The sequence below is a fragment of the Variovorax sp. LG9.2 genome (assembly GCF_035018885.1).
Taxonomy (GTDB): domain Bacteria; phylum Pseudomonadota; class Gammaproteobacteria; order Burkholderiales; family Burkholderiaceae_C; genus Variovorax.
On record NZ_JASJXB010000011.1, the window covers coordinates 1 to 55,650 of the forward strand.

At 63.7% G+C, this 55,650-nt stretch carries 55 protein-coding genes and 4 pseudogenes (1 of these 59 only partly in view); 16 read left to right on the forward strand and 43 right to left on the reverse strand.

Annotated features, from left to right (window positions below):
* Window positions 1-189, reverse strand: a pseudogene (locus QN413_RS13130) (transposase); the annotation flags it as partial.
* A gap of 131 nt (window positions 190-320) precedes the next feature.
* On the opposite strand from QN413_RS13130, the pseudogene QN413_RS13135 reads away from it, so the two are divergent.
* From QN413_RS13135 to QN413_RS13145, 3 genes and pseudogenes are all read left to right on the forward strand, one after another.
* A pseudogene (locus QN413_RS13135) lies at window positions 321-587 on the forward strand (integrase core domain-containing protein); the annotation flags it as partial.
* A gap of 145 nt (window positions 588-732) precedes the next feature.
* Window positions 733-897, forward strand: a complete 165-nt coding sequence (locus QN413_RS13140; RefSeq protein WP_323497048.1) for a hypothetical protein — start codon at window positions 733-735, stop codon at window positions 895-897.
* Window positions 898-975: 78 nt separating this feature from the next.
* On the forward strand, window positions 976-1,581 hold the full coding sequence (locus QN413_RS13145; RefSeq protein ID WP_323497050.1) for a hypothetical protein: 606 nt from the start codon (window positions 976-978) through the stop codon (window positions 1,579-1,581).
* Here the strand turns inward: QN413_RS13145 and QN413_RS13150 are convergent.
* Together QN413_RS13150 and QN413_RS13155 are read right to left on the reverse strand one after the other, a co-directional pair.
* Window positions 1,574-2,005 (reverse strand): hypothetical protein, encoded by a 432-nt coding sequence (locus tag QN413_RS13150; RefSeq protein WP_323497051.1) that lies wholly within the window; start codon window positions 2,003-2,005, stop codon window positions 1,574-1,576. The two genes, QN413_RS13145 and QN413_RS13150, sit on opposite strands and share 8 nt — an antisense overlap.
* 33 nt (window positions 2,006-2,038) lie before the next feature.
* A complete protein-coding gene (locus QN413_RS13155; protein ID WP_323497052.1) occupies window positions 2,039-3,622 on the reverse strand; it encodes a MobA/MobL family protein in 1,584 nt (527 codons plus the stop codon).
* A gap of 206 nt (window positions 3,623-3,828) precedes the next feature.
* Here QN413_RS13155 and QN413_RS13160 point away from each other — a divergent pair, with 206 nt between their 5' ends.
* Window positions 3,829-4,233 carry a hypothetical protein gene (locus QN413_RS13160; RefSeq protein WP_323497053.1) on the forward strand — a complete coding sequence of 135 codons (405 nt, stop codon included), beginning with the start codon at window positions 3,829-3,831 and terminating at the stop codon, window positions 4,231-4,233.
* A 909-nt stretch (window positions 4,234-5,142) separates the two neighbouring features.
* Window positions 5,143-5,547 carry a hypothetical protein gene (locus QN413_RS27355; protein ID WP_416352180.1) on the forward strand — a complete coding sequence of 135 codons (405 nt, stop codon included), beginning with the start codon at window positions 5,143-5,145 and terminating at the stop codon, window positions 5,545-5,547.
* 73 nt (window positions 5,548-5,620) lie between these two features.
* On the opposite strand, the gene QN413_RS13170 is transcribed toward QN413_RS27355, so the two are convergent.
* From QN413_RS13170 to QN413_RS13180, 3 genes are all read right to left on the reverse strand, one after another.
* Window positions 5,621-5,902 (reverse strand): hypothetical protein, encoded by a 282-nt coding sequence (locus tag QN413_RS13170; protein WP_323497054.1) that lies wholly within the window; start codon window positions 5,900-5,902, stop codon window positions 5,621-5,623.
* Window positions 5,903-5,906: 4 nt separating this feature from the next.
* Window positions 5,907-7,898, reverse strand: coding sequence for a molecular chaperone HtpG (htpG, locus tag QN413_RS13175; RefSeq protein WP_323497055.1), 1,992 nt, complete (start codon window positions 7,896-7,898; stop codon window positions 5,907-5,909).
* A gap of 67 nt (window positions 7,899-7,965) precedes the next feature.
* The gene (locus QN413_RS13180; RefSeq protein WP_323497056.1) at window positions 7,966-9,009 is read right to left on the reverse strand and encodes an ABC transporter substrate-binding protein; all 1,044 of its coding nucleotides are present in this window, start codon (window positions 9,007-9,009) and stop codon (window positions 7,966-7,968) included.
* A gap of 149 nt (window positions 9,010-9,158) precedes the next feature.
* Between QN413_RS13180 and aqpZ the strand changes: the two genes are divergently transcribed.
* Window positions 9,159-9,902: an aquaporin Z gene (aqpZ, locus tag QN413_RS13185; protein ID WP_323497057.1), complete on the forward strand. Its 744-nt coding sequence runs from the start codon at window positions 9,159-9,161 to the stop codon at window positions 9,900-9,902.
* Between the two features lie 6 nt (window positions 9,903-9,908).
* Here aqpZ and QN413_RS13190 read toward each other — a convergent pair whose 3' ends face one another.
* From QN413_RS13190 to QN413_RS13200, 3 genes are all read right to left on the reverse strand, one after another.
* Entirely contained in the window at window positions 9,909-10,265 is a 357-nt protein-coding gene (locus tag QN413_RS13190; protein ID WP_323497059.1) for a hypothetical protein, read from the reverse strand.
* Between the two features lie 127 nt (window positions 10,266-10,392).
* The gene (locus QN413_RS13195) at window positions 10,393-11,793 is read right to left on the reverse strand and encodes an ATP-binding protein (protein ID WP_323497061.1); all 1,401 of its coding nucleotides are present in this window, start codon (window positions 11,791-11,793) and stop codon (window positions 10,393-10,395) included.
* Window positions 11,790-12,449, reverse strand: coding sequence for a response regulator transcription factor (locus QN413_RS13200; protein WP_323497062.1), 660 nt, complete (start codon window positions 12,447-12,449; stop codon window positions 11,790-11,792). Before QN413_RS13200 ends, QN413_RS13195 begins: the two co-directional genes overlap by 4 nt.
* A 171-nt stretch (window positions 12,450-12,620) precedes the next feature.
* Between QN413_RS13200 and QN413_RS13205 the strand changes: the two genes are divergently transcribed.
* Entirely contained in the window at window positions 12,621-13,139 is a 519-nt protein-coding gene (locus QN413_RS13205; RefSeq protein ID WP_323497063.1) for a hypothetical protein, read from the forward strand.
* 10 nt (window positions 13,140-13,149) lie between these two features.
* Here the strand turns inward: QN413_RS13205 and QN413_RS13210 are convergent, their stop codons facing one another.
* From QN413_RS13210 to QN413_RS13230, 5 genes are all read right to left on the reverse strand, one after another.
* Window positions 13,150-13,983, reverse strand: a complete 834-nt coding sequence (locus tag QN413_RS13210) for a pseudouridine synthase (protein WP_323497064.1) — start codon at window positions 13,981-13,983, stop codon at window positions 13,150-13,152.
* Window positions 13,984-14,043: 60 nt separating this feature from the next.
* Window positions 14,044-14,265 carry a hypothetical protein gene (locus tag QN413_RS13215; RefSeq protein WP_323497065.1) on the reverse strand — a complete coding sequence of 74 codons (222 nt, stop codon included), beginning with the start codon at window positions 14,263-14,265 and terminating at the stop codon, window positions 14,044-14,046.
* A gap of 20 nt (window positions 14,266-14,285) precedes the next feature.
* Window positions 14,286-14,813: an RNA polymerase sigma factor gene (locus tag QN413_RS13220; protein ID WP_323497066.1), complete on the reverse strand. Its 528-nt coding sequence runs from the start codon at window positions 14,811-14,813 to the stop codon at window positions 14,286-14,288.
* A 101-nt stretch (window positions 14,814-14,914) separates the two neighbouring features.
* A complete protein-coding gene (locus QN413_RS13225; RefSeq protein ID WP_323497068.1) occupies window positions 14,915-15,643 on the reverse strand; it encodes a cytochrome c biogenesis CcdA family protein in 729 nt (242 codons plus the stop codon).
* Window positions 15,643-16,029 (reverse strand): thioredoxin family protein, encoded by a 387-nt coding sequence (locus QN413_RS13230; protein WP_323497069.1) that lies wholly within the window; start codon window positions 16,027-16,029, stop codon window positions 15,643-15,645. The genes QN413_RS13225 and QN413_RS13230 overlap by 1 nt, the downstream gene beginning before the upstream one ends.
* On the opposite strand from QN413_RS13230, the gene QN413_RS13235 reads away from it, so the two are divergent.
* The gene (locus tag QN413_RS13235) at window positions 16,028-17,227 is read left to right on the forward strand and encodes a DUF6969 family protein (RefSeq protein ID WP_323497070.1); all 1,200 of its coding nucleotides are present in this window, start codon (window positions 16,028-16,030) and stop codon (window positions 17,225-17,227) included. The genes QN413_RS13230 and QN413_RS13235 overlap by 2 nt on opposite strands.
* Before the next feature lie 44 nt (window positions 17,228-17,271).
* Here the strand turns inward: QN413_RS13235 and QN413_RS13240 are convergent, their stop codons facing one another.
* Genes QN413_RS13240 through QN413_RS13250 form a run of 3 tightly spaced genes read right to left on the reverse strand, consistent with a single transcriptional unit; the run spans window position 17,272 to window position 19,558 of the window.
* Window positions 17,272-17,826 (reverse strand): dual specificity protein phosphatase family protein, encoded by a 555-nt coding sequence (locus QN413_RS13240; protein WP_323497071.1) that lies wholly within the window; start codon window positions 17,824-17,826, stop codon window positions 17,272-17,274.
* A complete protein-coding gene (locus QN413_RS13245) occupies window positions 17,823-18,368 on the reverse strand; it encodes a hypothetical protein (RefSeq protein WP_323497073.1) in 546 nt (181 codons plus the stop codon). Before QN413_RS13245 ends, QN413_RS13240 begins: the two co-directional genes overlap by 4 nt.
* Window positions 18,365-19,558: an MGDG synthase family glycosyltransferase gene (locus tag QN413_RS13250; protein ID WP_323497074.1), complete on the reverse strand. Its 1,194-nt coding sequence runs from the start codon at window positions 19,556-19,558 to the stop codon at window positions 18,365-18,367. Before QN413_RS13250 ends, QN413_RS13245 begins: the two co-directional genes overlap by 4 nt.
* Window positions 19,559-19,734: 176 nt before the next feature.
* Here QN413_RS13250 and QN413_RS13255 point away from each other — a divergent pair, with 176 nt between their 5' ends.
* On the forward strand, window positions 19,735-20,871 hold the full coding sequence (locus QN413_RS13255; RefSeq protein ID WP_323497076.1) for a zinc-binding dehydrogenase: 1,137 nt from the start codon (window positions 19,735-19,737) through the stop codon (window positions 20,869-20,871).
* A gap of 144 nt (window positions 20,872-21,015) precedes the next feature.
* On the opposite strand, the gene QN413_RS13260 is transcribed toward QN413_RS13255, so the two are convergent.
* A complete protein-coding gene (locus tag QN413_RS13260) occupies window positions 21,016-22,533 on the reverse strand; it encodes an ATP-binding protein (RefSeq protein ID WP_323497077.1) in 1,518 nt (505 codons plus the stop codon).
* A 3-nt stretch (window positions 22,534-22,536) separates the two neighbouring features.
* Window positions 22,537-23,340 carry an alpha/beta hydrolase gene (locus QN413_RS13265; protein WP_323497079.1) on the reverse strand — a complete coding sequence of 268 codons (804 nt, stop codon included), beginning with the start codon at window positions 23,338-23,340 and terminating at the stop codon, window positions 22,537-22,539.
* A 254-nt stretch (window positions 23,341-23,594) separates the two neighbouring features.
* On the opposite strand from QN413_RS13265, the gene QN413_RS13270 reads away from it, so the two are divergent.
* Window positions 23,595-24,329, forward strand: coding sequence for a Crp/Fnr family transcriptional regulator (locus tag QN413_RS13270; protein WP_323497081.1), 735 nt, complete (start codon window positions 23,595-23,597; stop codon window positions 24,327-24,329).
* Between the two features lie 48 nt (window positions 24,330-24,377).
* Here the strand turns inward: QN413_RS13270 and QN413_RS13275 are convergent, their stop codons facing one another.
* Entirely contained in the window at window positions 24,378-26,855 is a 2,478-nt protein-coding gene (locus QN413_RS13275) for a PAS domain-containing protein (RefSeq protein ID WP_323497083.1), read from the reverse strand.
* A 136-nt stretch (window positions 26,856-26,991) separates the two neighbouring features.
* Window positions 26,992-28,023: a dienelactone hydrolase gene (locus QN413_RS13280; RefSeq protein ID WP_323497085.1), complete on the reverse strand. Its 1,032-nt coding sequence runs from the start codon at window positions 28,021-28,023 to the stop codon at window positions 26,992-26,994.
* Between the two features lie 468 nt (window positions 28,024-28,491).
* Here QN413_RS13280 and QN413_RS13285 point away from each other — a divergent pair, with 468 nt between their 5' ends.
* From QN413_RS13285 to QN413_RS13305, 5 genes and pseudogenes are all read left to right on the forward strand, one after another.
* Window positions 28,492-29,541, forward strand: a complete 1,050-nt coding sequence (locus QN413_RS13285; RefSeq protein ID WP_323497086.1) for an alpha/beta hydrolase — start codon at window positions 28,492-28,494, stop codon at window positions 29,539-29,541.
* A 61-nt stretch (window positions 29,542-29,602) separates the two neighbouring features.
* Window positions 29,603-29,761 (forward strand): annotated as a pseudogene (locus QN413_RS13290) (transposase); the annotation flags it as partial.
* Between the two features lie 134 nt (window positions 29,762-29,895).
* Window positions 29,896-30,591, forward strand: a complete 696-nt coding sequence (locus QN413_RS13295; RefSeq protein WP_323497088.1) for a hypothetical protein — start codon at window positions 29,896-29,898, stop codon at window positions 30,589-30,591.
* Between the two features lie 147 nt (window positions 30,592-30,738).
* On the forward strand, window positions 30,739-31,962 hold the full coding sequence (locus QN413_RS13300; RefSeq protein WP_323497090.1) for an FAD-binding domain-containing protein: 1,224 nt from the start codon (window positions 30,739-30,741) through the stop codon (window positions 31,960-31,962).
* Window positions 31,963-32,119: 157 nt separating this feature from the next.
* Window positions 32,120-32,257: pseudogene (locus tag QN413_RS13305) on the forward strand (IS5/IS1182 family transposase); the annotation flags it as partial.
* Here QN413_RS13305 and kdpE read toward each other — a convergent pair.
* The 22 genes from kdpE to QN413_RS13415 form a co-directional block, all read right to left on the reverse strand.
* Window positions 32,254-32,967 carry a two-component system response regulator KdpE gene (gene kdpE / locus QN413_RS13310; RefSeq protein ID WP_323497092.1) on the reverse strand — a complete coding sequence of 238 codons (714 nt, stop codon included), beginning with the start codon at window positions 32,965-32,967 and terminating at the stop codon, window positions 32,254-32,256. The pseudogene QN413_RS13305 and the gene kdpE sit on opposite strands and share 4 nt — an antisense overlap.
* Window positions 32,964-35,759, reverse strand: coding sequence for a DUF4118 domain-containing protein (locus QN413_RS13315; RefSeq protein ID WP_323497093.1), 2,796 nt, complete (start codon window positions 35,757-35,759; stop codon window positions 32,964-32,966). The genes kdpE and QN413_RS13315 overlap by 4 nt, the downstream gene beginning before the upstream one ends.
* Before the next feature lie 29 nt (window positions 35,760-35,788).
* Window positions 35,789-35,938 carry a hypothetical protein gene (locus tag QN413_RS13320; protein ID WP_323497094.1) on the reverse strand — a complete coding sequence of 50 codons (150 nt, stop codon included), beginning with the start codon at window positions 35,936-35,938 and terminating at the stop codon, window positions 35,789-35,791.
* Window positions 35,928-36,287, reverse strand: coding sequence for a hypothetical protein (locus tag QN413_RS13325; protein WP_323497095.1), 360 nt, complete (start codon window positions 36,285-36,287; stop codon window positions 35,928-35,930). Before QN413_RS13325 ends, QN413_RS13320 begins: the two co-directional genes overlap by 11 nt.
* Window positions 36,288-36,299: 12 nt before the next feature.
* Entirely contained in the window at window positions 36,300-36,872 is a 573-nt protein-coding gene (gene kdpC, locus QN413_RS13330; RefSeq protein ID WP_323497096.1) for a potassium-transporting ATPase subunit KdpC, read from the reverse strand.
* Between the two features lie 13 nt (window positions 36,873-36,885).
* On the reverse strand, window positions 36,886-38,979 hold the full coding sequence (gene kdpB, locus QN413_RS13335; protein ID WP_323497097.1) for a potassium-transporting ATPase subunit KdpB: 2,094 nt from the start codon (window positions 38,977-38,979) through the stop codon (window positions 36,886-36,888).
* 127 nt (window positions 38,980-39,106) lie between these two features.
* Window positions 39,107-40,909 carry a potassium-transporting ATPase subunit KdpA gene (gene kdpA, locus QN413_RS13340; RefSeq protein WP_323497098.1) on the reverse strand — a complete coding sequence of 601 codons (1,803 nt, stop codon included), beginning with the start codon at window positions 40,907-40,909 and terminating at the stop codon, window positions 39,107-39,109.
* Window position 40,910: 1 nt separating this feature from the next.
* A complete protein-coding gene (kdpF, locus tag QN413_RS13345) occupies window positions 40,911-41,009 on the reverse strand; it encodes a K(+)-transporting ATPase subunit F (RefSeq protein WP_187054148.1) in 99 nt (32 codons plus the stop codon).
* A gap of 246 nt (window positions 41,010-41,255) precedes the next feature.
* A complete protein-coding gene (locus QN413_RS13350; RefSeq protein WP_323497099.1) occupies window positions 41,256-43,127 on the reverse strand; it encodes a TRAP transporter large permease subunit in 1,872 nt (623 codons plus the stop codon).
* A 12-nt stretch (window positions 43,128-43,139) separates the two neighbouring features.
* Window positions 43,140-44,150: a TRAP transporter substrate-binding protein gene (locus tag QN413_RS13355; RefSeq protein ID WP_323497100.1), complete on the reverse strand. Its 1,011-nt coding sequence runs from the start codon at window positions 44,148-44,150 to the stop codon at window positions 43,140-43,142.
* A 55-nt stretch (window positions 44,151-44,205) separates the two neighbouring features.
* On the reverse strand, window positions 44,206-44,991 hold the full coding sequence (locus tag QN413_RS13360; RefSeq protein WP_416352181.1) for an SDR family NAD(P)-dependent oxidoreductase: 786 nt from the start codon (window positions 44,989-44,991) through the stop codon (window positions 44,206-44,208).
* Between the two features lie 55 nt (window positions 44,992-45,046).
* On the reverse strand, window positions 45,047-46,654 hold the full coding sequence (locus QN413_RS13365; protein ID WP_323497102.1) for an acyl-CoA synthetase: 1,608 nt from the start codon (window positions 46,652-46,654) through the stop codon (window positions 45,047-45,049).
* Window positions 46,655-46,657: 3 nt separating this feature from the next.
* Window positions 46,658-47,824 carry an acetyl-CoA acetyltransferase gene (locus QN413_RS13370; RefSeq protein ID WP_323497103.1) on the reverse strand — a complete coding sequence of 389 codons (1,167 nt, stop codon included), beginning with the start codon at window positions 47,822-47,824 and terminating at the stop codon, window positions 46,658-46,660.
* 96 nt (window positions 47,825-47,920) lie between these two features.
* Window positions 47,921-49,279, reverse strand: coding sequence for an NAD(P)H-dependent oxidoreductase (locus QN413_RS13375; protein WP_323497104.1), 1,359 nt, complete (start codon window positions 49,277-49,279; stop codon window positions 47,921-47,923).
* Between the two features lie 11 nt (window positions 49,280-49,290).
* Window positions 49,291-50,169, reverse strand: coding sequence for a phytanoyl-CoA dioxygenase family protein (locus tag QN413_RS13380; protein WP_323497105.1), 879 nt, complete (start codon window positions 50,167-50,169; stop codon window positions 49,291-49,293).
* Window positions 50,166-50,876, reverse strand: a complete 711-nt coding sequence (locus tag QN413_RS13385; protein ID WP_323497106.1) for a GntR family transcriptional regulator — start codon at window positions 50,874-50,876, stop codon at window positions 50,166-50,168. Before QN413_RS13385 ends, QN413_RS13380 begins: the two co-directional genes overlap by 4 nt.
* 96 nt (window positions 50,877-50,972) lie before the next feature.
* A complete protein-coding gene (locus tag QN413_RS13390) occupies window positions 50,973-51,875 on the reverse strand; it encodes an SDR family oxidoreductase (RefSeq protein ID WP_323497107.1) in 903 nt (300 codons plus the stop codon).
* A gap of 48 nt (window positions 51,876-51,923) precedes the next feature.
* Window positions 51,924-52,181, reverse strand: coding sequence for a hypothetical protein (locus QN413_RS13395; RefSeq protein ID WP_323497203.1), 258 nt, complete (start codon window positions 52,179-52,181; stop codon window positions 51,924-51,926).
* 34 nt (window positions 52,182-52,215) lie between these two features.
* Complete coding sequence (locus tag QN413_RS13400; protein WP_323497108.1) at window positions 52,216-52,638, reverse strand: hypothetical protein; 423 nt, start codon at window positions 52,636-52,638, stop codon at window positions 52,216-52,218.
* A 116-nt stretch (window positions 52,639-52,754) separates the two neighbouring features.
* Entirely contained in the window at window positions 52,755-52,961 is a 207-nt protein-coding gene (locus QN413_RS13405) for a hypothetical protein (RefSeq protein WP_323497109.1), read from the reverse strand.
* 95 nt (window positions 52,962-53,056) lie between these two features.
* Window positions 53,057-53,662: a hypothetical protein gene (locus QN413_RS13410; RefSeq protein WP_323497110.1), complete on the reverse strand. Its 606-nt coding sequence runs from the start codon at window positions 53,660-53,662 to the stop codon at window positions 53,057-53,059.
* Between the two features lie 73 nt (window positions 53,663-53,735).
* The gene (locus QN413_RS13415) at window positions 53,736-54,536 is read right to left on the reverse strand and encodes a Crp/Fnr family transcriptional regulator (RefSeq protein ID WP_323497111.1); all 801 of its coding nucleotides are present in this window, start codon (window positions 54,534-54,536) and stop codon (window positions 53,736-53,738) included.
* A gap of 141 nt (window positions 54,537-54,677) precedes the next feature.
* Between QN413_RS13415 and QN413_RS13420 the strand changes: the two genes are divergently transcribed.
* Window positions 54,678-55,650, forward strand: partial view of an AMP-dependent synthetase/ligase gene (locus tag QN413_RS13420; protein ID WP_323497112.1) — the beginning only. It continues 992 nt past the right edge of the window; 973 of the gene's 1,965 nt are visible here — the first part of the coding sequence; the start codon lies at window positions 54,678-54,680; its stop codon lies beyond the right edge, outside the window.

The following is a 55,650-nucleotide window of genomic DNA, read 5'->3' on the forward strand; positions in this document are numbered from 1 at the left end:
GTCGTAGAGACGATTGCGCGCTCGCGCAGCACTCGTCTTCGTGACCTCGTCGCGTAGCACTCGGATCGCATGCTTGCGGTGATAGCCGGTCAAGGCCACGAATTCATCGAGGATCTTGATCCGGTCGCCGAACGCCGCGCTGCGATACCGCTCCCGCAGCGCCTCGACCAGTTCCTTGCGTGTCGTCATGCTGATTTGCCTTGTCACGTTGTGCTCCCGCTGGACAATCCAACGGGTAGCAAATTACGTGAGGCAACAGGTCAGCACGAGTAGCATTTTTGATGCGGCAATGCGCCGGCCAAGGTAATTGTCGTCAACCAAACGTGTTCATTGAGCGGCTGTGGCGCTCGATCAAGTACGAGGAGGTGTACCTGCACGCCTACGAGAGCGTCGGCCAGGCCCGCACCGGGATCGGCCGGTACATTGAGTTCTACAACACCCGCCGACCGCACTCGAGCTTGCAAGCCCGCACACCCGATGTGGTGTACTTCGACTCGCTGCCATGGCCTTTGGTTGGCGACAATTGGTTTGTCCGGCGCATTGACTCAGTAGTTTTGCTACCCATGCTGACCTGTTGCCTCACGTAATTTGCTACCCACCGGATGGTCCGGCGGGAGCAAGCAACGTGAAGAGGCAAGTCAGCATGACCACACGCAAGGAGCTCACTGAGGCGATCCGTGAGCGATACTATGGGCATCCGGCGTCGACCGGAGCCGCATCCTCGATGAGTTCGTGGCCGTCACCGGCTATCACCGCAAGCACGCGATCCGCTTGCTTGCAGATGCATCACCGAAGCCGGCGCGACCGCCGAGGAACCGCGTGTACGACGAAGCGGTACGGCAAGCGTTGATCGTGTTGTGGGAGGCAGGCGACCGCGTCTGCGGCAAGCGCCTGTAGACGCTCATCCCGATCCTCGTCGTTGCCATGGAGCGGCACGGTCATCTGCAGCTTCACGCGGATGTCCGCGCCCGGCTCATGCAGATCAGTGCCGCCACCATCGAGCGCACCCTGGCCGCCACGCGTGTCAGCACCGACGGCCAGCGCAAGCGCAGAACAGGCGTGGATGCAGCCATCCGGCGCAGCGTTCCGGTTCGCACCTTTGCCGACTGGAGAGACCCGCCACCGGGCTTCTTCGAAGTCGACATGGTCGAACACTGCGGTGGCTCCAAGATGGGCTGTGACTTCGTCCAAACCCTGACGCTCACCGACATCGCCAGCGGCTGGACCGAATGCGTCGCAATGCCGGTACGCAATCAGGCGCTCATCGTGGAAGCGCTGTCCATCGTAGACGTATCCCGAGCGGCTGCAAGAGGCCAAGATGAGCTAGATCGTTACCAGAACATGCCGGGTGCCGTACTTCCCTTCGGCATGCTTGGCGTCGACACCGACAACGACAGCGCCTTCATGAACCAGACCGTCTTCGACTACTGCCGGGCGCATGGCCTGCAGCAGACGCGTTCGCGTGCATACCGCAAGAATGACCAGGCTTGGGTCGAGCAGAAGAACTGCTCGGTCGTGCGACGTCTCGTCGGTTACGCAAGAGTGTCGGGCCTGCCAGCAACGCGCTCGCCGGTCAGATAAGAGCCGCGGTAAGGCTCCATCTTGGCCCAGCGGAGAATACATTGGCTTGGTCTCTTGACGTGGCCATGACCCGTACTGGCTCCCCAGCGGGCCTGTTCGTCGTGGGCTTCTTTGAACCCGGCAGCCACTGCCGCAATTCTTTGCGCACCAAGCCCAGATAGACCGGCTTGCGCCGCTGCAAAAAGTCCACGATAGATCCGCAATCGCTGCCGTCGCCGGTGCTGAAGTACACGTCGTGACCGTCCTGCTTCCGGATCACAATGATTTTGTCGCCACCCAGCTTCAACACCTTCGAAGCGGCGCTGCTCTCCCCTTCCACCAGCTCGTAGCCGAACTCGGCTTGAGCGTAGTCAGTCAACGAAATGTCCGACTTAAAACGGCTAAGTTCTGCGTCCATGTTGGCCTTTACGACTAATTCGGTCATTGCTCACTTGCTGTCCCCTTGACTGTCCCCTCGCTATCGAGGGCGGTCGATCTCTCGATCGATCTGCGGATCTCGCTGCCGTGGCTGCGGCGGGGGTGGCGCCAGATTCCGCGGCGGCTGCACGAGCTGGCCCTGCGTCTTGTCGTACGTCACGACGATCTTGTCCCGCGTCGTGATCTTTTGGTTGTTGATGAGTTTGTTGATCCAGACGGCATTATCGAGCTTGCTGATGTCGTGCAGCACGACTGACAGATCGCCAGTGCGCTGTCCGATGTGCGTGTCTGTGATGTAGACGATCGGGCCTTCGTAGACCTGCTCGCTTCGAGCGATGCTCACGATCCACTCCACTTTCCCCGGTCGTAAGCCATCGAGGCGCACAAGAAGATCGTCGTAGTATTTTTTCGTGACCTTCGCGCCGATCACCACGCCGTCAGCCCGGGCCGTAGCTGGTGCTACGGGCTGCGCTGGCGCAGCGGGTGGGAAATTCATAGCCTTTGGCGGAATAGCGCGCTCAGTGGCTGCCCGAACCTTTGCTTCTCTGGCTTTGGCCTTGGCTTTCCTGTCCTCGGCTCTCTTGATCGCGGCTTCTTTGGCTTCGGCGGCGAGCTTCGCTTCCGCCTCTTTCACCTCTGTTGCGAGCTTTGCCTGTGTGGCCAGGTTCGCCGCCTGGCCGAATCGGCTCATCCTCGATGCCGCTGCCGGCGCCGGTTGCTCGACCTGGTGGTTTACGCCGGCGTCGTCTCTTTCACTTCGAGCTCCGCCAGCTTCCCCGAATAAATCTGTTGGCGTCTTCGTCATCAGCGCCTTAAGCGCAGCAGCACCCCGAGCCATCCGAAGGCTCACGAGTCGATGCAGTCGACGCTCTCCAATGCGGATGCTTTGCTCAAGCAAGACCGACAAGGTGCGGTCCTGACGTGCAGCCAGGACGCGCGCGACCTCGGGCGTCTTAGCTGCTATCCGCTTGGGCCCGAGGTGCTCCTCAGGAGCGCGCTCGATTCCTTGGGCCTTCAGGCTCAGGTGCGTCACGCGGTCGGGCAGATCGAGCTTCTCTAAATGCTTGTTTTGCAGCGCGGCGAATCGCTCGCGCAATGCAACGAGCTCGGCCTTTCGTTCCGCCACCATCTTCGGCTCGCCGCGGGCCTTCTTGCAGCCGCCGCGCTCGGGCTCTTTCAGATTCGCGCGCTTGAAATAATGCTCCGGCGTCTTTCGCTCTACCGCGTCATGCGTGCGCTCCGAAAACATGATGTGAGCGTGCGGCTGCTCGCCGCCTTCGAGTGCTGCGCGGGGACAGTGAATCGCGTAGGTGCAGACATGCAGGATACCGATCTCGGTCGCGATGAAATCGCGCACGAGGTCGAGGCGCTGCTCGGAAGTCATTTCGCGGGGTAGCGCGATTTCGTATTCTCGATAGCCCGCCGCGTTCGCGCGTTCGAGACGGTCGCTTTGCTCCCAGAATTCGTGCGCGTTGGTTGCCCACTCGGGCAGGTTCAGCGTCTCGGAAAAAGCGAGATCGTCACGATCTCTGGTTTTGTATTTCCCCGCCCGCTCGATGTAGTCCGCGTGCGCACCTCCCTGCCCTCCGGCTCCGGCTTTGGCGGCGATATGAAATGAGACCATTTTCCCCGAGTTTAAAGCCGGCGGCAGGCGAGCGAAGTTTCTTGCGTAAAACTACTAAGTGCGCCTATGTAAATCTGAACCCTTCCCGCGTGCGTCTCGAAGGCTATCTTGTCTCTGATTCCCGTTTTACTCCTAAAAGCCCGACTACATCGCACTACCTTAAACTTTGTGCACTACAAAAAACAGGCAACAACATGAGAACGAACTTGGAACGCTCCGAGAAACTGAGAACGGATATTGAAGCACGGGAGAAAAGACTGGTCACTCAGAAAAGCACGATCGCCAATTTGAAAAAGGCAAAGCTCAAAATCGATCACCTCGACGTGGCTTCAAAAAGAAAGGCGGACACCCGCAAGAAAGTCCTCATCGGCTCTTACATCCTGGGTGAAATGGCAGTCAGGGAGGAAATCAAAGCGGACGTGCTTGCTGGCCTGGACCGCTTTCTGACCCGTCCGGACGAGCGCGCCCTGTTTAGACTCGACCCGCTGCCGGTCGTTTCCGCCGATCCCGTCCGGACCGACCCGCTGCCCGTAGTCGTTTCCTCTACTGGCGTCAGGACGGGTCAGGGATTCGATCAGTTAGCAACGAACGCCCAGATTTCACCTTCCTGAAATGCGTCGTAGAAGGCTTCATCGGAACTAGGGACCTGAGGGAAGTGGCCGCCGCCGGCTTCCTCCCCGTCGTCGAATAACTCCCGGCCCGGCCTCGAACCCGGGCGCCTCGAGCCCGTGCGAAAAACTCCCGGCCCGTGCCTGGCGTCACCGATAGCGTGGCTGCGGGCTGGATGCAGCCGGTCACTTTGGTGAAGTCGAACTAAGTCGGACTAGCCTGAGGACCGGCCTTAGCAGCCGCCCAATTTCTAGACCTCGCATTTCCGCTAAACGCTCTTGGTGTCGGTCAATCTGCGCTTGAATCGTGCGCCGCCTGATTTCCCACTGTGCAGCTGCAAGCATGGACGCGTGCTTATCCGCTTCACGTTCATGCACCAACTTCGCCTTGACCGTAAGTCAAACCTGAAACTTGCAATCTCGGTCGAAAGCAATCTGGAGTTCACGAGCTAAAAACTGGGACAGAGCCACACCCGATGCGACCGCAACAAAAGCCGAATCACGCAACCGATATGACTCAGCGTTGGCTGCTTCTAGCTCAGAGTCCTGCGTAGCTAAATAAGTTTGCAGTACCTCCCTGTGTAGGGCACGGGGTCTCCAAGTGAAAGAGAACATGGTCGGATGCGGCGACATGCGCGGCTTGCCAAAGAGCATCCGCCGTAGCTGGAGGCGCAACAGGCACGGAAATGGGCCCTATGAGCTGCATCATGGCCACGAGCTCAGCACGGACGTCGTTCCTGTGCCGCTGATGCGTACTTCGGCGGTGCATGACCGGTGATTTCGACATCGTGACCGAAGAGGTTTCGAGCTACATCTGACCGGTTGCACGGTCGGTGCTGACGTTGCGTATGAAGCACCCGCTGGGCATGGCCTTGCGCTTTTTGAGGGCCGCGTTCAACACCACAGTAACGCATGATCAAGGACATGCTCGGACTTAAGCACCAGAGCTGCCTGTCGCACGAGCGCATCGCCCAGAGCCTCTCGATCTCCAAGGAAGCCGTTGCCAAATACCTCAGCTTGGCCGATGCGGCCGGGCTTGACTGGCCGTCAACGGCCGAACTGGACGAGGCCTCGCTGAGACGCCGGTTGCTGAGCGGCGGCATGGCGCTTAGCCGCGTGGTCGAGCCCGACTCCACGCACGTACCCGTCGAATTGTGCCGCGAGGCTGACCGTCCGGTCCATACATCGAATGCGCGAGCACACACCTCCTCGCTCCGATTCACGGCAGCCGACAACGGAATTACAAGGCACGCACATTCGCCTTGGTTCCAAACGGCCGGGAAACCGGTCTCGATCCGTATTTACCAGCCCAAATGAACAAAAGCGAGTTCGGGACGAATCCCTGCAAAAGCTCTGCAAGCTCTCAGTGTGCCTCTCCGCCTCCGCTGCATCAGCGCGTGCTCGCTGGCGGTGCCGACTCGTATGTTTCGACGATGGCGGGCACCGGTGTCGCCACCGAGCCCTCGATGCGAGGTGGCGACGCCACGGCGCCTGCGGGAGACGACCGCCGAAACAGTGCATCGGGCGACAGGCTCAGGCCGACACCCAAGCCTTGTCCTGAACCGCCTGCGACGCCGACACCTGCGCAACCTGCAAGCATCGGTACACCCAGCGAAGCAGACACGCCCGCGAGCAACGCCATCAACCAGCCAATGCGATAGCGCGCCGGCATCGCGTCAGACCAGCAGCGCGTTGACGCGGCGCACGTAAGCGGCAGGGTCCGCCGGCAGCCCGCCTTCGGCCAGCAAGGCCTGGTCGAACAGGATGTTCGCCAGGTCGTCGAAGTGAGCCGACGTTTCCAGCTTCTTGACCAGCGGATGGTCGGCATTCACCTCCAGCACTGGTTTGAGTTCCGGCGCCGGCTGGCCGGCTTGCTTGAGCATGCGCGCGAGTTGCGTGCTCATACCGCCGTCCTGCACCACGAGGCACGCGGGCGAGTCGACCAGGCGCGTGGTCACGCGCACGTCTTCGGCCTTGTCCTTGAGCGCCGCCTTCAACTTCTCGAGCATCGGCTTGAACGACTCGGCAGCTTCTTCAGCCGCCTTCTTCTCGCCTTCGTCTTGCAGCTTGCCCAGGTCGACCGCACCCTTGGCCACGCTTTGCAGCGGCGTGCCATCGAACTCGTTGAGGTAGTTGAGCGCCCATTCGTCGACACGGTCTGTCATCAACAAAACTTCGATGCCCTTCTTCTTGAAGACCTCGAGTTGCGGGCTGTTCTTCGCACCCGCCAGCGTGTCTGCGGTGATGTAGTAGATGGCGTCCTGGCCTTCTTTCATACGCGCTTTGTAGTCGGCGAAGCTCACGCTCACCGTGTCGTTCGTGCTCGATGCAAAGCGCAGCAGCTTGGCGATGCGATCGCGGTTGCCGTTGTCTTCGCCCAGACCTTCTTTCAGCACGGCGCCGAACTCGGCATAGAACTTCGCGTACTTGCCGGCGTCTTCGGACGTGGCCGCTTCGGTGGCGTCGTCCTTCTTGTCGACGACATCGGTCACGCCGTCGCCGGCCGTTTCAGCAGGTGCGGCTTCGGCCGGTGCCGTCGCCTTCTTCGCCAGGTCTTCCAGCATCGACAACACGCGCTTGGTGCTGCCTTCACGGATCGCCTTGACGTCGCGGCTCTCTTGCAGCAACTCGCGGCTCACGTTGAGCGGCAGGTCGGCCGAGTCGATCACGCCTTTGACGAAGCGAAGGTAGCTGGGCATCAGCGCCTCGGCGTCGTCCATGATGAAGACGCGCTTGACGTAGAGCTTGACTCCCGCGCTCTTGTCGCGGTTCCACAGATCGAAGGGCGCCTTGGCCGGAATGTAGAGCAGCTGCGTGTACTCGGTCGAACCTTCCACCCGGTTGTGGCTCCAGGTCAGCGGTGCCTCGTAGTCGTGGCTGATGGCCTTGTAGAACTCGACGTATTGCTCGGGCGTGATGTCTTTCTTGGCACGGCTCCACAAGGCATTGGCCTTGTTAATGGTTTCCCATTCGCCGGTCTTGACCATGTCGCCGGGCTGATCGTTCGCGCCCTCCTTCCATTCCTCTTTTTCCATCAGGATGGGCAGCGAGATGTGGTCGGAATACTTGCCGACGATCTGCTTGATCTTCCAGGCGTTGAGGTATTCCTCGGCGTCGTCGCGCAGATGCAGCGTGACCGTCGTGCCGCGGTCGACGCGCGTGATGGTGTCGACGTCGAAGTCGCCAGCGCCACCACTGACCCAGCGCACGCCGTCTTCGGTCGGCAGGCCGGCACGGCGCGACTCGACCGTGATCTTGTCGGCCACGATAAAGCCGGAGTAGAAACCCACGCCGAACTGGCCGATGAGCTGTGCGTCGGCCTTTTGGTCGCCGGAGAGCTTGCTCATGAAGTCCTTGGTGCCGCTCTTGGCGATCGTGCCGAGGTTGTCGATCGCCTCCTGCCGCGACAGGCCGATGCCCCGATCGGCGATGGTCAGCGTGCGGGCCGTCTTGTCGAAGCTGATGCGGACATCGAGCTCGGGCTGGTTCTCAAAGAGGTCCGGCTGGTCGATGGCTTCGAAGCGAAGCTTGTCGCAGGCATCCGACGCGTTGGAGATCAGCTCGCGAAGAAAGATCTCCTTGTTCGAATACAAGGCGTGCGTGACCAGGTGAAGCAGTTGGGCGACTTCGGCCTGAAAGGGGAGTTTGGTGCTGGAGGGTTCGGACATGGCTCAGACGTGGGTGCGAAAGACGAAAATTCTAGACGCCCCGCGCCGTCCGCCTTGAACGCCCCGTTCAGCGCGGCTGCGACTCGACTTCCTGCGTCCAGCGTTCGATCAGCCGCTTGCGCTCGGCTGCCTTGCCGTACTTCTCGAAGTCGTACTTGATGAGCTTGATGCCGTTCGACGACGGGATGCGCGGGTCGGGTTTGAAGGTCTTGTTGGCCGGCGTCTGATAGCTCCCCGCCGCGGCGCCGATCGCCTGGCCCTCAGGGCTCATCAAAAAGTCGTAGTACTTGACGGCGTTGGCCTTGTTGCGCGCGCCTTTGACCAGCGCGATGCCGCCGATTTCGTAGCCGGTGCCTTCGCACGGCGCCGCCGTCTTCACCGGGAATTTGTCGTAGCGCCACTTCTCGAAGCCGAACAAGAAGCTGACGCCGATGGCGACCTCGCCCTTCGCCACGTTGGGTGCCTGCGCCTGTCCGCTCCGGGTGTAGGTCGTCACATTCTTGTGCAGCTTCTTGAGGTAGTCGAAGGCAGCGTCTTCGCCCATCTGCTGCACCAGGCCAGCGATGATCGTGTAGGCCGTACCGCTCGATGCGGGGTGAGAAATTTCGATCTCGCCTTTGTACTCGGGCTTGACCAGGTCAGCCCAGCACCTGGGCTCGACCAGCTTCTTTTTCTTGAGGACGTCGGTGTTGAAGCCGAAGCCGATCACGCTCGTATAAAAGCCGCCGACCTGGTTGCCCGACATCGCGTACTGCCGCACCGCCCATTCGTGCAGATCGTTGATGTAGGCCGGTCGATACGTGTCGAGCAGGCCCTGTTCGGCCGCCTGCAGAAACGGATCGCCGGTGCCGCCCCACCAGATGTCGGTCTTGGGGTTGGCCGCTTCGGCGCGCAGTTGCGCCCCGATCTCGCCGGTACCCTTGTGCGACTGATTCACCTTGATGCCAGTTGCCCGCGTGAACGCTGCGGCCGCGTCTTCGCACCAGCCGACGTCGGTACTGCACAACGCGTTGACTGTGCCCTGCTGCGCTCGCGCGCTCGTCGGGATCAGGACGAAGGCGCTGGCCAGCAGCAGCCCGGCAGCGGCGGTTTTGAAGGCGAATGGGCTCATGGCCGCAAAGCGTAGTCGCAAAGCGAGCCCATGAAATGCGGGTTATCCGTGAAGAACTGGCTCAGCCTGCCACTGAGCCAACTCCCATGTCAGTCGACTCCTACATTGCTGCCTAGAATCCGCCCGTCACACAACGAGGAATCAGGGATATGGAACACAGCACTCCTAAAAAGTGGGCGGCCGAATTCATAGGGACGTTCTGGCTTACTTTCGGCGGCTGCGGCAGCGCAGTTTTGGCAGCGGCTTTTCCGGCACTCGGCATCGGCTTTGCCGGCGTCTCGCTGGCTTTCGGCCTGACGGTATTGACCGGTGCCTACGCGCTGGGCGGCATCTCAGGCGGCCACTTCAACCCGGCCGTATCGGTCGGTCTGGTGGTCGGTGGCCGCTTTCGCGCCCGCGAGCTCGCGGGCTATGTGGTGTCGCAAGTGCTCGGCGCCATCGCCGGTGCCGGCGTGCTTTACCTTATCGCGACCGGCAAGACGGGCGCCGACATCGGCGGCTTTGCCACCAATGGCTACGGCGCGCATTCGCCCGGAGGCTACAACATGATGTCTGCGCTGCTGATCGAAGTGGTGCTCACGGCCATCTTCCTGATCGTCATCCTCGGCACCACGTCCAAGCGCAATCCGGCGGGCTTCGGCGGTCTTGCCGTCGGCCTGTGCCTGACTTTGATCCACCTGATCTCGATCCCGGTGACCAACACGTCGGTCAACCCGGCCCGCAGCACCGGCCCGGCGCTGTTCGGCCCCGGCTATGCCGTCGACCAGCTGTGGTTGTTCTGGGTCGCGCCGATCGTCGGCGCCATCCTGGGCGCGCTGATCTACAAACTGCTGCTCACGTCGCCTGCGGATGAACCGCACCCGACGCTGGCGCGCGACGTTCCGGTGGCCTGAAGCCAATCAGGAACCAGTGCCCATTGGCAGCGAGGTCGACTGGCCGAGCGCTTCGGTGCCGCTCGGATGGGAGGCCAGCACGGCGCCCTTGTAGACCTCGTCCGACGAAATGCTGCCGGCGGGCATCGGCATCGAGGTCGATTGACCCCTTGCCTCGGTGTCGGTCGGGCGGGCAGCGGCCATCGCACCCTTGGTCACTTCGTCGCTCGGCGCCGTGCCTTCGATGGACATGCTGGTGGACTGGCCGATCGCCTCGCTACCGCCGCCGTCCCATTTAGGGGTCTGCGCCGAGGCCGCGGCGGAACCGAAAGCGGTGACGGCAGCAATGGCGCCGAGTGCCAGAAATCGAGTCGAAGCTTGCATGATGGTCTCCTTGGGGATCGTCGGTCTTGCACCGGAAGCGACATGCTCGTCGGTCGACCTGAGATCACTCTAGGCATGCAGACTGAGCGCCCAGTGAGCGTCGAATTACGCCCGGGTGAGCAAAAACCTAGTTGGCCGTGACGGACAACTGCACAGGCAGATACACGCGGGCGACGACGCCCGGTCCGCCCTCGTCCACAGAGCGGTTGCGCAGCGCGATGCGCATGCCGTGCCGGGCGGCTGCCGCCTGAGCGATCGACAGCCCCAGCCCACTGCCACCCGCTGCTGCACCCGGCGCGCGAAAGAAACGGTCGAATACCCGGCCCATCAGATCCGATGGAATGCCTGGCCCGTGGTCGATGACATCCACCACCGGACGCCCTTCGACCGCATGCAGCCGCACGTCGACTGCGGTCCCCTGCTTCGTGTAACGCAGCGCGTTGTCGATCAGGTTGTCGAAGACGCAGCGCAGCTCGCTGGCCGGCGCATCGACCAGCTGGTACAGCTGTCCTTCAAAGCCGACATCGACGCCGCGCTGATCGGCCAGCACCATGAGGCTGCCGATGCTGTCGCGCAGCAGTGCCGCGAGGTCGACCGGCGCCGCCGCGCTCGTCGATGGCGGCGCCTCTTGGCGCGACAACGACAGCAACTGATCGACCAGACGCCGAGCGCGCGTCACACCCGCTTCGAGCTGCGCAAAACGCTGTGCCGCATCGCCATCGCTCGCAACGTGCGGGCGCAGCGCTTCGATCTGCAGCGTGATCGCCGCGATCGGACTGCGCAGCTCGTGTGCAGCGTCCTGCACAAAGCGCCGCTGCGTCGCAAAGGCAGCACGCAGTCGCGCCAGCAAGCCGTTGAAAGCATCGACCAGCGGCATGATTTCTTCAGGCACGCGCGCAACCGAAAGCTCCGACAGGCTGCGCTCGTCCTGCGCCACCACGTCGCGTGCCACGGCTCGCAACGAGCGCGATGCCGCGGTGACGATGATCCACAAAATCAGCATCGCCAGCGGCAGCAGCAGGGCGATAGGCAAGCCTTCGAACAGGGCACGTCGTATGACGCGATGCCGACGGAAGTCGTCGCTCTGCACCACCTGCACGCGCAGTTGGTCTTCGCGCACGCCGGGCGCGGTGTACACGCGCCAGTCGGTGCCGGTGCCGGTGCCGGTGTGCACGTCGCCGAAGCCGGTCTGCGTCTGCAACGGCACTGTCAGCGCAGGCCAACTGCTGGCGAGCAGCGTGGTGCCGTCGGCGCTCCAGAGCTGCAGGACGAAAGCGCCGCGGCCGAGGTCTGCCGCTTCGGGCAGCGGCAGCAACGCGGGCGGCCGGTGGTGCGCCGTGTACGACTCGGCCACCAGGCGCATCTGGTCGTCCATGAAGTTGTGGACCAGCCGGCCATAGACAACGTAGGCGGACCAGGCCGTCAGGCCGGCAGCGATCAGGTGCAGCGTCAGCAACCACCACAACAACTGGCCGCGCAACGAGTGCGGACGGCCCCACGCACGGCTCGCGCGCAGCGCGTCGATCACGCAGGTACCACGCGCCAGCCCAGCCCGCGCACATTGCGGATCGCGTCGGGGCCGATCTTGCGGCGCATGCCGTGGATGAGCACATCGACGGCGTTGCTCGTCACCTCTTCGCCCCAGCCGTAGATGCGATGCTCGAGCTGGTCGCGCGAAAGAATGGCGCCGGGGCGCTCCAGCAAGGCATGCAGCAACGCGAACTCACGCGCGGTGAGCGCCTCGCGTTCGCCCTCGATCAACACCTCGCGGGTCGTCAAGTCGAGCTGCAGAGCGAGCGTGCCGACCAGCGAATGCGCGCTGCCGTCGCGCCGACGGATCACGGCGCGCATGCGTGCCAGCAGCTCGCGGAACTCGAAAGGCTTCAGCACATAGTCGTCGGCGCCGAGGTCGAGGTTCTGAATGCGGTCGTCCAGCCCGTCGCGCGCTGTCAGCACCAATACCGGCGTGAGGTCGCCGCGTTCGCGGGCGCGGCGCAGCACCTCGGTGCCGTCCTGCTTGGGCAGCCCGAGGTCGAGCAGCACGCAGGTGTAGCCGCCATCGGACATCGCACTCTGCGCGAGCAAGCCATCGCGCACCCAGTCGACCGACCAGCCAGCGCTTTCGAGCGCCTGCATCAGGCTGCGCCCGATCATGTCGTCGTCTTCCACCAGCAGCACGCGCACGTTGTCTCCTTGCTCTTTTTTTCCGTGCCCTTCGGGCACACGGGACAGGCTACGCCGCTTTTCTTAGGGTGCCCTGAGTGGGCGCTGAAGTCCGGGCGGAGTCAGGTAGCGCTGGGAACGAGCGCTGAGCATGCGCGTTTCGTCACGTATCCCATCATCTGGAGTTTTCGCATGAAGTTTTCCGTCAAGTTGCTGCTCGCCGCCACCGGCCTCGTCGGCATGCTGGCCGCCCAGGCACAGACCCTCCCGACCGACGCGCCAGCCGGCAGCACGGTGCAATGCAAGGACGACAGCTACGCCTCGCCCGATACCAAGTCAGGCGCATGCCGCGGTCACAAGGGCATCAAGACCTGGTACGGCAAGGCGGGTGCAGCCGCTGCACCGGCCGCTGCAGCCACTGCGGCTGCCGCCGCACCCGCAGTGCAAACGCAGTCCGCCGCTGTCAGCAAGACCAACGTGGCGCCCTCGGCCGGCAGCGCCACCAAGACCCCGGCAAAGAACGATCCGTCAACCATGACGGCAGCGCCCGGCGGCGGTGCTGGCAAGGTCTGGGCCAACGACGAAACCAAGGTCTACCACTGCATGGGCGACCGCTATTACGGCAAGACCAAGAAGGGTGAGTACCTGAGCGAAGCGGACGCCAAGGCCAAGGGCATGCACGCCTCCCACAACAAGGCTTGCGCGGCCTGACCGCAGAGCGCTAGAAGCGCTCGTCGGCGCCCAGGTAGCGCCATTGCCCGGCCGGCAAGTTGCCCAACACGATGCGGCCAATGCGGATGCGCTTCAGGCCGACGACCTTCAGGCCGACCTGCTCGCACATGCGGCGGATCTGCCGCTTCTTGCCCTCGGTCAGGATGAAGCGCAGTTGCTCGGGGTTCTGCCAATCGACCCGCGCCGGCTTGAGAGGTTGACCGTCCAGGCTCAGGCCATGGCGTAATCTGGCGAGCATGGCGGGCGGGAACACCGCCTGCACATTCGTCGAAATGGCATCGTCGTCATCGATGCGCACCAGTTGCCCCATGGGCGCCGGCCTGCCCAAGCCGTGATAGGCCACGCGCACCAGATATTCCTTCTCCATCCCCGAGTCTTCGCCGATGAGCTGGCGCGCCACGCGGCCGTCTTGCGTCAACACCAGCAGGCCGACCGAGTCGATGTCGAGCCGCCCTGCAGGCGCCAGGCCGCGCAGTTGCGGCGGGGAGAATCGGTTGCGGCTCGGGTCCTCGCGCCAGTGCGTGCGCGGGTTGACGAGCACCACTGCAGGCTCGTGCCCGTCTTCGGCCTGGCCGCTCACGTAGCCCATCGGCTTGTGCAGGATGATCGTCACCTGCTGCTGCTGATGCTCCTCGGCCTTGCGGTCGACCTCGACGCGGTCGGCAGGCGTGACCTTGACGCCCATCTCAGCCGGCCGGCCGTTGACCTTCACCCAGCCCTGCGCGATCCATTCGTCGGCCTCGCGGCGCGAGCACAGGCCGAGCTCGGCCATGCGTTTGTTCAGGCGCACGGCGCCGGGAGCGGAGGGTGTGGACTCGGTCATGGTGGGGTGGACCCGAGTCTACCGAGCGGCGCACCGCTTGCACCGCGCCACTGAAGACGGTCAGACCTTGTACGCGGCGAACTTCGCATCCAGCTCGGTGCCGAAAGCATGGTTTGAAAAGTTGCTCAAGACCTTCACTGAGATCGCCAGCACGATGCGAAGAATGTCTTTCTCCTGATAGCCGGCCGCCAGAAATTCGGCCACCGTGTCGGCGCTGGGGCGGCCATTGCTTCGCGCCATTTCCTGGGTCAATGCATGGAGCGCAGCGAGTTGCCCTGCCATTCAGTCCGGTCCTTGCCCTGTCAACTGGCGCCAAGCATGTATTCGCGTACCAGCTCACGGGCCCGGTGCAAGCGGCTTTTGACAGCGCCGGGCTGCTCGGAAAGGCGTGCGGCGATCTCGGCGATGGTCAGTTCCTCGAAGTCGCGCAGCAGCACCACCTCGAGGTAGTGAGCCGGCAACGATTCGAGAGCGGCGGCAAGGTCGATGCGCAGGTCGTTGTCGCTGCGGCTGGCAAGCTGATGATCCGCCAGGTCTTCGTCCAGCGCGTCGTGGCGAAACATGGCTCGCTCCAGCTTGCGGCATTCGCGTTTGATGACGGTAAAAAGCCAGGAGGAAAAAGCGGCGGCAGCCTTGAGCCCATGAATCTTGCGCGAGATGACCAGCAGCGACTCCTGTACCGCGTCGTCGACATCGCTCATGTGGCAATGTCGGCGGGCGTATCGGCGGGCGTCCGATTGGCAGACCGCCAGCAGGCGCCCGATGGCAGCGGAATCGCCCGTTTGCGCGGCGAAGATCAGGTTGTCACGTTCGGTTCCACTGACTGCCACGGTCAGGCTGCCGCGTCGGGGGGGCACCCGACCATGAGGTGACAGATGCAAGGTTCGAGACGCATTCAACAGTCCTTCAGAGATATTTACAGAGCCAGCGACTAGAAGCGTGTCGTCAGATTTGTGAGCCACGCGGGGGACTGTTCCACCAGCCATGTCTCGACTGGTTTGTCCGCCCCCGACAGAATCATGATGGCCAAGCCGATCATGATGACGCCAAGGATCGCTTTCCCCGTCTTGCCCGCCTGCATGAGCTTGCCACGCATCTTCGTCATCACGCCGCGCGAGACGTAGGCCAGCGCCACGACCGGCAAGGCCGCGCCCAAGCCGAAGATGCCCATCAGCAAGGCGACCTGCGCCAGCTGCGCGCCCTGGCTTGCCAACAGAATGGCAGCGCCCAGGGTGGGTCCTACGCACGGGCTCCACACCACCCCCAAGACCAGGCCGATCGCGAACTGACCCGGCAGACCGTCGAGCTTCATGCGCGAGATCAGCTGGTTCCCGGCATCGCCGAGGCCAGCGGTCGCCGAGGCGAAGCGTTGCTGCAAGCCGCCCGAGATCAGCACCAGGCCGAGAAGCCCGAGGATGACGGCGCCGACATTCCGAAATATCGAGGCGTCGATGCCAAGCGCAGCCCCGGCCCACGCCAGAGTCGTGCCGATGACCGCGTAGGAGATGGCCAGGCCTCCCGCCAAAGCCAGCGGCGCCCTGGGGTGGGCGTTGCTCGCCGACCCGAGGAGGATGGGGACGATGGGCAGCACGCAGGGCGACAGCGTTGAAAGCAGCCCCGCCAAAAGCCCAAATCCATAGGAACCCAGCCCAAAGTCCATCAGTTGATCGACTTCTTGATCAAGCCTTCAAGGCCCTCAGGCGTGGTGTCGCCGACCGAGCGGCCAACCTCCTTGGCGCCCTTGAAGGCCACGAGGGTGCTCTGCATCCCCACCTTGAACTTTTTGACCGTCGACTTGTTGGCATCGAAGTCGATGGTCAGGAGCGTGACGTCTTTGTAGGCGGGCTGCTTCATGAGGCCGTCGATGATGGGCTTTTGCGCCTTGCATGTCGGGCACCACGTCGCGCTGATGTCGAGGACAACGGCCTTGCCGGAAGCGGTCAGGGTGTCGAACTCCTTTTGGTCGAAGGGTTTGATTTCACCGGCCATCGCCAGAGACATCAGCGAGGAAAGAGCGACCAGCAGGGTGATTTTCGAGAACTTCATGGGAACGATCCTTGAGGTGAGTGGACATTTCGGGCGGCACTTGATTTTGGGCATTGCCTCCAGTGAGAGCCCACGAGACAGGAAAACGGTTCGCGAAAAGCCAAATATTTTTCATCGATCGGTCGGACGGCCGTGTTTCGAGCCCACGATCATGAAAATCAATGCCGTTGCGAACCCGATCCACGTGTCGGCCCCTCTTAGCTATCGCGGACGCCAGCGCGCCTCGCATTCCACCAACTCCAAGGAAACCCGTGAAAACATCTTTCAAGTTCGCCACCCTCGCCGCTCTGACGGCCGTTACCCTCGCTTTGCCCGCCGCCGCACAAGACAAGCGGGACACCGCCAAGTGCAAGCCCATGGCAGGCATGTCCAAGTGCTGCGGCAAATGCGCTGCGAAATGCTGCGCCAAACCCGCCAAAAGCATGGCGAAAAAATGCGCTGCCAAATGCGCTCCAAAGTGCGCTCCCAAAAAATAAGGCAGCGGACCCGGGAAGGGCGCCGGTCGGCCGGTGGCAACGCAGCCGCCGGCCTGCGCCTGCTTGCAACCTATTCGGAACTGGCGCAGCGCGGGGCGCATTTGCTGGGAAGCCTTCTGGCAGGCCAAGCCCCGCTTCAAGGACGCCATTACCCGGAGAACGACGCCATCGACCAGGGCAGTGGCTACCAGTGGTTCTATCACTCGCATGCACCCGAGGATCGGTCAGGTTCCATCGAGCATGGGCACATTCATCTGTTCGCCCATCGCAGGCTTTGGGCGAGGCGGCTTCGATCAGCCAGCGAATTGAAGTTTGCGCAACTCGCCGACGGTGCCGACCCGTGGGTGGCCACGCGCCACTTGCTCACCATCGGCTTCGACGCCAAGGGCCTCCCCTGTTCCCTTTTCACCGTCAACAGCTGGGTGACCGGAGACCTGATGCTCTCGGCGCGCACCACGGAAGCGTTGCTGGAGGCGATGGCCCTCGACACTGGCAACGTGCTGATCGATCGGGTAATCGAATGTGTGGTCCAGCTTTGCGACGAAGATATCCGCAGCGTTTTGGCGGATCGCGACCAAAAGTTGTTCAGTCGCAAGGCTCCGGGACTTCTGCAAGACGAAGGCCTCGAAGTCCTGTCCGAGCGGGCGATCGACCTGGACGCCAAGTTGGCTCGCATTCAGAGCTTCGCGCTGGATCGCCAATCAAGTCCGCTGTGCCGGTGACCTGCGGCGTCCGAACTACAAAGTCAAAGCCAAATCGGCGAGCCTCAGCCGACAGCCAACCTCGCGCGCATCGCGCCCACGTCCAGTTGCTCCAGATAGCGCGGAATGTTCCGCCACAGCGTGTGATACCCGTACCCGCCGCGAAACATTTCGTGCCGGGCGGCGTCCTTGGTCCAGCCTTGCACCACCATACGGTAGACCGCCGCGACCACGCCGGTGCGGTCGGCGCCGTGCCAGCAGTGAATGAGCACCGGGCCCTTCTTCTCTGCCTCGTAAATGGCGACGAGGGCGCGCTGCACTTCGTCGTCGTTGATCGACCAGGTGTCGATCGGCACGCGGACCAGGTCGATGCCGCTGCCGCCCGGACTGCCGCGAAAGGTGCGCTCGTCGCTGTTGAACGAGCGAAAACTGATGACGGTCTTGATGCCGAGCGCCTGCAAGGCCGGCACGTCTTCGCGGCGCGGCTGCGCGCTGCGGTAGAGCGTGGGCGTGATGCGGTGGAGGTTTTCGACGCGGTGGTCACCGCCGGCCAGCGATTCAGCCCATTCCTTGGGCCTTACCTCGACCGGTGCGTCCTGCCGCTTGGAGCGCCGCTTCATCGCGTCGCCTTTTCGGCCCTTTCATGCTCGGCACGCGGCCGATGCCTGAAATACAGGATGAGCGCAATCACACCGAGCCCGACCCAGTAGTCGACCGGCGCGCCCATCACCCAGTGCTTGTGCCACGTCACCAGCTCCGGCTTGAACTGCGCCCAGCCCCACGCCGGATTGATGATGAACCACAGGAAATCTTCGACGATCCAGAAAGCAATGAGCCCGCACAGCGCCAGCCCGGCGTCGCGCCATCGGCCGCGGCCGTTGAAGGCGAGCGGCGAATAGAACACCAGCGCCATGAAGCTGAACACCCATGCGTGGTAGCCCGTCATCGCGCGGCCGCCCCAGAAGATGTCGAGCAGCCAGTGGTGCTCGATGCGCCAGGTCGGGAGGCTGGTCGCCCAGCCGGCACCGCCTTCGATCTGGATCTCGGCGTTGGCGAAGAAGAACGCCATCACCAGCACCCAGGTCATGTACATGACGGTGCGGCGCCAACCGACATCGCCCGTGCCCAATTCGACCGTCAGGCCGGGTTCGTTCCAACTCATCGAGTACCCGCCGTAGTTGTTGACCGAGCCGTGCCCAGCACGCAGTCGAGCACGCGCCGCGCCGCATCGGGCTTGCCGAGCGCGCGGCTCTTGCGCGCCATCTGCGCCAGCTTGTCGGGCGCGGCCATCAGGCGGGCGACTTTGTATTCGAGGCCGATGGTGTCGTACGCCAGCCAGGCGGCGCCCTCTTCCAGCAGGAAGCCGGCGTTGTGCTCTTCCTGCCCCGGGATGGGCGAGACGAGCAGCATCGGCTTGCCGAGTGCGAGGCATTCCGAAATCGTCAGCCCGCCGGGCTTGGTCACGACCAGGTCGGCGGCAGCCATGAGCTTTTCCATTTCGTCGGTGAAGCCGATGGCGACCAGGCGACCGGGCATGCGCTGGGCCAATGCGCTGAGCGATGCATGCGCTGCTGCATTGCGCCCCGCGACCGCGATCACCTGAAAGTCGCTGCCCGGCCCACTGAGCGCCAGCACGCGCTCGACCATGCTCGGCAAATCGCCGACACCGGCACCGCCCGATGCCATCAACACCACCTTGCGCGCCGGGTCGAGCCCGAGCCGCGTCACGCACGCATCGCGTGCCAGCGCGGGTGCGTCGGGTTGCGAGAACGCCGGCATCACCGGGATGCCGGTCACATGGATGCGGTCGGTCGCCAAGCCACGCGCCCGCATGCGAAACGCGACCTCGTCGGTGGCCGCGAGGTAGCCCGCCATGCCCGGCACGATCCACATGTTGTGCAGGTCGTAATCGGTCACCTGGAGCCATACAGGGCAGCTGATGTGCCCTTTGGTCTGCTCGCGCATCAACAGCTCGGCCGGCAGGAAGTGCGTGCAGATCACTGCGTCCGGTTTGACGCGCTGCACCTCGCGCAGCAGCGCGCCAGCGCTCACCCGCTCGATGCCGCGGCGCAGCCGTTGCGAGGTCGCGCTGTGCGGCGTGCTGTCGGCCTTCTGGTGGATGTACGACCACACCTCCGGCGCGCGGTTCACGAGCTGGATGTACCAGTCGGTGTAGACCTTGCGAAAGCCGCTCGCGACGTATTGCATGGCGTCGATGTGCGTCGCCTCGACGGCCGGGCGACTTGTGGAATCCGGGGGGGGCTGCAGCGCCGCGGCGGTGGCAGCAAGCGCCTGCGCGGCGCGAACATGGCCGTTGCCGGCGCTCACGCTGAGGATGAGTAGTTTGGTCATGAAGGAATGGGCCCTGAAGATGGTCTCGTCGGCTCGACGACCTGCCGCGCATTACAGCATTCGTCTTTGGAATGACCACGGGTCTGGCGGGCATTGCAGTCGCGACCACACCGCGCCGTCGAGCAGTTCCTATACTCCCAGCGCATCCTCCAAGACAACACAAGGCAGACATCACCATGGCGCTTCAACTCCGCTCGATCATCCAGGCCAACGGCGAACTCGAACTTTCGCTGGCCGACGTGCCGGTGCCCGAACTCGGCGCCGACGATGTGCTGGTGCGCGTCGAAGGCTCGCCGATGAACCCGTCCGACCTCGGCCTGCTCTTCGGCGCGGCCGACATGAGCACCGCCACCGTGACGGGCACGGCGCACAAGCCCGTCGTGACCGCCACCGTGCCCGAGCGCGCCATGCCCGCGATGGCCGGGCGGCTCGGCCAGTCGATGCCGGTCGGTAACGAGGGCGCCGGCGTGGTGGTGCGAGCCGGTTCGTCGCCGGCGGCGCAAGCGCTGCTCGGCAAGATGGTCGCGGCCATCGGCGGCGCCATGTACTCGCAATACCGCGCGTTTCCAGCCGACCAGTGCCTGCTGTTGCCCGAGGGCACGACCGCGGCCGAAGGCGCGTCGTGCTTCGTCAACCCGCTGACCTCGCTCGGCATGGTCGAGACGATGCGGCGCGAAGGCCACACTGCGCTGGTGCACACGGCCGCCGCATCGAACCTCGGCCAGATGCTCAACAGGATCTGCCTGAAGGACGGCATCGGCCTGGTCAACATCGTCCGCAAGCCCGAGCAGGAAGCGCTGCTGCGATCCATCGGCGCCAAGTACGTGTGCAACGCCACGTCGCCGACCTTCATGGAAGACCTGACGCAAGCCATCATCGCGACCGGCGCCACGCTGGCCTTCGACGCCACCGGCGGCGGCAAGCTGGCCGGGCAAATATTGACGGCGATGGAGATCGCGATCAACCGCACGGCCAAGGAATACAGCCGCTACGGCTCCACCACGCACAAGCAGGTCTACATCTACGGCGGCCTCGACCGCGGGCCGACCGAATTCACCCGCGCCTTCGGCATGGCGTGGAGCATGGGCGGCTGGCTGCTGTTCCCCTTTTTACAAAAGCTCGCACCTGCCGACGTCTCGCGCCTCAAGAAGCGCGTGACCGACGAGTTGAAGACCACCTTTGCCAGCCACTACACGCGTGAGGTGTCGTTGGCGGAGATGCTGCAGCTCGACGCGATTGCGATCTACGGCAAGGCCGCGACGGGGGAGAAGTTTCTGCTGAATCCGAACAAGGGATTGGCCGACGCGCTGTAACGCGGACGATCGTCAACAAGCAACGGAGAAAATTTATGGACAGTAGATGGAGTCAGATCGCCCTGGCGCTTGCGATGGGCGGCGTGTCGATGCTCATGGTGGTGCTGGTGCGCGCAGGGTTGTAAGGCAGCGCGACGCACAATTTCAGGAAATGCGCGGGAACGTGAAGACGAACTCGGTCCCCTGACCCCGCGAGGACGTGACGGTCACGCCACCGCGGTGCGCCGCCGCGATGGCCTTGACGATATACAGGCCCAGGCCGACGCTGCGTATCCCGCTGTCACCGGGAACACCACGCACCATCGGCTCGAAGAGCGATGCAATCTGCACGTCCGGAATAGTGTCGCCAGTGTTGTGCACCCGAAGGCTCGCGGTGACTTGGTCGGTCGACGAACTGACCGTGACGGTTCCACCCGGTGTGCCGTAAGCCATCGCGTTCCCCACCAGATTGCCCACCAGTTGAGCAATGCGGTCCGGGTCTGCGACGACTTGCCCTTCGCCCAGTCGCTGGTGGACGATCTTTCGATCGGGGAAGGCCAGCGCCAGCTCCTCGACGATCGTGGCGATGCAAGCGTGCAGGTCGAAGGGCCTGGGGACGACCGCTATGCCCCGTCCTACGCGCGCCTGGGTGAAGTCGAGCAGCTCTTCGATCAGCCGCTGCGCCCGAGTGGCAGAACTTGTCACGTGCCCCAGCACGCGCACCTTGCCGGGAGCCGTCTCCTCATGCGCAAGCAGCTTGATTCCCATCAGGATGGCAGAGAGCGGATTGCGCAGATCGTGGCTCACGATGCCGACCATCTGCTCGGCAAACAGTGCCCGGTCTTCGGCCAGCGCGCGCTGCCGCGTCGGCTCTGTCACGTCGCTCAATATTCCGACGAACTGGATCAAGGCGCCCTCCTGGTCAAAGAAGCCCTGGCCTGACGACACGACCGTGCGCTGGACGCCGTCGACGCCGTTCAGACGGTAGGTGCACTGGTAACCGTCGAGCGTCCCGTCGATGGCATGTGCAAACGCCTCGGCTTCCTTTTCGCGGTCGTGCGGCGCGATGGCGCCGGCGTACATGACATCGGTAACAGCGCGCGGCGCCTCGAACCCGAGCAGGCGGGCGGCTTCGTCTTCATAGCGCCTGCGCCCACTCGCCACATCGACCTCCCAAAGAAACAGGGCACCGATGCGCAGGGCCTGTCGCAATCGGGCCTGGCTGATGGTCAGGTCTTCCTGCGCGCTTCGTTCCTTCAGGACCAGTTCGTCCGCCCGCTTGCGCGCGGCGACCAGCTCGCGTTCGTACTTGTTGCGTTCTTCTGCGACCGCAACGGCTATCTCGTCGTAGCTGCCCGACGTCCCGACGCGACGGATCGCATTCATCATCATCGGTATGGTGCGGCCGTCCTTGTGGCGCACTTCGAACTTGACCTCGGACAGCGACCCCTGCATCTGCAACGTCGGCAGCCAGTGCGTCTGGTGGAAGATCCTGCCCCCCATGGTGAAGAGCTCCTGCAGGCGCTTGAGCCCGACCAGTTCTTCTGCCGGCATGCCCACCCAGGTGCAGAACGTACGGTTCACCTTCAGGATCAGGCCGGTCGTGCTGGTGACGAGCAGCCCGCTGGGGAATTCCTCAAAAAGCTGCTCCGCACCCGGCAACGTGGGCAACTGCTCAGGCATTCGTCAACGTCCCAGCGTCGCGAGGAACTCGTCCATCACGTCGGCGCTGGCGCAGGGTGCGCTCAGGTGCGGGCAATGGCCCACGTTCTCGACGACGCGCAGCATGCCGTTGGGCAGTGTGCGTTTCAGATATTCGCCGACCGACAAAGGTGCGATGAGGTCGTCGCTGGACTGCACGACCAGCGTCGGCGCGATCAGCCGCCCCACGTCGGCACGGTTGTCTCCCATGAAGGTCACGCGTGCGAAATGTTTGGCGATGGCGGGGTCGGTGCGGCAAAAGCTGTTGGTCAACTCCTCCCCGAGTTCCGGCTGCGCCGGCGCGCCCATGATGGCGGGTGCCATGCTGCTGGCCCAGCCCAGATAGTTCGACTCCAGCGTGTCGAGCAGCGAGTCGATGTCTTCACGCGAGAAACCGCCCACATAGTCGCCATCGTTGATGTAGCAAGGCGAAGGCCCGAACATGACGTGCGCGGCGAATTTTTCTGGCTCGCGGATGCCGGCCAGCATGCCCACCATCGCGCTGACCGAATGACCGACGAAAATCACCGGGCCGGTCGCGAACTCATCGACGATTTCCAGCAGGTCGTCCGCGTAGCCCGACAGCGAGGCGTATTTTTTGGGGTCGTAGGCGGTGACATCGGACCCGCCCGCGCCGACCAGGTCGAACGTGATCGTCTTGAAGCGAGCCGAGTACTGCGGCGCCAGAAAGCGCCACATGTTCTGGTCGCAACCGAACCCATGCGAGAAAACCATGGTGGCCGGGCCATCGCCCAAAATTTTGATGTTGTTGCGGCGTGCGACGTCCATAAGGTCTCCTTCGACCGGTTGAGGCAGCGTTGCAAACGCATCGCTCGGCCGCCAGAAACTATCCCGGAAATTATCCCCGATCGGCACCTTGCCACCGTCAAAGCGACGCCTGTGCAAGGCCAACCCGAACAGCTGTAGAGATATCGGGCTAATTCCCGACAAGCCACATCAGCCGTAAGTCGTATTTTTGGCGGCGGACCAAAGTTTTAACTTCTCCCGAGTTTCAACTTGACCGCGCCACCACCGGAGTCATCATGGCAACCAAGACTCTCCCCAGCGAGGACCTGAAAGCCAATTTGCTTCTGGCGGCATTGAGTGCAGCTGAGCGCGATCGCTGGTCTTCTGAACTTGTATTTGTCGCATTGCCATTGGGCCTGGTCCTGGCCGAATCCAACCAGACGATGAAGTTCGTCTACTTCCCGACGACGGCCATCGTGTCCTTGCTGTACGTGATGGACACAGGCGCCTCGGCCGAAGTGGCTGTGGTCGGCAACGAGGGAATTGTCGGCATCTCGCTTTTTATGGGTGGAGGCTCTGCCACGAGCCGGATCGTGGTGCAAAGCGGAGGCCACGGATTTCGGTTGCCGGCGATCGCGCTGAAACAGGAGTTCGAGCGCGGCGGTCAGGCCATGCACCTCTTGCTTAGATACACGCAGGCGCTCATCGCCCAGATGTCGCAAACCGCCGTGTGCAACCGACATCACTCGGTCGACCAGCAGCTTTGCCGCTGGCTCCTGCTCAGCCTGGACCGCCTGCAGGGCGACCAATTGGTGATGACGCAGGAGCTCATCGGCAACATGCTCGGCGTGCGCCGCGAAGGCGTAACCGAAGCCGCCAACAAGCTCAAGAAAAGCAAACTCATCCGCTATGCGCGCGGCAAGATCACCGTGCTGGACCGGGAAGGACTGGAAGCGCGCACCTGCGAATGCTATGCCGTGGTGAGGCACGAGTACGACCGCCTGTTACCCGCCCTGCAGGCTGCGACATAGCAAAGCCCGGCCCGGGATCTCCACGCCGGGTGCAGCAAGCATCCTCGATCAATGCAGTGCGCCCACAACTTGTCGCAGTGCGAGGACGGTCGAGACTTTGGCGAGCAAAGTGTCGGCATCGAACGGCTTGATCATCAGCACGACGCCCTGATTCAGTTGTGCCGTGTCGGTCGCGACGTGCGCGGCGTAGCCCGTCATCAGAATGATCTTCATCTCCGGGAAGCGGGACTGGGCGAAGTCTGCAAGCTGCCGGCCATTCGGCCCCGGCAAGCCCACGTCGGAGAGCAACAAGTCCACCGCGATCGAGCCCTCGAGCAGCGCCATGCCGGCGGCGCCGTCGCCAGCTTCCAGCACCTGATAGCCGTGGTCGCGCAGCAGTTCCACGACCATGCGACGCACCACGTTGTCGTCCTCCACCACAAGAATGCAGCGCGCGGTAGTGGACCGTGACGGGGTGGCGACCGGCCCCTCCCCCTTGCGGGTTTCAGTCAATGTGGAACGGGGCAGATAGAGTTGCACGCAGGTGCCAGAGCCCTCGATACTTTCGATGATGACGGTACCCCGAGACTGTCTTGCATAGCCGTAGATCATCGAAAGGCCCAGCCCGGTCCCCTGCCCCATCGGCTTGGTCGTGAAGAAAGGCTCGAATGCCCTTGCCAGGACGTCGGGCGGCATCCCGATCCCCGTGTCGCGCACGTCGACCTGAACGTAGTCGCCGCTGTCCAGGCCTTCCGTGAAGCGCGCTTCGGTGGTGCCGATGTGCACGTTGCGTGCGCTAAGGGTGACCTCGCCCCCGTTGGGCAAGGCGTCCCGCGCGTTGATGACGAGGTTGATGATGGCGCTTTCGAACTGGTGCGCATCGGTCATCACGTTCCATACCCCGGCCTCGATACGAATGAAGATCCCGATGTTTTCGCCCGCCGCATTGCGGATGATCTCCTCCAGCCCCAACAGCGTGCCGGCGACTTCGACGTTCTGGTTGGCCAACGGCTGCCGACGAGAAAACGCGAGCAGGCGCTGCGTGATCGACGCTGCCCGCCGGGCGGATTCCAGCCCGGCCTGCACATACCGGTCGAGGCCGTCATAGCGCCCGGCCTCGATCCGTTTACGGATCAACTGCAGCGGCATGACGATGCCCTGCAACATGTTGTTGAAGTCGTGCGCGATGCCACCGGTGAGCTGGCCCAGCGCCTCCATCTTCTGCGCCTGCCGGAGCGCGTCTTCCGTGCGTTCGAGCGCTTCGGCCTGCTCCATCTCGTCGGTGATGTCACGACCGCTGCAATAAACCAGGCCGTCCTCGGGCACGCCGACCCACGAAATCCATCGGTAGCCACCATCTTTGCACCGGTACCGGTTGGGGAACCGGATGGCTGGCTGCCCGTGCTGGGTCAGGTTGAATCCGCTGCGCGTGCGCTCCACATCGTCCGGATGCAAGAGTTCGAAGATCGACATGCTGGTGACTTCTTGCTCGGTCCAGCCCAGCATCGACTGCCACGCGGGATTGGATGTCTGGAAATAGCCTTCGCTGTCGAGCGCACCCAGGAGATCGGGACTGGCCTGCCAGGTACGCCCACGCGCCTGCGAACGCTCGATCACCTTGCGTTCGAGCTCGGCATTCAGATCGCTCAGCCGGGCCTCGGCTTCGACCCGGTCTGTGATGTCATACCCGCCAACGAAGATGCCGCTGACCTGGCCCTGAGCATCGCGCATCGGCTCCAACAGGAGGTCGATATAGCGCAAGGTGCTGAGGCCGGTCAGCCGGATCGGCATGGCTTTGGCGTGGACCGCTTTGCCGGTCGCATAGACGCCATCGAGCATTTCGTAGAAGCCCTGGCTGCCTAGGTCGGGAAAGACCTCCCGCACGGTCCTGCCCAAATAGTTTCGCGCGCCCGCGACGGCGATGTACGCGTCGTTGACGTAGCCGTACACGTGGCCCGACCCATTGAGCAGGGCCACGAAGCCTGGCATCTGCTGAAGCAGTTGCTGCAGCCTGCCGCGTTCGTTGACCGCGTTTCGCACACCTTCCACCTGCGCCGTCGTCTCCGTCACCGTGTCAAGCAACGCCACGATGCGGCCGCGATCGTCACGCACCGGGCTGTAGCAAAAGGTGAAGTACGCGTCTTCGAGATAACCATGGCGGTCGATGGTGATCTTGAAGTCTTCGATGTAGGTCGACTCGCCTCTGAGCGCCTTGTCGGCGATCGGTTCGAGCTGCTCCCACGTCTCGTGCCGGGTGACCCGCATGGGCTGACCGAGCGCCTCCGGCTTTTCGCCGAGGATGGGAAGGTAGCCGTTGTTGTAGATGGCCACCAGGTCCGAGCCCCAGAACAGGCACGACGGAAAGTGCGATGACATCATGAGATCGACCGCGACACGCAGCGCGCTCGTCCAGCCTTCGATGGCGCCGAGTGGCGTGCCCGCCCAGTCGAAAGCGCGCAACCGGGCGCCCATGACACCGCCGCCCGAATCGAAGACAGACGTGCTGGACGCTGCGAGTGAAGCGGGCGTGGTGAAGTCAGTGGTCATGGCTGACGAAATTATCTCGTCAGCAGCGATTTCCTCCGTCAGCAGAAAGCCCGAGTTTCCATGCGGCGTAGCCCCTGCGCATCCGCCGCAAGTGCGGAATGTGCTCGATGGACCCTCGCCGTGGCGATCGGACGGATCAGCTGCGCGAACCGACGCCTATCGCCCTGCTCAAAAAGCCCACGACCGCCGCGTTGAAGCTGGCGTGAAACGCTGCCCGATCGAAGCCGGGAGCGCTGCTGCAGATGGTGGGCGCGATCGACGCCAATGCACTGCTGCAGGGCACCAGAAAGTCGTAATGCCCGGCGTTGGGGATGACGTGATAGTCCAGCATCTGCCGCGCGTCCGGCAGCGCGAGACGCACCGCTTCGGCATAGCGCGGGTGCGGGAGGATCAGATCGTCTTCGGCGCGCCAGAGCTGCACGGGCACCTTGACGTCCTTGAGCCCATCAGCAGCGAACGTGAAACCGAGTGCGGGTGCGGCCACCACCGCGGCCTTGATGCGAGGGTCGGCCGCAAGGGCGATGGCGGACGCCGGTGGTGCGGTGACATGGCCACTGCCGCTTTTGGCGATCAGCTGGCATGCGAAGTCGCCGGGGTACTGGCGACACATCGGCCCGATCGTTGAAAAATCAGGGATGCCTCCAATGCTCGCCAGCGTGGTGAAGCCGCCAGATGAAAAGCCGAACATGCCGATGCGCGATGCATCGATGGTGCCGCGACCATCCCAGGTCGACAGCATGTGGTCGATCACCCTGCTCATTTGTCGCGGCCGGTCCATCACGTCGGTGGCGCGACTCTGGTCTTTGTAGTTGTCCCCCGTGTGGGTGACGGCCGCAACGACGAAGCCCGCGTCGGCCAGCGCAATGGCCGTGTCGTAGTGCCCGAGAAACGAGCCACCGTTTCCATGCGACATCACCACCAGCGGCAGCGCCTTGCCTTGCACCAGGCCATTGACCGCGACGCTCATCGTCGTCGGCCCCATCGTCACCGGCTGGGCCGCAGCCTCGCTCGGGTACCAGATGCCGATCTCCAAAGGTTTGCCATCAGGATCGGCGGCAAAGCCGTGTTGGAAGCCGGCTGCATACGCGCAGGTGCCGACGAGTGTGAGTGCGATGGTGGTGCCAATGGCGACGGCAACAGCGAGCAGTTTGGATGTATGCGTATTCAAGGTGATGGCCTTCAGTGGAGACGACGTCGGCGATTGTCTGCACGGTCTTGCAGGCGGTCGCGTGCCTTGCGACGAAGTGCGAATTCGATTCGCCAAGCGCCGGTGGCGGGCGTGGACTGAAGCGGTAAGGCTTGACCGGTCTGCGCCGGTTGAATCTTGACCCCCGGTGAGGTCAATTTGCTGCCGGCGCCAACACGTCTTTATTGTTAAACACACGTTAACCATTGCTTAACTACCGCTACCGTTGAAAAAGTCCCGGCGGCCCCATAGTCAATGAGTGCCGTCGACGACGGGCGCCGATCTGGCCCCTTCGATACGGCCTAGAAGCGAGTGTTACGGACACGAGCCAATAGAGAAGCCAGTACGAATATCAATCTGCAGATAGCGCGATCTGTTGAAGTCAAACCGTGATGCACAGTTTTCTTCGCGACTGCAGGAAATCAATTTTCCCAGAACGAAAGACCTCGCATGAGCACCATAAAGACAATATTTTTGGCCGCTTCGATCCTGGCTGCCCAGCATGCTTTTGCAGTCGATATCGCTTCACCACTACAGGTCCCTGCCAAAAGCTTGCCCGTACCGACTGCAGGCATCAGCACCGGCATGCAAGCATTTATTGCAGCGCCGCTGAACCCAGATTGGGACAAGCTTTGGAAAACCGGTGACGAAGCAAGAAAGTATGCGGATGTCCAGGCCGCTAACGCCGTCAAAGGAATTCCGGGGATGCTTGAACGGCTGCACGTAAAGTCAACGGCGTCAACAGTCGATGGCGTCAAAGTATTCACCATTACGCCCGATGCAATTCCACCAGAAAACCGCGACAAGGTTCTGATCCACGTGCACGGCGGCTGTTATGTTCTTTTTCCCGGCGAATCCGGCACAACTGAGGCCATCATGATGGCTGGCTTCGGGCACTACAAAGTTATTTCCGTCGACTATCGCATGCCTCCGGAGGCTTATTTCCCCGCCGCGCTAGATGACGCGGTGAACGTTTACAAGGCCGTTTTGAAAAACACGCCTTCAAAGAATGTCGCATTTTTTGGAACGTCGGCCGGTGGCGCATTGACACTCGAAATGGTGTTGAGCGCGCAGGCGCAAGGACTCCCCGTACCGGGCGCCATTGCTCCTGGAACGCCGATGTCTGACGTGACGAAGACCGGCGACAGCTTCTACACAAACGAGAAGGTCGACAATATTCTTGTGTCCCGTGACGGCTTCTGCGACGCCGGGACTCTGATTTACGCCAAAGGCCACGACTTGAAGGATCCGTTACTCTCTCCGGTCTATGGCGATATGCACGGCTTCCCTCCCGCAATACTGACCACAGGAACGCGCGACCTTCTGTTGAGCAATACCGTGCGGGTTCACCGCGAGCTGCGTAGAGCAGGCGTACCCGCCGATCTGGTCGTCTTTGAGGGGCAATCGCATGCCCAATATCAATTCGACGATCGTGTGCCTGAGACAAAAGAAGCGTTCGACGAGATCGCCAGCTTCTTCGGAAAGCATCTTGGACACTGAACGCGGCTCACGCTAATCCACTCGGTAGAAGAATTAGGGAGCCGCTGACCCCACGAGTGGTCGTTTGCTGCCGCTGTACTGTCTCCAGCAGCGGTGCGGCTTGGCCGACGAAGCGCTGGAAGATGCCCTGTACGAAAGCCAATCAATGCGCGACTTCGTGGGCATCCATCTGCCGCGCGAATCGGTGCCCGACGCCACCACGCGGCTCAAGTTCAGGCGCGATACAAGCGGCTGCCAGCAACTCGGCACGGCTGTTGAGTCCGTTCAATCTGCCGATGCTCACACTTCAGCGTCTCTTTAGAAGGTCGGGTGTATGTCCAATGGCAGACTCCGACCTCAACTGATTTGAGAAGTATGAAAACCTTGAAGTTCTGGCCTGCCGCTTTGCTGCTTTCCACCGCGGGAATTGTTCATGTCGGGCTCGCTGCAGCTGCGCAGCTATCTGAAGGCGAGGTGAACCCAACCAATGAACGCTCGAACCACATTGAGCCTTGCTGCGGACCGATCAGCGATGTCGGAACCAAGCTACTCGGAGTGCTCGATCAGTCGGATGTGGAGCACCTATGGTTGCCCCACGCGCATGTGAACTGGGAGACCGGAATGCCCGAAGCCGGTGCGCCGGGCTACACCTCTCATTGCAGCGCGTATGCCGCCGCCATCGGCAAACGGCTTGACGTCTACATGCTGCGTCCACCCGAGCACAGCCCGGTTTTACTGGCGAGTGCGCAAACCGCCTGGTTCGGCCGAGCTGCTGGCGAACAAGCCGGCTGGTATCCGATAGGGACCGCCCAGCAAGCACAGAGCCTGAGCAATGCCGGGGAATTGGTGGTGGCTTCGTATGAAAGTCCCAACCCAAGGAAACCTGGTCATATTGCCATCGTGCGACCGTCTCTCAAGTCGGCCGCCGCGCTGGCTGAAGACGGGCCCGAGATCACGCAAGCTGGCGCTCAAAATTACACGGACTCGAATGTACGGACAGGGTTTAAACACCATGACATAGCGGGTCCGAATGGGGTGCTTTACTTCGGACACGTCGTCCGAGCAAGGTAACACGATGTCGTATACCGATCAGTTTTCTTCGACGGGACAGACCTGTTCAGTCCGATGAACTCGCGTGCCCGTCGGCCTGGTCCCGACCGTCACTGACCAGCGCGACATGACGTTGCCGGCTGGGCTAACCATATAGACCAAGCGTGCATGAACAACGAATTTATCCCGACGATCGCCGCCGCAAAAGCCCGCATCGCTGCCGTGCAGCCTGCCGTCTATGCCCGGACACGCAACTCCCTCGACGGCGCTGTGAGTGGTCTTTCCCCGTACATCACTCATGGTTTTGCCACACAAGCAGACGTGCTGGCCGGCGTGTGCGAGCGGCATACGCTCGACGTGCAGCATAAATTTGTTTTCGAGCTCGGCTGGCGCGCCTACTTCCGTCATGTCTGGCAGCACCGCGGCGATGCCATTCTGAATTCGCTGCACGAGGGCCTGCTGCCGGACGATGGCTATGCCCAAGAGTTGCCGGCCGACATTCGGCAGGCCTGTACGGGCGTGCCGGTGGTCGACGAAGCGGTGCGCACGCTCTATGCCACAGGCATGCTGCACAACCATGCACGCATGTGGTTGGCCAGCTATGTAGTTCATATGCGCAAGGTCCACTGGCGTGCCGGTGCCGATTGGCTCTATGGCCACCTGCTCGATGGCGATCTGGCCAGCAACCACCTCAGCTGGCAGTGGGTCGCTGGCACCGGCAGCGGCAAGCCCTACCTTTTCAATGCCGAGAACGTAGCCCGTTACGCACCGGCTTCGTGGCACAGCCCAGGCAGCGTGATCGATACGTCTTACGAGGCGCTCGACCGCATCGCCCGTGCACCAGCGTTGAAGGGTATGAAAGAAAACCATGCACATCGGCGCAGTCCACCGTGGCCGGAGCCGGACATCCGATCGAAGCCGCCCGATGAGCTCGGCGCGACCGCTCCCAGCGCCGCCGCCATCGCGGGTCGCGATGTCTGGCTCGTACACCCCTGGAGCCTGGGTGACTTGTCGACTGCATTGCCCCCGGACGCGGTAGTGATCGGCTTCTATCTTGACGAATTTCACCGTGCATGGCCTTGGGATGCAAGGCGCTGGCACTTCGTCGGCAGCCGGATGGCAGAACTGACGACCGAACGCTGGCATGGAGATGCGGCCGCCATCGGCACCGCATTGAAAGTCGCCCGCAGCGTGCGCAGCATCGACGAGCCTCACCTTGCGCCATGGCTGGCGAGCTGGGCCGAATGTGAGACGGCACCCACCCTCTTTCCGACAGTCGATCGGCGCTGCGATTCTTTTTCGAAATGGTGGACCAGCGCGGTGCGCGGTCTGGACTCGGCTGCAGACCTACTGGCCATTAATTCGGTAGCTCAACCGCGACCCACCATGTGATTACTCAGGACCGCGACCGATCAGATCAAGAAGCCGAAAGTGAAGCCGGCAAGTTAGAGACACGCTGATCAACTGACCGATTCCTGCACGCCAAACGCATGCACCAGAGGATGAGATTCGCAGGGTGTCCGGCATAAACCAACGCAGCTTTGCCAGCGCCGGCATGGGTGCCAAGGTCGCGCATTCGTTCCATGTGATCAAGCAGCAGTTCAGCTTCACCCATGTGCGCTACCGGCGCTTGGCCAAGAACACCGCGCAGATCGTCACGATGTCGAAGCCGTGGATGGGCCCCTAAGCCACCAGCCGATACCCCACAGCCGTCTCAGTCAACAAATGCCGCGGTTGCGCCGGATCGGCCTCCAGCTTCTGCCGCAGATGCCCCATGTAGATGCGCAGGTAGTGGCTCTGGTCGGAATGCGACGGACCCCACACCTCGCGCAGCAATTGCCGCTGCGTGATCACGCGGCCGACGTTCGCGACCAGCGCGGTCAGCAGGCGGTATTCGGTGGGCGTCAGATGCACCTCGGCACCCGCGCGTCGGACCAGCCGTGCGGCCCTGTCGACCTCGATCTCGCCGAACCGAAACAGCGCCTCGGGCTCGTCACTGCCTGCACTCCCCGCACGCGGCCGGCGCAGGTTGGCACGCACGCGCGCCAGCAGTTCGCCAGTGCCGAAGGGCTTGGTGAGGTAGTCGTCGGCACCGGCGTCGAGTGCGGCGATCTTGTCGGCCTCGTCGGTGCGGGCCGACAGCACGATGATCGGCACGCCCGACCAGCCGCGCACATCGCGGATCAACGTCACGCCATCGCCGTCGGGCAGGCCGAGGTCGAGCACCAGCAGGTCGGGCTGGCGCGTTCCGGCGGCGGCCAGGCCATCGCGCAGCGTCGCGGCTTCGTGCACCAGCCAGCCTTCCGTTTCCAACGCGCCCCGCACGAAGCGGCGAATCTGCGGCTCGTCTTCGATCACGATGGCGGTGGGTTGCAGGGGACGAGGCGTGGTGCTCATGACGATGGCAGTTCGGGCAGTGCTGGCGGCGCACGGCGCGGCAGGGTGACGGTGAATTCTGCGCCACCACCTTCGGCATCAGTGACCGCATTCATCGCAGCGATGTCACCCCCATGCGCACTCACCACCGCCTTGCAAATCGCCAGGCCCAGCCCGACGCCCGGCGTGGCCGACTCGGCCTGGCCGCGGGTGAATTTGTCGAACAGCGTTTGCTCGTTGCCGTGCAGGGCGGCGGGCAAACCGGGGCCGTGATCGCGCACCGTCAGCACCAGCGAAACGGGCGTGACGGTGGCGCTCACGACCACCGGCTGCGCGCCGTACTTGACAGCGTTCTCCAGCAGGTTGACCAGCACGCGCTCGATCAGCACCGCATCGAATTCGACCAGCGGCAGGTCGGGCGCCAGCGCGGTAAGCACCGGCCAGTCGCCGAGCGCGGGTCGTGCCGCCCGAATGGCAGAGCCGATCACTTCTTCGACCGACTGCCAATCGCGCCGCAAATTGACGGCGCCGCCACCGCTCTCCAGCCGCGCCATGTCCAGCAGGTTGTTAACCAACGCATGCAGCTGGCGCGCCTGCGCGACGATGGCGCGGGCAGCCTCGGCATGCTGGTCGGGCGGCAAGGTTTGCAGCGACTCGGCCAGCGCGATCAACGCGGTCAACGGCGTGCGGACGTCGTGCGAAATGGCGCCGAGCAAGGCGTTTCGCAGGCGCTCGGATTCCATCTCGACCACCGCCCCCTGCGCGACCTCGACGTAGTGCACGCGCTCCAGCGCGATCGCGATCTGCCGCGCCAGCGTGGCGAGCTGTTGCGCCTGCTCGGGGATGAGCAGCCAGCGCGGCCGCGCGGGTTCGAGCGCGAGCACGCCGCGCACCCGCATCGGCGCCTTCAGCGGCACGTAGTGCCACGGCTGCGCGGCCAGCGTGGCGGTCGCAAGGCCAGCCGGCTGGCCTTGCCGAAACGCCCAGTCGGCCACGCTCGCGTCGAAGCCGGGCGGCGGCGCCAGCGGGCGCACCAGCTGGTCGGTCGCGTCGGTCACCAACACGAGAGCCCGACCGCCGAAATGGCGTTGCACCGCAGCGGCGCCGAGCGCCACCACCTGCGTGCTTTCCAGGGCTGCCGACAGTTCGCGCGTGAGCTCGAACAGCGACTGCGCGCGCCGCTCGCGGCTGGTCGACACGCCCACTGCGAAGCGCAAGCCCGCGGTCAACTGGCCGATCAGCAAGCCAACGCCCAGCATCACCGCGAAGGTCACGACGTACTGCACGTCGCTGACCGCGAAGGAATGCCGTGGCGGCACGAAGAAGTAGTCGAACGCCGCCACGTTGAGCAGCGCCGCCAAGGCTGAAGGGCCGCGACCGAAGCGCATCGCGATGCCCACCACGCCCAGCAGAAAAAGCATGACGATGTTGGTCAGTTCCAGCACGCCGAGCAGCGGCGTCGCGACCAGGGTGATCGCCACACTGCTCGCCGCTGCCAGCGCATAGCCGGGCCATTGGGCGCGCGGCCGGTCGGCATCGTCGTCGTCATCGGCCGCGTGGTTGCTGTTGTTGCCATCGTCGCGGTCGCCGTTCCCAGCGCGGTGGCCGAGGCCGAGGGGGGCGCAGGCCAGTCGGCGGGTGCTGTCGGCACGCCCGACTTCGACGATGTCGAGCGCTGGCGCCTGCTCGGCCAATGAAAGCGCCAGCGCGGGCTGAAGCCACATGCGGGACACCAGGAGGCGCCATCCTGTCGCGGCTTCGGGTCGGCCAATGACCATCGTGGCGCAGTTGAGCCGCTGCGCTTCGGCCGTCAGCTGCTGCGCGATGTCGGCGCCGGTGAGCACCGCGGTTGCAGCGCCCAGTTCTTCGGCCAGCTTGAGCACCGCGAGGATGCGGTCGCGCTGCGCCGCGTCGAGTCGTTGCAGGCGCGGTGTTTCGACATACGCGGCGTGCCAGCGCACGTTGAGCTGGCCGGCCAGTCGCGCGGCGGTGCGCACGGTTTGCGCAGAGCCTTCGTGCGGACCGACGCAGGCGAGGATGGCGCCCGAGGTGTTCCACGCCTGCAGCGCGGTCGCACCGGACTGCTCCACGCGCCAGCCGCGCATGTCGTCTTCGACGTGCTCGGCGGTGCGTCGCAACGCGATCTCGCGCAGCGCGATCAGGTTGCCCTTGCGAAAGAAGTTCTTCGCCGCGCGCTCGGCCTGCTGGGGCAAATAGACCTTGCCGGCTGCCAGTCGTGCGGTGAGCTCGTCGGGCGTGACGTCGACCAGCACCACCTCGTCGGCTTCGTCGAGCACGGTGTCGGGCACGGTCTCGTGCACGCGCACGCCGGTGATGGCGCCGACCGTGCCGTTCAGGCTTTCAAGGTGCTGCACGTTGAGCGCGGACCAGACCTCGATGCCGGCGGCCAGCAGCTCCTGCACGTCTTGCCAGCGCTTGGCATGGCGCGACCCGGGCGCGTTGGTGTGGGCCAGTTCGTCGACCAGCAACACCGCAGGCTTGCGCTCCAGCGCGGCGTCGAGGTCGAACTCGGGCAGCGTGCGGTCGCGGTACGGCAACTGCCGCAACGGCAACGTGTCGAGCCCGACCAGCAGCGCCGCGGTCTCGCTGCGGCCATGCGTTTCGACCACGCCGATCATCACGTCGCGGCCCGCCGTGCGCTCGCGTTGCGCGGCGCTCAGCATCGCCCAGGTCTTGCCGACACCGGCACTGGCGCCAAAGTAGATGCGCAGCTTGCCGCGCTTGGCGCGCGCCTCGTCGTTGCGCATCTGGGCGATCAATGCGTCGGGGTCGGGGCGGGTGTGGTCTTGCATGAATCCGGGATGGGCAGCGAGCGGGCAGGTTAGCGCATCGACTCGTCCTTGCGCTTCGGGTGCCTGTGCCGCCTTGCGGTGCGCGACAGCACGAACCAGGCGAACAACAGCGGCAGCATCAACGCCGCCAGGGCCAGCAGCCCGTGCAAGATATCTTGCGCCAAGGTGCTATCGGCCATCGCGCAACCCGCAACGGGCGAGGTGCTCGCGCCAGCTCACCAAGCGACCGATTTCACCGGACGGCACGCACTCGATCAAGCGGTGCAGCAGCTCGGTGTAGCGGGTGATCGGTAAGCGAATCATCAAGCGCACGCGGGGCGCAACGCTCTCTTGCGTGCCGTCGTCGTGCAGCAGCGGCTCGCACCGGACCACGCCGGTGTCGTCGACCTGCGCGACGTTACGCCGCACGCAGGCGGCATCTGCGCAGGCGACGGTCACGTCGAGCACGCAGAACGCGGTCGCGTTGCGGGGCGTGGCATGCGAGGTTCGCGGAACACCATTGTTCTCTCGATAAGCGGCATAGGCCATGACAGGTGCTCCTCACTTGGCGGCGTCGAGCGCCATGTTGAGTGCCAGCACGTTGACGCGCGCCTCGCCCAAAAAGCCCCACAGCGCGCCTTCGGTGTGCGAAGCGACCAGTTGCTCGACTTGCGCCGGTTGCAGGCCGCGCTCACGTGCCACGCGGGCCGCCTGGTAGCTCGCGGCGGCCGGGCTGATGTGTGGGTCGAGCCCGCTGGCCGATGCGGTCACCAGATCGACCGGCACTGGCGCGGTATTGCCAGGATCGGCAGCACGCAGAGCTTCGACGCGCCCCTTGACCGCGTCGACCAGCGCCGGGTTGAGCGGACCCTGGTTGGAGCCGCCCGAAGCCGCGCCGTTGTAGGCCATCGGCGAGGTGGCCGACGGGCGTCCCCAGAAGTGCTTGGGGTCGCTGAAGTTCTGGCCGATGAGCGTCGAGCCGATGACCACGCCGTCGCGTTCGACCATGCTGCCCGCCGCCTGCACCGGGAACGCCGCCTTGACGGCGCCGGTCACGACCAGCGGATAGAGCAGCCCGGTGAGAGCGCTGAGCAAGACGAAAAGAACCAGCGCGGGACGAAGAATGTTTTTCATGACGATGAGTCCTTTAAACGAGGTGCACGGCAACAAGGATCCAGTCGATCAGCTTGATGCCGACGAAGGGCACGATGAGGCCGCCGAGGCCATAGATCGCGAGGTTGCGGCGCAGCAGCGCGGCCGCACCGACGGGTCGGTAGCGCACGCCCTTCAGCGCCAGCGGAATCAGGAAGACGATGACCAGCGCGTTGAAGATCACCGCAGACAAGATGGCCGACGACGGGCTGGCGAGCCGCATCACGTTGAGCGCGCCGAGCTGCGGATAGGTCGACACGAAGATCGCCGGGATGATGGCGAAGTACTTCGCCACGTCGTTCGCAATGGAGAACGTGGTGAGCGAGCCGCGCGTCATCAGCAAGGCCTTGCCGGTCTCCACCACTTCGAGCAGCTTGGTCGGATTGGAGTCGAGGTCGACCATGTTGGCGGCCTCTTTCGCGGCCTGCGTGCCGCTGCCCATCGCCACCGCCACGTCGGCTTGCGCCAGTGCCGGTGCATCGTTGGTGCCGTCGCCGGTCATCGCGACCAGCCGGCCGTCGGCCTGGTACTGGCGAATGAGCGCGAGCTTGTCTTCCGGCGTGGCTTCGGCCAGAAAGTCGTCGACGCCGGCTTCGGCCGCGATGGCAGCCGCAGTGAGCTTGTTGTCGCCGGTGATCATCACCGTCTTGATGCCCATGCGGCGCAGCTCGGCAAAGCGCTCCTTGATGCCGGTCTTGACGATGTCCTTCAGCTCGACGATGCCCAGCACATGGTTGCCTTCGGACACGGCCAGCGGCGTGCTGCCACGACGCGACACTTCTTCGGATGCGCGCAGCACATCGGGTGGCATCGTGCCGCCGAGCGCTTCCACGTACTTCTGCACCGCGTGCACCGCACCCTTGCGCATGGCGATGGTGTCGACGTCGAGGCTGTTGGCCGCTGCCGGCAGGTCGGCACCGCTCATGCGCGTTTGCGCGGTAAAGGGCACGAAGGTCGCGCCTTCGACGCCGGCATCCGACACGTTCTGGCGGCGTGCCAGCTCGACGATGCTGCGGCCTTCAGGCGTTTCATCGGCGAGCGATGCGACCACCGCAGCGCGGGCCAGCCGCTCGGGGCGAACACCCGCGGCCGGCAGGAAAGCGCTGGCCTGGCGGTTGCCGTGCGTGATGGTGCCGGTCTTGTCGAGCAACAGCACGTCGACGTCGCCGGCGGCCTCCACCGCGCGGCCCGAAGTGGCGATGACGTTGGCTTGCATCATCCGGCTCATCCCGGCCACGCCGACCGCCGACAGCAGGCCGCCGATGGTCGTCGGGATCAGGCACACCAGCAGCGCGACCAACGCGGTGAGCGACACCACCGTGCCGGTACCGGCCGCGGCCACGCTGAACACCGAGTACGGCAGCAGCGTGACGGTGACCATCAGGAACACCAGCGTGAGCGCCACCAGCAGGATGGTGAGGGCGACCTCGTTCGGCGTCTTCTGGCGCTTGGCAGCCTCGACCATGCCGATCATGCGGTCGAGAAACGACTCGCCGGGGTTGACCGAGATGCGCACCACCAGCCAGTCGGACAGCACGCGTGTGCCACCGGTCACAGCCGAGAAGTCGCCGCCCGATTCGCGCACCACGGGTGCCGATTCGCCGGTGATGGCGCTTTCGTCGACCGAGGCCACGCCTTCGATGACTTCACCATCGAGCGGCACCACGTCGCCGCTCTCGATGAGCACGACGTCACCCTTGCGCAGGTTGGGCGCCTGCTCGGGCAGGAAGGCCGCCCCGTAGTGCGGCTGCTGCAGCTTCTTGGCCCAGGTGTCCTTGCGCAAACCGCGCAAGGAAGCGGCTTGCGCCTTGCTGCGGCCTTCGGCCAACGCTTCGGCGAAGTTGGCAAAGAGCACGGTGAACCAGAGCCAGATCGACACGGCCAGCACGAACGCCGGCGGCATGCCGGTGTCACCCGGAAATGTCAGCGCATGCAGCCAGAGCAGCGTCGTCAGGATGCTGCCGATGTAGACGATGAACATCACCGGGTTGCGCCATTGCACGCGCGGACTCAGCTTGGTCACCGACGACCACAGTGCGGGCTTGATGAGCGCACCATCGAAGAGAGAAAGGGAAGATCGGATTTGCATATCAATTGTCCATGAGGTCTTTTCCAGGAACACCGCGGAACTGGCTTTGCCAGGCCGCTGGTGTTGCCCCCGGTCAGGGGGTGGAAGTCGCGACACGCAGTGCGCAGCGACCTGGGGGGGGGAGCCTTTATTTCCAGAGCATGAGGTGCTCGACCATCGGCCCAAGCGCGAGCGCAGGCACGTAGTTGAGCAAGCCGACCAGCAGCACGGTGCCGATCAGCAAAGTCACGAACAGCGGCCCGTGCGTGGGCATGGTTCCGGCGGTCACCGGCAGCCGCTTCTTGGCAGCGAGGGCACCCGCGATGGCGAGCACCGGGACGATCACGCCGAAGCGGCCGAACCACATCGCGACCGCGAGCAGCCCGTTGTAGAAAGGCGTGTTGGCCGAAAGCCCGGCAAAGGCGCTGCCGTTGTTGTTGCCCGCCGATGTCAGCGCGTACAGGATTTCCGAGAAACCGTGCGCGCCAGGGTTGGCGATGCCGGCCTTGCCGTCCCCCGCGATGACCGCGATGGCGGTGCCTGCGAGCACCAGCATCGGCGTGACCAGAATGGCGATCGAGGTGAGCTTCATCTCGTGCGCCTCGATCTTCTTGCCGAGGTATTCAGGCGTGCGACCGATCATCAGGCCGGCGATGAACACTGCGAGGATCGCGAAGATCAGCATGCTGTACAGGCCGGTGCCGACGCCGCCGAAGACGACTTCACCGAGCTGCATCATCACCATCGGCACCATGCCGCCGAGCGGCGTGAGCGAGTCGTGCATCGCGTTGACGGCACCGCAAGATGCGGCGGTGGTGATGACGGCGAAGAGGGACGACGCATCGATGCCGAAGCGCGTTTCCTTGCCTTCCATGTTGCCGCCGACCTGCATCGCACTCGATGCCTGGTCGACACCGAGCGACGTCAGCAACGGGTTGCCCGCATGCTCGGCCGGCAGCATGACCAGCACGCCGATGACGAACAAAACCGTCATCGTCGCGAGCACGGCGAAGCCCTGGCGCCGGTCGCCCACGACGCGGCCGAAGGTGAAGCACAGACCCGCCGGGATTAGGAAGATCGCCAGCATCTGCACGAGATTCGACAGCGCGGTCGGGTTCTCGTAGGGGTGCGCCGAGTTGGCGTTGAAGAAGCCGCCACCGTTGGTGCCGAGCATCTTGATGGCTTCTTGCGAAGCGACCGGACCCATGGCGAGCGTTTGCGTGGTGGTCTTGGCGTCTTCGAGCACCGGAGCGCCAGCGGCGTCCTTGACGGGCTGGCCGCCGGCGTCGAGCTTGGGCTGTTGGTAAGCCTGTGCTTCGATCGTCGTCGCGGTCTTGTAAGCGTCGAAGTTCTGGATGACGCCCTGGCCCGCGAGCACCATCGCGATGACGAACGAGATCGGAAGCAACAGCCACGTCGTGATGCGCGTCAAGTCGACCCAGAAGTTGCCGACCAGGCCCTTGCCGTCGGTGCGTCGTGCCGCGAAGCCGCGAGCCAGCGCAAAGGCCACGGCGATGCCGGTAGCAGCCGAGAAGAAGTTCTGCACCGTGAGGCCGAGCATCTGCGTGAGATAGCTCATGGTCGACTCGCCGGCGTAGCCCTGCCAGTTGGTGTTGCTGACAAAGCTGACCGCCGTGTTGAACGACGAATCCGGTGACACCTCTGCCATGCCGGCCGGGTTCAACGGCAGCACGGCCTGCAGGCGCTGCAAGCCGTAGACGAAGATCGCGCCGAGAGTATTGAAAGCAACCAGCGCCAGCGCATAGGTGCGCCAGTGCATCGACTGGTCAGGCGACGTACCCGCCACCGCGTACAACGGCGCTTCGACGCGCTGCATCCAGCGCGGCAAGCGGCTGTCGCACATCGCGGCCATGAAGCGGCCGAGCGGCCAAGCCAGCACGCCCAGCAAAACGAGAAAGACCACCAGCAGGGTCCATGCGGAGGTGGTCATGTCAGAACTCCTCTGCGCGGATCAGGGCGTAGACAAGATAGGCGAACAACGCGATCGCAATGAATCCGCCGAAGCCGTAAAGCACTTCGAGACTGATCATTTGCGCGCTCCCTGTTCACCCTTGGCGGATTGCAGCTTGTGCAACCCGTTCACCATGCCGACCATTCCCAGCCAGAACACGGCGAGGGCGGCAATCCATACGAAGTCCATTCAGTCACTCCTGTTTCGAGACATGGCAGTCAGTCTCGGCAGGGGCACATAAAAACGGGGAATGGAGTCGGCCAGGGGCCGTAAAAAAAGCGTAAAAACCCGGCGCTTCGAGGGCGGACGCCGGGTCGCCCGTGCGTTAAAGGAATGCCGTGGAGAACCAGGGAACGGCCGCGATGACCACGACGCCGATGACCAGTGCGACGACGTACCCTACCAGCGGCCGCAGTCCTTCTTGCGGATCGATCCTGCTCACGGCGCACGCAGAGTAATAGCCCACACCGAACGGCGGAGCGAACAATCCGATGCCCATCGCCAGGATGACCACCATGGCGTAGTGCACCTCGTGAAGCCCCACTTGCTGGGCAATCGGAAACAGCAGTGGCCCGAAAAGCACGATGGCGGGAATGCCTTCGAGCACGCTGCCGAGAACGATGAAACCGACAATGGACGCGGCCAGGAACGTCCACTTGCCACCGGGGAGCGCCATCGCCGCCTCGGCAAGACTGGTGGAGAAACCCGATTGCGTCAGCGCCCACGCCATGCCGGTGGCCGCGCCGATGATCAGCAGGATCGCACCGGACAGCGCGGCCGTGTCGAGCAGCATCGGCTTGAGCCGATTCCAGTCGAACTCTTTGTAGATCAACAGCCCGACGGCCATCGAATAGACGATGCCGATCGTTGAAACTTCAGTGGCGGTGGCGATGCCCTCGACGACCGAAAACCGGATGACGAAGGGCAACGCGATGGCAGGCGAGGCTGCAAGGAGATGCTTCGCGATCTGCGCCTTGGTGCTGCGGGAGATATGCCGAAGATCCTCGTGACGGTGTCGATGCCAGACGACCACGCAAAGCAGCAGGCCGACCACCACGGCCGGCAGCATGCCACCCGCGAACAACGCGGTAATCGAGACGCCGGTGACGGAGCCGACCGTGATCAACACCAGGCTCGGCGGAATGGTCTCGGTCTGTGCGCCCGTCGCAGAAAGCAGCGCCACCAACTCACCCGGCTTCGACCCGCGTTTGCGCATCTCCGGAAAGAGCGCGGGTGCGATGGCCGCCATGTCGGCCACCTTGGATCCTGAAATTCCGGACACAAGGTACATGGCGCCGACCAGCACGTAAGAGAGTCCGCCCTTGACATGCCCGATCATCGAAGCAAGGCAACCGATGAGGCGTCGCGCCATGCCGGTCGCCTCGATCAGCAGCCCGAGAAAGACGAACATCGGTACCGCCAACAGGATCAGGTGCGACAACCCCTCGCCCATGCGCCCGACCAGGACCGCCATCGGCGTGGTCGTGGTCAACGCCAGGTAGCTCAACGTCGCCAGCCCGAAAGAAAATGCGATCGGCACGCCAGCGAACACGCACGCCGCGATCATGAAGACGAAGAAGATCACAAGGTTGAGGTTGCCCAACGAGGCAAACAGCGGTTGCGCCAGCAAGAGCGCTGCGGCACACGCGCCGATCAGTACCAACGATGCCAGTATCACTTTCCACTCTGCGACGACGGCGAGCCGCAGCAAGCCGGCCAGCAACATCAGCAGCATGCCGACCGGGAGGGCCGCCGCACGCCATGAACTCGAGACCTCCAGCCCCGGCATCATCATGAATTGCTCGTCCACCGCGTAGTCGTAAGCCGGCACCAGAATGCAGCCGAGAAAGACCATGGCCGCGATCATCGCGACCGTCTCGAGCAGCGCACGCGTGGCCGGCGAAGCCTTGTTGACGAAGGTCGACATCCGCATGTGCTCGCCGCGCCGCAACGCGATGACGGCCCCCAGCATCGCCAGCCAGATGAACATCAACTGGGCGAGTTCATCCGACCAGATCAATGGTGCATGAAACACATAGCGCGCCGCGACGCCGGCGAACAGGATGAAGATCTCGCCGATCAGCAGCAGCGCCGCGACGTTTTCAATGACGCTGAAAAATGCCTGGTCCAGTCGGGCCGCCAGGGGCCGCAAGGGAGGACGTGCAACAAACGCCGGGGAGAGTGCCTGGGTGTTCATGTCCTGTTCCGGTCACACCAGTTTGCCGACGGCCGCCTCGAGCTTGGACCAGGCCTCGTCGCCGAATTTCCCCTTCCACTCCGAATAGAACTTGCCCTGTTGCAGCGCCGCCCGGAACGGCTCGGTTGCCGGCTTGTTGAACGCGAGCCCTTTGCCGGCCAGCTCTTGCTGCAGCGACACCGCCAGTTTCTCGCTTTCGGCACGCTGGACCATCGCGGCGGCATTGAAGTTCTTGGCCACGATGTCCCGCATCCCGGTCGGCAGTGTTTCAAACGCCCGCTTGTTGGCCAGCATCCAGTACCCGTCCCAGATATGACCCGTCAACGCGCAGTTCTTCTGAACCTCGTAGAGCTTCGCCGACTGAATGATGGGGAGCGGGTTTTCCTGCGCATCGACCAACTTGGTCTGCAGCGCGCTGTAGAGCTCATTGAAGTTGATGCCGGTCGGTGATGCCTTGAGCGTCTTGAACAGCGACAGCAGCAAGGGACTCACGGGGACGCGGATCTTCAGTTCGTTGAGGTCGGCCGGCGTGCTGATGAGCTTGGACGATGTGACATGGCGAAACCCGTTGTCCCATACCTTGTCGAACACATAGAGATTCGCCTTGGAAATATGCAGACGGATGAAGGCACCGACATCGCCGTCCATGGCCTTCCAGACACTGGGGTAGTCCGGGAACGCGAAGCCCACGCTGTTGAGTGACGCCATCGGCACCAGGTTGGCAAGGATCACACCGGCCAGCGTCAGGAAGTCGAGCCCGCCCGAACGAACCTGGCTCAGCATGTCGGTATCGGAGCCCAGTTGCCCGTTGGGGAACACTCGGATGATGACCTTGCCATCGGTTTCGGACTTGATTTTTTCTGTCGCGTCGGCGAGCGCCAGGTAGATCGGATGCGTGTTCTGAACATTGGTCCCGACCTTGAAGTTGAAGGTGCCGTTTTGTGCGGTCGCGGTCTTGCTGCCAAGACCGATAAGGCCGATGGTCGTGGCGGTCTTGAGAATGGTGCGGCGTGAGGTTTGCATATCTTCTTGTCTCCTGGTTTATCGTGGTTATCGTGGTTATTTTTTTTAGTCGCTGTCAGGCACATCGGGCGGTGAGTCCGCCATCCACTGTCAACTGGATGCCTGTGACGTAGCGGGCTTCATCCGATGCCAGATAGAGCGCGGCATAGGCGGTGTCCCATGCGTCCCCCATCTTTCCCGTGGGCACTTGTTTGTCGCGCTGTTCGAGCATCGAATCGATGTCGCCGCCGTACGTCTTGAGCAGCGGCGCGCGGATCAACGGAGTGTTCATGAAGCCTGGCATCACGCAGTTGGCACGGATGCCTTGTGCGGCGTACTGGACTGCGATGTTCGACGTCATGGCAACGATCGCAGCCTTGGCGGCGCTGTAAGCAATGTAGGGAAAGCCGATCCAACGTACCGCGGCGACGGAGCCAATGTTCACGATGGCACCGGACTGTCGTTCGATCATGTGCGGCAGCACGTGCTTGCAGGCGAGGAACACACTGGTCTGGTTCACCGCAATGACATGGTCCCAGCTTTCCTCTGAAGTCTCGACCGGCCCGCCCACCTCGACGATTCCCACGTTGTTGTGCAACACGTCGATTCGGCCGAAATGCGCCATGCAGGCGTCGACGGCTTGCTTCAAGTCGGCGCTGACGGACGCATCGGCCCGGAGTGCAAGGCAGGAGCCCCCTTCACTCTCGATGATCGCCCGTGTTTCTTCGGCAGCGTCCAGCCGAGAGTCGAGCGCCAGGACCTTGGCGCCCTCTCGCGCATACAGCGTGGCTGCCGCATTGCCATTGCTCCAGCCCGGCCCCGACGAACCGGCACCGCTGACGATGACGACCTTGTCTTTCATTCGATGGCTCAATGAAAGTCCTTCACGCGTGGGATGGGTGGCACTGCCGCCACGATCAATCGACGGAGGCGATATCGCCGCGTTCCACGAGAAGCCGCAATACGTCGTTTTTGGTCACCTTGCCGTACCCCGATTTGGGCAAGGACTCCCAGAAAAACATCCGGCGTGGCCAGCGGTACTTTGCGCATCGGCCATCGAGGTGGGCCAGCAGGGCCTGTTCGTCGACCGGACTCGCCGAGGCCCCGCGAACGATCACCGCAACGCCGATTTCTCCCCATTTGGAATCGGGTACGCCCAGCACGGCGACCTCGGCGACGCCCGGGTGCGTGAGCAGAACCTCTTCGACTTCACGCGGGTACACATTGGATCCGCCGGAGATGTACATGTCGGATTCGCGGCCGGTGATGTAGAGCAGCCCGCGGCTGTCCATGCGGCCCAGGTCGCCCGTATGGAACCAGCCACCTTGCAGTGCCTTGGCCGTGGCATCCGGGTTGTTGTGATACCCATTGAAAACAGCAGGGCCACGGCAGCAGATTTCGCCGACGGTGCCAGCTGCGACACGCTGAAACCCTGCGCCCAGAATCGCGACCTCCATGCCCACTCGGGCCCGACCGCAGGATCCGATGTTGGCGTTGGGGTCGTCGTCGTCCGTCGAGTGCATGTCGGGAGTGAGGACGGTGATGTTGCCGGTGACCTCGCCGAGACCGAAGTACTGCACCAGCACCTTGCCCAGTTTGCCGAGCGCAAGTTTCTGGTCGATCCGGTACATCGGTGCTCCGGCATAGATGACGTAGCGGAGTGAAGAGTGATCGTAACGATCGACGGCCGGATGTTCGACCAGCATCTTGACGATCGTCGGGACGGTGAAGACGTTGCTCACTGCATGCCGCTCGACGAGTTGCCAAAACGACTCCGGATCCAGCCTTTCGCCCGGCATCATGACGGTAGCGGCACCCCGGGCCACATTGAGCAGCGCATGGATTCCGGCGCCGTGCGAGAGCGGCGCGACCGCGATCGAACAGTCTTTTTCCGTGGTGCAGGGAATCAGTTCGGCAAGATGGTTGGTCACCACGAAAGCCATTTGTCCGTGCGTGAGGATGCCCGCCTTGGGCTTGCCGGTCGTGCCCGAGGTATAGAAAAACCACAACGGGTCGTCGTAAGCGACTGCGGCGCACTCGACCGATCCGCCAGACTCGTCCGAGTCTGCTGCGTGCTCTTGGACGAGTCCCTCGTACGAACTCTCACCGGCACGCGGATTCCCGATGCAGACCACCAACTCCAGCGCATCCGATGCCGCACGCACGGCGTCGACGTGCATCGCGAAATCCGACTCGTAGATCATGAGGCGTGCACCGCTCGATGCGCCGAGGTACGAAATCTCGGGTGGCGTCAGGCGGAAGTTCGTCGGTACCCAGACGCAACCGAGGCGAAAGGCGACCCAGCAACTTTCGAACAACTGCAGGTTGTTGCGGGACTGCACGAGGATCTTGTCGCCCTTCTTCATGCCCTTGTGGCGCAATGCCGCCACCATGGCGTCGACCCGCGCGTGGATTGCCTTCCAGGTCCAGGTCTCGTCGCCCTGGATCAGACCTGCGTGTTGCGGAAACAACCGGGCCGTTTGCGTCAGCAATTGGCCGAGGTTCATGACTTGAGCCGGGTGCATCGATCAGACCGCTTCGAGCACGCTCAGGTAATTGGCCACTGCAGCGCCGCCCATGTTGAACACCGCGCCCCTTCGCGCGTTCGGCACCTGCATGTCCCCGGCAGTCCCGGACAACTGCATTGCAGCCATGACGTGCTGCGACACGCCGGTGGCCCCGATCGGATGGCCGCGCGATTTGAGGCCGCCCGATGGATTTACCGGCAGTCGTCCCTCCATGCGGGTCACGCCGTCCAGGATGACCCGAGCACCCTGGCCGTGTGGGGCCAATCCCATGGCTTCATATTCGAGCAGTTCCGCAATGGTGAAGCAGTCATGCGTCTCCACGAACTGCAGGTCCGATAACTGCGACTGTGCCGCGGCAAGACCCTCGCTCCAGGCCCGGGTGGCTCCTTCGAATCGCGTCGGATCCCTGCGCGACAGGGGAAGGAAGTCGTTGACCTGCGTGCGCGAGCGCCAACGCACGGGGGACACCTGCGCATTGCCCACGGGCTCCAAAGACAGCACGAGCGCAGCCGCTCCATCCGACACCAGCGAACAGTCCGAGCGCTTGAGAGGTCCGGCGACAAACGGATTCTTGTCGGACACGGTCCGGCAAAAATCGAAGCCGAGATCGCGTTTCATGTGCGCATAGGGATTGCGAACACCATTGATGTGATTCTTTGCAGAGATTGCCGCGAGGGCATCGGACTGATCGCCGAAACGCTCGAAATAGGTCGCCGCGATTTTTCCGAACACTCCGGCAAAGCCTCCCGGCTCGCTGCCCTCTTCCTTGACGTAAGAACACTTGAGGAGCACGGCGCTGATTTCCTTGTTCGGCAGCGTGTTCATCTTCTCGAAGCCGACGACGAGCACCCGCTTCATGCGGCCGCTTTCAAGCGCATCGAGTGCAGCCCAGATCGCAGCGGAACCCGTGGCGCACGCGTTCTCCATGCGCACCGCCGGGGTGAACCGGAATGCCGGGATGGCGACTGCCGCGATCGAGGCACTGAAGTCTTGCGGTACGAATCCGGCATTGAAGGTGCCGACGAATATGCCGTCGATGTCTTTGGGCTCGAGTCCGGCACTCGCCATTGCGGGAAGCGCGGCGTCACGAAACATCTGCTCTATGTCGAGCTGGTCGAGTTTTCCGAAGGGCGTGTGCCCCCAGCCGATGATGTGTGGGGTTGGCATTTGCAGTGTCTTTTGGTGGCGAGAGCGTGCTCGCGGTGAAAGCATCGACCGGCTGTGGCCGGATGCTGGGCCGAACAACCGGCCTTCAAGCGACCTTCAGGCGACCTTGGCGTGTGGCAGCGCGAACATCGACTCCATCTCCGCGCGCAACTTGTAGGCGTCGGTCGACATGTCCATCGCGACGTCGGCCCAGCTCAGGCTCTGGCCCTTCTTGACCGGCCGCAGCACCTTGACGTTGTGGGCCAGACCCAGCGGCAGCCCGCCCATTCGCAATGAACGATCGGCCGGGAGCAATTTGCCCCAGACGGTGTAGCCGCCTTCGCCATCGAGCATCTCGCCCGGCATCAGGTCGCGCTTGGCGGTCGCCACCACGTCGGCGTTCCAGCAGGTCGCGACGCCGGTGGCCTCGCCGCGCAGGGCGACGCTGGCAACCGACACGCCGACCTCCAGCCCGATCAGGTGCCAGCGCTTGTACAGGGTGAAGTAGCGACCGCTGGGGTCGGTGTGCGCGTTGTATTCCTCGAAGCAGTTCTTGATGTAATCGGTCTCGGCTTCGACCGTCACCCACACGCCCATGCGGATGTCGTAAGGGATGCGCCGGCCATCGGCCTCAAGCGACGAGATGACTTCGACCATGCCCTTGCGCTCCAGCACCCCGCCTTCACTTTTCGGCCGCGTCACGACCGGAATGTCTTCCACGCTGGCCGGCGGATAGAGCAACCCGTCGGACGGCACGAAAAGACCGGTGGCGTTGGCCACCGAGGAGCTTTCGATCGACGGCTTGGAGCCGTCGAGAAAGCTGTTGAACATCTTCGGGTTGAGGCCGCCGCGCTCGGCCTGTTCGGGCGTCAGGCCGTAGTTGCCCCAGACCGTCTCGGGCGTCGATTCCGAGAAGTGCGGCAACCACTTGTGGCCGCGACCGGCCGCCACCACCGGAAAGCCACAGGTACGCGCCCAGTCGACCAGGTCGCAGATCAACGCGGGCTGGTCACCGAACGCCAGTGAATAGATCACACCGGCGTCTTGCGCCTTGCGCGCCAGCAACGGGCCGCAGAAAGCGTCGGCCTCTACCGTCACGTTGACCACATGCTTGCCGTGCGCAAAGGCATCCAGGCAGTGCTGCACGGCCGCCACCGGATTGCCGGTGCACTCGACCACGATATCGATGCCGGCGTTGCGCGTGACGGCTTGCCAGTCGTCGGTGATCCAGGTGGCGCCGGTCTTCAGCGCCTCCTGGGCCGAGCGCGCCTGCGTGCGTGCTGGATCCCAGCCGACCCGCGTCAGGCTGGCACGCGCCGCGCTGGGCGAGAGGTCGGCGATGGCGACCAGATGAATGCCGGGCGTTCGCGGAATCTGCGCCAGGTACATCGAACCGAATTTGCCGGCGCCGATCAACCCGATACGGATCGGACGGCCTTCGGCTTCGCGTTGCTGGAGTTTGGAGTGGAGGCTCATCACGCTTCCTTTCAAGCAGTGGTGGCTTCGTCGATGACGTCGAGCGACGTCTGCAGCGCGCTTTCTGGCAAGCCGTGCTGCCACGGCGTGTCGACCGGGTAGGGCTTCAGCAGGCAGTCATCTGGCAGCATCGCGATCGGGGTGAAGTCGCGCTGCGCGATGAACTCGGGCCGCTTGAACCGACGAATATGGTTGCTGACCGCGCACAGGCTCAAGTACACCGCGACACGGTTGAACGGCGACAGGTTGCTGCCCGAAGCGTGCACCAGGCAACTGTGGAACAGGATCATCGAGCCGGCCGGGCCCTTGGGCGAGACGATGCCGCCGTCCTTGCCGCCGGCGCGATCGACCAGTTGCCGGATCAGGTCGTGGTCGACCGTCCAGAGCGGGTAGCTGGTGGTGGTGAGGTCGTGCTTGGCATCGACCACGCCCTTCTTGTGACTGCCCGGGATGAACATCAACGGGCCGTTGTATTCACTCACGTCGTCCAGGAAGATCGCCACGTTCATGGCGCGCTCGGTCGGCATCAGATCGTCGTTGAGCCAAGTACCGTAGTCCTGGTGCCACTGCCACACGTCGCCCTCGAAGGCCATCTTTCCGTTGATCTTGAACTGGTGCATGTAGACCTCTTCCTCGAAGAGATCGGTCACCGGCCCCACCATCCGTGGGTGGCGCGCCAGGCGAGCGAAAGGCTCGCTGATCAGGTGCGCCGCAAAGTTGGTGCGCACGGCATCCTTGCCTTTTTCTCGCACGTTGAATGCCTCGCGGCGGCTGTACAGGTCCGGCACCGCCTCGGTCAGGGTACGGGTTTCTTCGGGCGTGAAATGACCGGGAAAGAACAAGTAGCCGTCGCGATCGAATTGCGCGCGTTGTTCGGGTGTGAGCTTCATCGTGGGTCTCCGGAAAGTGCGGTGGTCGAGGTGGAAAGGGCCGGGGTGTTCAGTCGTTCGGCAAGGCGCCGGCCGAGGTTGGCGCTGGCTTCCGCGCCGTGGTCGTTGCTCAGCCGCGCGGCGCCGTCGGCGTCGCCGGCCGCGATCGCGTCGGCGATCGATTGGTGTTCGTCCCAGAGCGATTCGCGCTGGGTGGCGGACTGCAGCACCGCGCCCATAGCGCGTCGCAGATGGCGCCAGTGGTGATCGGCGCTTTGCCCGATCAGTGCGTTGCCGGATGCGGCGTAGATCGCCTGGTGGAACGCCATGTCGGCATCGAGCATGGCCTCCACGCTGCGGCCGCGCGCGGCACGCCGGCCGCGTTCGATCAGCTTGGGGTCGATACGAAAGCACTGTGCGGCAGCCAGTCGCGCGGCCAGCATGTCGAGGGCGCCCCGCACCTGGTAGACCTTGCGCGTCCACTCGACATCGAGCGGGGCCACCCACACGCCCCGCCCCGGCGCGTCGTGCACGAAGCCGTCTTTCTTGAGCAGCCGCAACGCCTGCAGCACAGGCTGCCGCGACACATTCAAGCGGCGCGCGATGTCCTCCTGGGTCAGTCGTTCACCCGGCGCCAACGAGCCGCTGCTGATGGCGTCGAGCAGCGCCCGGTAGACCTGATCGACCAGGTCGGGGGCGGAGGGAATCTGAACCAGGGAGGTTGCCATGACGTACTTCGAACTCTGTATACAGAGTACCAAGGGTGTCGACGCCCACCTAACGGGTTTCTACGGAGGATGGCGCCGCGCGGCGCAGCCAGCTCCTCAGCGCTGCAACTTGTCCTTGGCGTTCTGTTCTTCGATGCGCTCGCGGGCCGCGATCCAGTCGGCATCGCTCCACTGACGCAGCTCGTAGAAGTTGCCGCCGGTGGCCGCGGCCTGGCCACCGTCCATCATGATCGACTGGCCGGTGAGCCAGTCGCATTGGCCCGGCGCCATCAGGAAGGCTGCGAGGTTTTGCAGCTCGCTCATTTCGCCGACGCGCGCCATCGGGTTGCTGGCCTTGGAGCGCTCACCCGGCTCTTCGCCGGGATTGAGGCGCTTGCTCATGCCCTCGGTCGGGATCTCGCCCGGGCCGACGGCGTTGAGTCGAATGCCGTAGCGCGCCCATTCGATCGCCAGCGATTTGGTCATGACCTCGATGCCGGCCTTGCTCATGGCCGAAGGCACGACATACGGGCCGCCGTTGTCGACCCAGGTGACGATGATGCTCATCACGCTGCGGTACGGGCTGCCCTTTTTCCACTCGCCGGACTTGGCCTGTGCGACCCACCGCTTGCCGACGGCTTGCGTCACGTAGAAGCTGCCATGGAACACGATGTTGGCGACGGCGTCGAAGGCGCGTGGCGACAGGCTTTCGGTCGGGGCGACGAAGTTGCCGGCGGCGTTGTTGACCAGGCCTGTGAGGCCGCCGCTTTCGAACAGGCTTTCGACCATTTCATCGACCGCCTGCGCATTGCGGATGTCGACGCCGAAGGTGTCGATGCGCCGCTCCGGAAAATCCTTGCGCCATTGGGCCGCTGTTTCTTCGAGCACCGACTGACGCCGGCCGCAGATGGCGACATCGGCGCCGAGCGCCAAAAACTTTTCGGACATCGACTTGCCGAGGCCGGTGCCACCCCCGGTGACGAGGATGCGCTGGCCGGTCATGAGAGCGGTCTGGAACATGGTGTTGTCTCCTTCGTTGTAAATCTTGTTTCGGTCGCCGTGAAGCGCTCAGTCGGGCACGAACTTGCTCTTGAACTTGACCTCGTCGGCAACGTCTTCGAGCGTAACGAGCTGGCCCATCTTGTTGTCGACCAGGCGGCAGGCCGCGAAGAGGCTGTAGCGGCCTTTCAGGTAGTAGCTTTCCATGTCGATCAGCATGTACGGATACGGCAGGAAAACCTGGTGCTCGAACACGACGCGATGCACGTTCCGCGGTGAAGGGAACAGCTTGTATTCGTCGGTGACGAGGGATTTGGCGGTGGCGATGACGGCTCCAGAAGCGTAAGCGGGATCAGCGTTGTCAGGATGGGCGGAATTGTTTGCGAAGAAACGCGCGATGGCGACCGATGTGCGCCAGCTGCGCTTCGGCGATGGTGCCGCCGAGGTCGACTTCGTCGCCGTTGAGCACCTCGTTGGCATAGGCCATCGCGCGAGCGACGACATCTTCTTCGGTGACGCCCTGGTCGACTGCCAGATCGAGCGCGACGCGCTTCATGGCGCGTTGCGAGAGCACCCACTGGGCGGCAAAAGCATCCCAGGCAGCAGCCGCTTCCTTGAACTTGTCGCGCTCGGCGAGGATCTGGTCGAGCGGCTTGGCGAGCAGTTCGTTCAGCGTTTGGAGCTGCTCGGACATCACCTCGATTTGCGCATTGGCGGCGAGCAAGGCATCGCCCGCGCCTTCGAGTTTGACGGCACCGGATGACGGCTTGTCGGAAGAGGACATGAAAGTAAGTGGGGGCGCAAAGACTGAAAAGTGGGTGCGACCTCGTTTTGCGGATCGCTTGAGGAGCGATTGTCGCGCGCAGCCCGACGGGCCGCAGCATCGAAAGCGACTTGGCGCTAGAGGCCCGCCATGAAAGTCGTCGGCCCGGCGATTTGCGTGTCGACGTCCTCCGGACGACCCGCCATCACGTTCTTGCTAGCGCTCGAAAACCAGATCACGCAAAACACCAGCGCCACGCAGCCGATGAGCGCGAGGAAGCCGAGCCAGTAGACGAGCGCCAGGGTCACCAGCGGCGTGATCAGGAGTGCAGCGGTTCTGAGCATGGCGCCATCATCGCGCGACTCATCGGAAACGTTGCGTGACAAAGTCGACGCGACGGTGAAATTCGACGCCCAGCCGACGGCCGGTCAAGCGCCCGTCAGCCGCCGACAAGCGCCTGGTAAGCCTTGCGCGTGGCTGGCGCGACCGAATCGAGCGCCAGCGCATACGAGGTCTGGTGCCGTGCCAGCAACCGCGCCGAGGCCACCGACTTCGAGCGGCAGAACCAGTGGCAGGTGTGCTGCATCAAGAACAGTTCCGCCGACATCGTGAACGCCTTGCGCTTGGGCGTCTGGCCGAGCGCGTTGCTGGCGGCGTCGGCAATGCCGTGCGCGTGAATGGCAAAGGCCTTGCGCGCATCGAAGGTCGCGTTGGGGAAAAGCCGGTCGGCCAATGGCAGCGCGAGCGGCAGCTTGCTCGTACGTGTTTGCGCCTCGTCGATGCGCCCGAAGCCGGCGGCAAAGCGGCCGAACTGATCGGCCAGCGCGGCCTCGGCTGTGTTCAACATGCTCCAGATCTGATCGCGACGCTCGGCATCGTCTTCAGCGAGGCATCGCATGTAGCCCTCGGTCAGGTTCTCCATCAGCTTTTCGATCTGGTACTTGCCGAGCTGGCCGCCCAGGAGGGCGATGCGGCGGGCCTGCTCTTTCGATTTGAGGACCCAGGCGGTGACGGCGATCAGGATCACCAGAACAAGAATTTCCATGAGGGCAGCGGGCAAAAAGCGAAGACGCGCAAGGCGGGATTGCAGTGTAGTGAGCGTGGACTGACGACGGGTATCAGCGGGCTTTAGGCGGCATCGGGTGAATCGCATGGGTCGGACTGACCGGCTTTGCCGTCTTCATTGGCCCGCGCGTCCCCGGCAGGCCACCCGCGCGCAACGCAATCAGATCGGTCACCCGCACACCGCCGTACTCGACCCGAATGGCGCCCTGCCCTTCCAGCGTTCGCAGCGCCTCGTTCACCCGCTGGCGCGACAGGCCGATCAGGTACGCCAGCTCTTGTTGCGTGATGCGCAGCAGCTCGCCGACACCCGGGAACAGCACGGGGTTGAACAGCGCCGCCAGGTTGCGGGCGACGCGGGCGTCGGGGTTGTTCAGGCGGTCGGCTTCGCGCGCGGCGATGAACTGGGCGAGCCGCTCGTTGAGCTGGTTCATCACGAAGCGGTTGAAGCCGATCGAGTGGTCGAGAAGCCAGTGGAACTCGTCGATCGGCAGGCCGGCCACCAGGCTGCGCCGCAGTGCCTGGATGTTGTAGCGATAGGGCTCGCGCTTCATCACCGTGCCTTCGCCGAACCAGCCGCCGGGCGGCAGGCCGCTGTAGGTCATCGAGGTGCCGTCGGCGTTGTCGTTGCTCATCTTGAGCAGGCCTTCGACCACGCCGAACCAGTAGGTCGGCGAGCGGCCGACGCGACAGACCAGCTCGCCGGCATCGGCATCGCCGACCACCACGGCGGCTTCGGCGCGCTTACGCTCGGCTGGCGTGAGCGTGTGGAGCCAGGGAATGTTGTCGAGCTCGTGCGGGTGCGCGGCGCGTACCGTGTCGCGAATCGAGCCGCCACTGGCGGTGTTGCCGATCATGGGCTTGGCTTCATCGGGAAAGTCCGGGGAGTACTGTCCCTTAGATTGTCGTTGTAACGACAAGCCGGCGTCAAAGTGGCGCCTACGATCCGGCCCACTGTGCCGACCCTTTCACCCGATTCGCTGCTCGCTCCGGCGTCCATGCCGCCGACCTTCCCCCGCCTGTTGCTGGCGCATGCGCAAGCACGTCCCGACGCGCCGGCTGTGCGCGAGAAAGACCTCGGTATCTGGCAGACGTGGAACTGGCGGGAGACTGCGCAGGAGGTGCGCGAAATCGCCTGCGGACTCGTGAGCCTCGGCTTCAAGACCTTGGACAACCTCGCTATCGTCGGCGCGAATCGGCCGCACCTGTACATGGCGGTCGTCGCGGCGCAGAGCCTGCGTGGCGTGCCGGTGCCGCTCTACCAGGACGCGGTCGCGACCGAGATGGTCTTCATGCTGGAAGACGCATCGATCGAGTTCGTCATCGCCGAAGACCAGGAGCAGGTCGACAAGCTGCTCGAGTGCCGCGAGATCCAGCAAGGCAAGCTGGCCGCGCAAACCGACCTGCCGCAGATTCGCCACATCATCTACGACGACCCCAAAGGCCTGCGTCACTACGACCAGCCGGGGCTGATCGGCTACGAGCAACTGCGCGAATTGGGCCGTGCTTTCGACACGGCGCATCCGGGATTTTTCGACGCCGCGGTGGCGAGTGGCAATGCCGACGATGTCGGCGTGATCCTCTACACCTCGGGCACCACTGGACGGCCCAAGGGCGTGTGCCAGACGCATGCGAGCTTCATCGCCGCAGGTCAGGGCGGCGTGGTGAGCGACAAACTTGGTCCCGGCGACAACATCATGAGTTACCTGCCGATGGCGTGGGTCGGTGACCATCTTTTTTCGGTGGCGCAATGGCTGGTCGGCGGCTTCACGCTGAACTGCCCCGAGTCAGCGGCCACGGTGATGAACGACATGCGCGAGATCGGGCCGAGCTATTACTTCGGCCCGCCGCGCACCTTCGAAGGCTTGCTCACCGCCGTGTCGATCCGCATGGAAGACGCGGCCGCGCCCAAGCGATGGCTGTATGCCAAGTTCATGGCGCTGGCGCAACGCGTCGGTGCCGACATCCTCA

Bases quoted from the DNA above. Each gene is read 5' to 3' on its own strand.
- QN413_RS13145 (WP_323497050.1), top strand. From the start codon at position 976: ATGCAGATCAGTGCCGCCACCATCGAGCGCACCCTGGCCGCCACGCGT.
- QN413_RS13150 (WP_323497051.1), bottom strand. From the start codon at position 2,005: ATGACCGAATTAGTCGTAAAGGCCAACATGGACGCAGAACTTAGCCGT.
- QN413_RS13155 (WP_323497052.1), bottom strand. From the start codon at position 3,622: ATGGTCTCATTTCATATCGCCGCCAAAGCCGGAGCCGGAGGGCAGGGA.
- QN413_RS27355 (WP_416352180.1), top strand. From the start codon at position 5,143: ATGATCAAGGACATGCTCGGACTTAAGCACCAGAGCTGCCTGTCGCAC.
- QN413_RS13170 (WP_323497054.1), bottom strand. From the start codon at position 5,902: ATGCCGGCGCGCTATCGCATTGGCTGGTTGATGGCGTTGCTCGCGGGC.
- htpG (WP_323497055.1), bottom strand. From the start codon at position 7,898: ATGTCCGAACCCTCCAGCACCAAACTCCCCTTTCAGGCCGAAGTCGCC.
- QN413_RS13180 (WP_323497056.1), bottom strand. From the start codon at position 9,009: ATGAGCCCATTCGCCTTCAAAACCGCCGCTGCCGGGCTGCTGCTGGCC.
- aqpZ (WP_323497057.1), top strand. From the start codon at position 9,159: ATGGAACACAGCACTCCTAAAAAGTGGGCGGCCGAATTCATAGGGACG.
- QN413_RS13190 (WP_323497059.1), bottom strand. From the start codon at position 10,265: ATGCAAGCTTCGACTCGATTTCTGGCACTCGGCGCCATTGCTGCCGTC.
- QN413_RS13205 (WP_323497063.1), top strand. From the start codon at position 12,621: ATGAAGTTTTCCGTCAAGTTGCTGCTCGCCGCCACCGGCCTCGTCGGC.
- QN413_RS13210 (WP_323497064.1), bottom strand. From the start codon at position 13,983: ATGACCGAGTCCACACCCTCCGCTCCCGGCGCCGTGCGCCTGAACAAA.
- QN413_RS13215 (WP_323497065.1), bottom strand. From the start codon at position 14,265: ATGGCAGGGCAACTCGCTGCGCTCCATGCATTGACCCAGGAAATGGCG.
- QN413_RS13225 (WP_323497068.1), bottom strand. From the start codon at position 15,643: ATGGACTTTGGGCTGGGTTCCTATGGATTTGGGCTTTTGGCGGGGCTG.
- QN413_RS13235 (WP_323497070.1), top strand. From the start codon at position 16,028: ATGGGAACGATCCTTGAGGTGAGTGGACATTTCGGGCGGCACTTGATT.
- QN413_RS13230 (WP_323497069.1), bottom strand. From the start codon at position 16,029: ATGAAGTTCTCGAAAATCACCCTGCTGGTCGCTCTTTCCTCGCTGATG.
- QN413_RS13240 (WP_323497071.1), bottom strand. From the start codon at position 17,826: ATGAAGCGGCGCTCCAAGCGGCAGGACGCACCGGTCGAGGTAAGGCCC.
- QN413_RS13245 (WP_323497073.1), bottom strand. From the start codon at position 18,368: ATGAGTTGGAACGAACCCGGCCTGACGGTCGAATTGGGCACGGGCGAT.
- QN413_RS13250 (WP_323497074.1), bottom strand. From the start codon at position 19,558: ATGACCAAACTACTCATCCTCAGCGTGAGCGCCGGCAACGGCCATGTT.
- QN413_RS13255 (WP_323497076.1), top strand. From the start codon at position 19,735: ATGGCGCTTCAACTCCGCTCGATCATCCAGGCCAACGGCGAACTCGAA.
- QN413_RS13260 (WP_323497077.1), bottom strand. From the start codon at position 22,533: ATGCCTGAGCAGTTGCCCACGTTGCCGGGTGCGGAGCAGCTTTTTGAG.
- QN413_RS13265 (WP_323497079.1), bottom strand. From the start codon at position 23,340: ATGGACGTCGCACGCCGCAACAACATCAAAATTTTGGGCGATGGCCCG.
- QN413_RS13270 (WP_323497081.1), top strand. From the start codon at position 23,595: ATGGCAACCAAGACTCTCCCCAGCGAGGACCTGAAAGCCAATTTGCTT.
- QN413_RS13275 (WP_323497083.1), bottom strand. From the start codon at position 26,855: ATGACCACTGACTTCACCACGCCCGCTTCACTCGCAGCGTCCAGCACG.
- QN413_RS13285 (WP_323497086.1), top strand. From the start codon at position 28,492: ATGAGCACCATAAAGACAATATTTTTGGCCGCTTCGATCCTGGCTGCC.
- QN413_RS13295 (WP_323497088.1), top strand. From the start codon at position 29,896: ATGAAAACCTTGAAGTTCTGGCCTGCCGCTTTGCTGCTTTCCACCGCG.
- QN413_RS13300 (WP_323497090.1), top strand. From the start codon at position 30,739: ATGAACAACGAATTTATCCCGACGATCGCCGCCGCAAAAGCCCGCATC.
- kdpE (WP_323497092.1), bottom strand. From the start codon at position 32,967: ATGAGCACCACGCCTCGTCCCCTGCAACCCACCGCCATCGTGATCGAA.
- QN413_RS13315 (WP_323497093.1), bottom strand. From the start codon at position 35,759: ATGCAAGACCACACCCGCCCCGACCCCGACGCATTGATCGCCCAGATG.
- QN413_RS13320 (WP_323497094.1), bottom strand. From the start codon at position 35,938: ATGGCCGATAGCACCTTGGCGCAAGATATCTTGCACGGGCTGCTGGCC.
- QN413_RS13325 (WP_323497095.1), bottom strand. From the start codon at position 36,287: ATGGCCTATGCCGCTTATCGAGAGAACAATGGTGTTCCGCGAACCTCG.
- kdpC (WP_323497096.1), bottom strand. From the start codon at position 36,872: ATGAAAAACATTCTTCGTCCCGCGCTGGTTCTTTTCGTCTTGCTCAGC.
- kdpB (WP_323497097.1), bottom strand. From the start codon at position 38,979: ATGCAAATCCGATCTTCCCTTTCTCTCTTCGATGGTGCGCTCATCAAG.
- kdpA (WP_323497098.1), bottom strand. From the start codon at position 40,909: ATGACCACCTCCGCATGGACCCTGCTGGTGGTCTTTCTCGTTTTGCTG.
- kdpF (WP_187054148.1), bottom strand. From the start codon at position 41,009: ATGATCAGTCTCGAAGTGCTTTACGGCTTCGGCGGATTCATTGCGATC.
- QN413_RS13350 (WP_323497099.1), bottom strand. From the start codon at position 43,127: ATGAACACCCAGGCACTCTCCCCGGCGTTTGTTGCACGTCCTCCCTTG.
- QN413_RS13355 (WP_323497100.1), bottom strand. From the start codon at position 44,150: ATGCAAACCTCACGCCGCACCATTCTCAAGACCGCCACGACCATCGGC.
- QN413_RS13360 (WP_416352181.1), bottom strand. From the start codon at position 44,991: ATGAAAGACAAGGTCGTCATCGTCAGCGGTGCCGGTTCGTCGGGGCCG.
- QN413_RS13365 (WP_323497102.1), bottom strand. From the start codon at position 46,654: ATGCACCCGGCTCAAGTCATGAACCTCGGCCAATTGCTGACGCAAACG.
- QN413_RS13370 (WP_323497103.1), bottom strand. From the start codon at position 47,824: ATGCCAACCCCACACATCATCGGCTGGGGGCACACGCCCTTCGGAAAA.
- QN413_RS13375 (WP_323497104.1), bottom strand. From the start codon at position 49,279: ATGAGCCTCCACTCCAAACTCCAGCAACGCGAAGCCGAAGGCCGTCCG.
- QN413_RS13380 (WP_323497105.1), bottom strand. From the start codon at position 50,169: ATGAAGCTCACACCCGAACAACGCGCGCAATTCGATCGCGACGGCTAC.
- QN413_RS13385 (WP_323497106.1), bottom strand. From the start codon at position 50,876: ATGGCAACCTCCCTGGTTCAGATTCCCTCCGCCCCCGACCTGGTCGAT.
- QN413_RS13390 (WP_323497107.1), bottom strand. From the start codon at position 51,875: ATGTTCCAGACCGCTCTCATGACCGGCCAGCGCATCCTCGTCACCGGG.
- QN413_RS13400 (WP_323497108.1), bottom strand. From the start codon at position 52,638: ATGTCCTCTTCCGACAAGCCGTCATCCGGTGCCGTCAAACTCGAAGGC.
- QN413_RS13405 (WP_323497109.1), bottom strand. From the start codon at position 52,961: ATGCTCAGAACCGCTGCACTCCTGATCACGCCGCTGGTGACCCTGGCG.
- QN413_RS13410 (WP_323497110.1), bottom strand. From the start codon at position 53,662: ATGGAAATTCTTGTTCTGGTGATCCTGATCGCCGTCACCGCCTGGGTC.
- QN413_RS13415 (WP_323497111.1), bottom strand. From the start codon at position 54,536: ATGATCGGCAACACCGCCAGTGGCGGCTCGATTCGCGACACGGTACGC.